This is a genomic window from Photobacterium sp. GB-1 (assembly GCF_003026165.1).
Lineage (GTDB): Bacteria > Pseudomonadota > Gammaproteobacteria > Enterobacterales > Vibrionaceae > Photobacterium.
Genome location: NZ_PYOB01000021.1, coordinates 1 through 57,671, shown reverse-complemented (window position 1 = coordinate 57,671; position 57,671 = coordinate 1). Strand labels below are relative to the sequence as shown.

Below are 57,671 nucleotides of genomic sequence, written 5' to 3'. Positions count from 1 at the left end.
TGAAGGCGAAGCATTCCTAGCTGAAAACGCAAAGCGTGCAGAAGTTACAGTAACTGATTCTGGTCTTCAATACGAAGTACTCGTTGAAGGTAATGGCGAAATCCCAACTTCTGACAAGCAAGTACGTGTTCATTACCACGGTATGCTAACAGACGGCACTGTTTTTGACAGCTCTGTTTCTCGTGGTCAACCAGCAGAATTCCCAGTAACTGGCGTTATCGCTGGTTGGGTTGAAGCACTACAAATGATGCCTGTAGGTTCTAAGTGGAAACTTTCTATTCCACAAAACCTAGCATACGGTGAGCGCGGCGCAGGTGCTGCAATTCCTCCATATGCAGCACTTGTATTTGAAGTTGAGCTACTAGATATCCTATAAGATATTGCTCTCTTCTTAAAAACGGCGCCCCGGCGCCGTTTTTTTATGGTTAAAAAATACGCTCCATTCTCTCAAACTAATAAACCCTACTAGTTAAATCATCAGGTTTCGTGTTTTATCAATAAAATGTATTACAAAAATAAATATCTACACTAGGATAGATAATAGTTAATTAAGGAGAACCCCATGGAAAAGCGTCATATCTTAACTACACTTACCGCCGTTGCTTTATTATCATCAAGTGCAATGAGCCATGCATTCAGCCTATCTGATGTCGCAAGTGCTTTTGGGGGAGAAAAAAGTGAACAAGTTGCTACCCAGATTGCAGAAAACCCATTAACCAAAGCACTCGTGTCTGATCTTGGCGTAAAGCCAGATCAAGCAGCAGGCGGTGCAGGTGCATTACTGGCAATGGCAACCAGTGAGCTAACAGGCCCACAAGGTAAAGAGTTAACTCAATTAATTCCTGGCGCAGAAAAGCTAACTGACTCATTACCACTCGGTTTAGGCCAGCTATTAGGCAGTAAAGAAAATATCGATAAAGTCTTTTCTTTATTAGGCATGAAACCTGAAATGGTTAACCAATTCGTGCCTGTTGTTACGCAATTTTTAGGTGAGCAAGGCGCAAGTAATGAACTCCTTGGCGCACTTTCTAATATTTGGGCACCAGCTGCACCTGCTGCCAAAAAATAACTTGTTATTGCTCAAAGCATCGACAAAATAAAAGGGCGAGATCATCGATCTCGCCCTTTTCTATTACACTAGTTCTGATTTGCTATCGGTTAAATTCCTGAACCATCCGCTTCTGTATCGCTGTCTTCGTGTAAACCACACTCACGTTTTAGACCAAAGAATCGCGTTTCTTCTTCTTTCATCCCCGGTTGCCACTTAACTGTTGTATGGACATCACCGACAGAAAGATAGTCTTGCGATTTTAATGGGTGATAAGGCAAATCATGCTGTTGTAAATACAGATCGATTTGCTCATTACTCCAATCAATTAATGGCAGGAACTTAAAGCGTCCATTCTGGATCGCTAATACCGGTAATGTTGCACGTGAGCTTGATTGTTCACGACGGAGCCCAGAAAACCATGTTTTCACTTGCAGTTCATCTAATGCTCGACGCATCGGCTCAACTTTGTTCAGCAAATTATATTGCTTAATACCATCAACCCCTTGTAACCACAGTTGACCATAACGTGCTTCTTGCCATGCGGCGCTTTGTTTTGCGCTGTAGACATGAAGATTAAGATCTAATCGTTTGGTTAAGCTATCAATAAACTGATACGTTTCAGGAAATAAATACCCCGTATCGGTTAATACCACAGGAATATCAGGCTTTACTGTTGTGACTAAATGCAACATCACAGCAGATTGAATACCAAAACTTGATGCTAATGCAAACCCACCTTCAAGGTTGTCGATAGCCCAGCTTACTCGCTGCTCTGCCGTCATATCCTCCAGCTCGGCATTGATTTCAGCCAGCTGAATAATTTGACTCACTTTAGGCAGCTCAAGTAACTCAGCCAGTTGAAATTTAGCCATAAAAATCTCTCTTTGATACTTTTACTTCATCAATAATGCCTGCGCGAATAGTGAAATCACCAAAGTCTTCACTCTCTTGACGCTCTGTAGACCAACGACCCACTAAGCTATCAATTTCATCCATGATCTGCGCAACAGTAATATTTTCACGGTACATTTTCGGTACACGTGTTCCGTTACGGTTACCGCCTAAATGTAAGTTATAACGACCCGGCGCTTTACCTACGAGGCCAATTTCCGCCAACATCGCACGACCACAGCCATTTGGGCACCCCGTGACACGAAGAATGATGTTTTCATCATCGTCTAAGCCGTGCTTTTCTAGAATGCCTTCAACATCGGTAACAAATTCAGGTAAGAAACGCTCTGCTTCCGCCATCGCTAATGGACAGGTTGGCAATGAAACACAAGCCATTGAGTTTTTACGCTGCTCACTAACACCGTCATCAATCAAACCATGATCGCGCGCGATCTTTTCGATCTTGTCTTTGTCTTTTGCTAACACACCCGCAACAATTAAGTTTTGGTTAGCCGTCATACGGAAATCACCGCCATGTACCTTAGCAATTTCAGCAACACCGGTTTTTAATGGCTTATTCGGATAATCCAATAAACGCCCATTTTCAATAAACAGTGCTAGGTGATGCTTGCCGTCGATACCTTCAACCCAACCAATGCGATCACCACGATCGGTAAACTCATAAGGTCGGCTGTCTTCAAATTGAATACCCGCGCGTTTTTCAACTTCCGCTTTAAATACATCGCTACCTACACGATCTAAGGTATATTTAGTCTTCGCATTCTTACGATTTGAACGGTTACCCCAATCACGCTGTGTTGTTACCACTGCCGCAGCAACATCTAACGTTTTCTCTAGTGGAATAAAGCCAAAGTCATCGGCACGACGAGGGTAAGTGGAATGATCGCCGTGAGTCATTGCCAAGCCGCCACCCACTAGTACGTTGAAGCCCACTAACTTGCCGTTGTCTGCAATCGCAACAAAGTTAAGATCGTTGGCATGCACGTCCACATCATTTTGAGGTGGGATCACAACCGTGGTTTTAAATTTACGCGGTAGGTAATTGCTACCTAAAATTGGCTCTTCATCTGTCGTTTCTAGCTTTTCACCGTCTAACCAAATTTCCGCATAGGCACGGGTTTTAGGTAGCAAGTGTTCACTGATCTTTTTCGCCCACTCATATGCTTCTTGGTGAAGCTCTGATTCTACTGGGTTAGTCGTACATAGAACGTTTCGGTTAACATCACCCGCTGTCGCAATTGAATCGATACCAATACTGTTTAGCGTTTGGTGCATCAGCTTGATATTAGGTTTTAGTACACCGTGGAACTGGAACGTCTGACGGGTAGTTAAGCGAATACTGCCATAAGAAGTATGCTCATCGGCAAACTTATCAATCGCTAACCACTGCTTAGGGGTAATAATACCGCCAGGCATACGCGCACGTAACATCACGTTATGCAGTGGTTCGAGTTTTTGCTTTGCGCGCTCTGCACGGATATCACGATCATCTTGCTGATACATACCGTGGAAACGGATCAACTGGAAGTTATCTGCAGTAAAACCACCGGTCATACGATCGCCAAGATCCTGCTCAATAGTTCCGCGAAGAAAATTACTCTCGCGCTTTAGACGTTCGTTATCTGATAATTTTTGATCTGTCATTAGTACACATCCCTTTGATAGCGCTTATCCTTACGCAGATCGTTAAGATACTGCTCAGCCTGCTCGCGCGTTTTATTCCCTTGTTGCTCAATCACTGTGATCAGCGCTTGATGAACATCTTTTGCCATTTGATTAGCATCACCACACACATAAACATGCGCGCCGTCTTGCAGCCACTGCCATACTTGCGCAGCTTGTTCTAAGATTCGGTGCTGAACGTAAACTTTCTCAGCTTGGTCGCGGCTAAATGCCACATCAATCTGATTAACAACCCCATCTTTTAAGTATTTTTGCCACTCAACTTGGTATAAGAAATCTTCTGTGAAGGTACGGTCGCCAAAGAATAACCAGTTTTTACCTTGTGCTTCACGGTTATCACGCTCTTGAACAAAGGCGCGGAACGGGGCAATACCAGTACCCGGACCCACCATGATCACAGGGGTATTATCATCAGCTGGTAACTTAAAGTTATTGTTAGTTTCAACAAAGACTTTAACTTCTGCGCCTTCTTCTAAACGCTGGGCTAAGAAGCTTGATGCGCCGCCTTGACGTTGTTCTTCACCTTGCGCGTATTCAACCACCCCAACAGTTAAGTGAACTTCTTCACCCACTTCTTCTTGGCTTGAAGCAATAGAATATAAACGTGGTGTTAAACGACGAAGTAGACCGATTAATTGCTCTGCAGTTAATGCTGTTTTCTTTTCTGCTAATACATCAATAATTTGTGTTTTCGCAGAATACTCACGAAGCTTTTCACGATCTGCCACCAGCTTTTCAAGCTTTTTACTACCTGATAACTCAGCGTATTTGGTCACAAACTGTGGATTTGATGCAGTAATTTCATATTTGCTAATCAACGCATCACGTAGACTTAATGCCGCACCATCAACATCAACAGAGGTGCCCGCGTCTAAGCCAAGTTTAGCTAAAATGGCATCCACTAACTGTGGGTCATTTTCAAACCACACACCGAGTGCATCACCCGCTTGATACGTTAAGCCTGAATCTTCTAAATCGATTTCAATATGGCGAACATCTTTACCTGAATCACGGCCTGTGATTTTTTGACTTACCAATAAACTCGCGGTGTAAGGGTTCTGTTTATTGTATGCAGAAACAGCGGCAGGCTTTTGGCCTACAGGCAGTTGAACAACTTCAGCTTCACCCGTTGATAAAGTTTCTTTGGTTTTAGCTAATGCTTGCGTACGCCATTCAGCAGCAGGTGCTTCATAGTCAACGTCACAATCTAAACGTTCAAGCATTGGCTGCGCGCCAAGTTTCGCTAAGTAGTTATCAAAGTCTTTCGCTGTTTGACAGAAGAACTCATAACTTGAATCACCTAAACCAATCACGGCATAGTTAAGATCTGCCAGTTTAGGGGCTTTCTTTGATTGTAAAAATTCATGTAATTCAATAGCATCATCAGGTGCTTCACCTTCGCCATGGGTTGATGCCACGATAATCACGTGGGTTTCCTTAGCGAGGTTTTTACCTTTATAGTCGCCGGCAGAAAACACTTGAACAGCAATATCAGCCGCTTGTGCTTCTTCTTTTAACGCTTCAGCAACACCTTTGGCATTACCGGTTTGCGAGGCATAAATGATGGTGAGTTTACCGGCTGGTTTTGCGGCAGCCAGTACATTATTTTGGGCTGCAGGTTCTGCAGCTGATTGAGACTGGGTTTGGCTTAATCCCCAAAAGTAGCCACTGATCCACGCAAGCTGTTGTGGCGATGATTCTGCCGCTGCTTGCTTCAGTTGATCTATTTGCTGATCATTAAGTGGACTGGCTAAAGCCGATAATTCCTTCACTAACATGACACGACGATCCCTATTCATTGCGTACTGTTAGATTAGCCATTTCATGTAATAACAAGAAAGAATAGATAAGAATGTTTTATAACCTTTTTAAAGGTTAAGAAAAAAGTGAATGCGAAATAATCGTTATGTTGCCGTCAAACAATAAGGATTATCTCGCCTTTACTGGCAGGAAATATGATCGGTTTTAGTATTCATCAGCAATTCTAACTTGATTAAATCCAACTTCAAAAGCTTGTTGAGTTGCGCTATCAATATCACGATAGCAACGTTCACTGCCAGCCCCGTCAGTTAAAGGAACCAAGCCACCTCGACGGTGACGAAATTCAACGATATAACCATCACCAATTGAAGGCTCAACCACAGCCTCAACCAATTCTTGGCTAACATAAAGGTGTTGTAGCTCAGTCAGTGTCATAACCTTACTCCCTATCCTTTGTTACTTTTATTAGCTCAGCATAAAAGATGGAATGTATACACTTAAAAATGGTACAAAAACCTAGAAACAGCCAATAAAAAAACCACGACATTGTCGTGGTTTTTATTAATTCGTTAGCTTAAGAAGACTTAGAAATCGACTTCAACACCTGCGAACCAACCATTTAGATCAACATCGCCAGCATTCTTCGCTTTATCGAAATCGTAATCCATCATGCGGTAACCACCACGGATGTTTAGATCTGCCGCCACTAAACCGATTGTGTATTTCACACCAGCTTGTCCGTCAAATAAACGAGTACCATCATATTTACCCGCGTTTGCTTGAGCAAATACTGTTAATGGTGTTGCTGGAATACCGATTTCCGCATTACCGTAAATAGTTGGCTGCCAATCGCTGAAGCTATCATCGTTTTGAATTTTAACGCCACCGAACTTAGTCATTGTTAAACCAAGATCTAAAGACACTAGATCATTATCTAGAATTTCGTAGTACGCTGTAAAATCACTTTGTTCAAATGCAACATTATCTGCATCGATATTGTTGTAACGAACCATAAAGTTAGGAACTAAAGGAATGAAGTGTTCAAAAGATGCGTAGTAAGATGCTGATGTATCATCGCTTTTATGGCCATCAACTTTCGCATTTGCAAACCATGCATCTGCGCCTACTTTAACACCTAAAAGGGTATCTGCCTGTGCTGGAATAGCAGCAGTCATTGCCATTGCCGCTGCTACTGAAAGCATTACTTTTTTCATGTCGAGTCTCCGCTCTTCATCATTAATAATTTTAAACGGCGAAACTATAACAGAAACCCTAAAAAAACACTGCTCTTATCTATTTTGATGATATTTTTTAACTAAATTTACCCAAAATTACTCACTATTATTTTGTTGATAGTGTTTCATTTGAATATATTTATCAGTGGATTAATAACGACGTGTACGAGATAGACGATCTTTGTATTCTTGTACTTTTTTGTTATCTCTCACCAACCAAATCGCAATAGCAATTAACACGATCCATGGTAATAACTTAATCACTAAACCCAACATGCCAACCACAGCCATGATCGCAAAACCAGCCGCAACGGCTATCATCATGCCAATAATACTCACACCCGTAAAAACTAACACGAATGCAAACGTCAGCAAAAATAGAAACTCAAACATAACCCTCTCCTTAACCAAGTATTACCTTTCAACGATAAGCTTTTCTATCAAGTTCACAATATAAACCGACAGAGCATGTTGAAAGCGATCCTATTCAATATCAATATCAATATTAGATGTAATTGCACAAATCACGCCAAATGATATAAAAATTTATCTCTTAATTTTCAATTGGATACAAAAAAGGCCAACCCATACGGATTAGCCTTTTCTCTCTGAATTAGCCAAATTCACTTATTTATCGTGAATCTCGCCAACAACAATTTAGCAATTAAACATCTAAGTGCGCAGGAATTTTATCTAACGCCTGCTGAACAACTTCAATACCAGCACCCGGTTTGTGAGCATTCTCACTGATATGTCGACGCCACTGACGTGCACCCGGCATACTTTGGAATAAACCCAGCATATGGCGTGTAATATGTCCCAAGTAAGAACCGTTAGCGAGTTGCTTTTCAATGTATGGATACATAGCTTCAACCACTTCACGACGCTTCATTACAGGGCGTTCACTACCAAATAAACGTTGATCCACTTCCGCCATTAAGTATGGGCTTTGGTACGCTTCACGACCGACCATCACACCATCCATATGTTTCAGGTGTTCTTCCATTTCTTCAAACGTTTTAATGCCACCATTGATTGCCATGGTTAAATGCGCAAAGTCTTGCTTTAGTTGGTAAACGCGCGGGTAGTCTAGTGGCGGAATTTCACGGTTCTCTTTCGGGCTTAAACCACTTAGCCATGCTTTACGGGCGTGGATAGTGAAATTATCACAACCGCCTTTCTCAGATACCACGTGGATAAAATCTTTTAAAAACTCGTAAGAATCTTGATCATCAATACCAATACGGGTTTTTACCGTCACAGGAATATCAACGACATCGCGCATCGCAGTGACACACTGCGCTACCAACTCGGCTTCACCCATTAGACAAGCACCAAACATCCCGTTTTGTACGCGATCAGATGGGCAGCCCACGTTTAAGTTAATTTCATCGTAGCCACGCTCTTGCGCTAACTTAGCACAACGCGCCAAATCAATTGGATTTGAACCACCCAGTTGAAGCGCCAATGGATGCTCTTCTTCGTTATACGCTAAGAAATCGCCCTTACCGTGAATAATCGCGCCTGTTGTCACCATCTCGGTATACAACAATGCTTCTTTACTCATTAAACGGTGAAAGTAACGACAATGACGATCAGTCCAATCCAGCATCGGTGCGACAGAAAAACGCTGCATTGGAAAATCGCCTGTAACACTTTGAGTTGACAAGTTATTTTTCATTGTCTCGTCTACAACATTTGTCATTTTTATACCCTATTTGGATTGCTTTACGTTTAAATTCAGAATCTTACTCCCCTCACTGCGCAGTATCTAAAAGATACGATCGCTAAATGCTTAACTGATGTAGCTTGAGGGATATTCTGAAGAAAGCGGATTCTACATTAAAACGTAGTTAAGCCAAAGCAGAAGCAATAAAGTGAAAGCGATAACTTACTTACACCATTGTCATATACCTTTATTTCAAAGCATTCTAAAAAGAGATGCTCAGTGCTTTTTAATAAATATTATGTAAAACCCTTATTTTTCTTGTCCTCACAGCACTATCAATAATCTATTTTGACTATATCGACAAAAAAGACTGTACAAAAAGTAAACACCTGTTATTATCCATCTCGCTCTGTTGTTTAGAGAGTTATTAAATGCGGCACCAAGTCACAGTTAAACCTTCAGCTACATCAACGTTTTCGTTTTGTACTTCAGTGTTTCCCTTGTTTTGGCAGTATCATTAATAATTTAACCACTTAGCACATCGCATTTTAGCGGTTAATTAATCACATTTATAAGGGGCATCACATGTCTAACAAAACTACTGGTTTAGTAAAATGGTTTAACGAAGAGAAAGGTTTTGGTTTCATTACTCAAGACAACGGCGGTGCTGACGTATTCGTTCACTTCCGTGCTATCGCTTCTGAAGGTTTCAAAACTCTTGCTGAAGGCCAAAAAGTGTCTTTTGAAGTAGAGCAAGGCCAAAAAGGTCTTCAAGCTGCAAACGTTGTAGCTATCTAATTTATCCTTACGGATAAATAAAAAATGCTGGCTAAGGCCGGCATTTTTTATACCTGTAATTTACCCTCTCTCATTATCGTCCCCCTGCTACAGCTAACTTCTGCTGTATTTCTGAATAACTCCGGCCAAGGCTTAACTGATCCAGACTATCTTGATGCAGGGATACATTCACACGGCGCCCACGGTACTTACCTTTCGCTTTTGCTCTCCCTTCTTTTCTTATCTTTATCTTGCCCCTTACCATTATTACCAATTGGTAATAATCTTTTGTATTTTTATCGTATTGTTCTTTTAAGTGTAATTATTAATAATACATCCATCGAAACGCACAACGCGTTCACAAACATAAAGACACAAGGTTTTATTACTCATGAAAACAGTTATTAAAGCAACTATCGCAGCCGCTATCATCGCTATGTCTTACAACGCTTCAGCTAAAGATGGTGCGTTCACAGGTAATGTTCAATTTCAACAAGCAGCGGCTAGCAGCATGAATGTCGCGCACTACCAAAAACAAGGTACTGCAGAGCGTTCACACAATCAGCATCACAACTTACTTTTGCTGAAAAGCTACTGTCTGCTGCTGATAAATAAGCCGCTGAGCACTGTAAACAATACGCCCATTTCTATTATTACTGATACGTAATAGTAATTTACTTTTAACTCTATTGTTTATATTTCAGTAAATGAGAAGATGTCGGCATCGACACCAACAACAACCATAACGATTCGGTGCTGGTAACACTCACTTTGCTATTCACACTCTGTAAAAATTCCGGCTTATGGCACATGCGGTAAGCCAACATAAATTCTTAAATATTAACGGAGCTTCATTATGAGCAATGTATTCTACATGCCACCTGTAACATTAATGGGTCCTAACGCTATTCAATCTTTAGGTGCTGAACTTGCGTCAAAAGAGCTGAAAAAAGCCCTAATCGTGACAGACAGTGTATTAGTTGAAGTGGGTTTAGTGAGCAAACTAACTGACGAGCTTACTGCTCACGGCCTTGATTACACTATTTACGATGGTGTGCAACCAAACCCAACAGAGAAAAACATTGAAGATGGCCTCGCGTTACTCGCAAGCAGCCATTCTGATTTTGTGATTTCATTCGGTGGTGGTTCTTCACACGATACCGCTAAAGGTATCGCACTTGTGGCAGCGAACGGTGGTCATATTCGTGATTACTCGAAAGGTGTACACCTTTCTAAAAAGCCACAACTTCCATTGGTAACCGTGAACACAACTGCTGGTACCGCTTCAGAAATGACCGTATTTGCGATCATCACTAACCAAGAAGATGAAACCAAATACCCAGTGGTTGATAAGCACTTCACGCCAATTATTGCAGTAAACGATTCAGAGCTAATGGTCGCAATGCCTAAGTTCCTAACTGCTGCAACTGGTATGGATGCATTAACTCACGCCGTTGAAGCGTATGTTTCAACTGCAGCGACACCTATTACTGATGCATCAGCCATTAAAGCGATTGAGCTGATTGTAAACAACCTAGAAACCGCTGTTAACGACGGCCAAAACCGCGAAGCACGTGATGCAATGCAGTACGGCGAGTACCTTGCTGGTATGGCATTTTCAAATGCATCTTTAGGTTACGTTCACTCAATGGCGCACCAATTAGGTGGCGTTTACGACCTGGCTCACGGCCTATGTAACGCGATTCTATTGGCAGAAGTTTCACGCTTTAACGCCAAACAAGTACCAGAGCGTTTTGTTGATATTGCCAAAGCAATGGGTATCGACACAGCAGCAATGACCCAAGAGCAAGCAGTGAATGCAGCCCTTGAAGCGATTGATGCACTCTCTGAAAAAGTGGGTACTAAGCAACGCCTAGCTGATTTAGGTGTAACTGAAGACAAGCTAGCGTTCATGGCACAAAACGCCCTAAACGATGCGTGTTCTTTAACTAACCCACGCAAAGCGAGCCTAGAAGAAATCGTAGCGATCTTTAAAGCACGCATGTAATTAGCAACGCAGACAAAAAGGCTGGGAGATCCCAGCCTTTTTTATAACGAATAACGACATTAACGAAAAAGCTAACCGCAGAGCAACGCTGGCTTTTTGTTAACTCATCTATTTCGAGGGTAAATAAATGACGGAAAATATTATCGTTGAGATCAGTAATCACAGAAGTTCGCCCAAGAAAGTCTCCGTAAAAGCCTATTGCAATGACAATCAGAAATTACCGAGTGCAGTGATCATTTCATTAGAACAATATGAATCTGCCGGATTAACTCAATCTTTGACTCAGCTTCTTAATAAGAGCAAAAGCCAAAATATTATTGATAAGTGCAAAGCCTTACTTAGCTACATTGCCGCTGGTGCAACCATTCGAATGAATTGCTATAGCAGATAAAAAGACCGCCTTGATGCGCGGTCTTTCCGTGTATTCACGAACAACACACCAACCCTAACTCTCCTTCACTACCCGCGCTATTATCGCCCTGCTACACCCTAACTTCTCTTTTTCTCTAAGTAACTACCTCAAAATCCAGCGCCAACTCAATTAAATCCAAAGTAACAGATATTTCAGTAGTAATGATTATTGCCTGTATTGGGGTTAGCCACATAACAGGAAGCGGTAGTTTTAGCCCGTTCTTTTTCGATTGGGGTGGCTATTACGATAACGGATTAATTGATGCCGCCGAGTGGAAAGCCAACCGCTTCAAACTGATTTAAGTTACGTAACTTACTTAACTTATGCAATTTACATAACTTGCGTAAAATGGACTTAATACAATGAAAATTAAAGGATTTACCTTACTTGAATTAATCATCACCATTAGCGTGTTAAGCATATTGATCGCCATGGCAGCCCCAAGCTTTAGTAGCCTTTTTGCCAGTAACGCGATGAAGCGAACCTCTATCGAGTTGCGTGGCCTGATCGTTGCTGCTAAATCAGAAGCGGTATTGCGCGGCACCGATGTATACCTTCATACCGTTGGATTAACCAGCACCAAAACCCTCACCGATAACTGGTGCCTTATTGCGACCACCGATGCCACCATTACCGATTGTGATCACAGCAATACCTTGTACAAAGTTGATGGCAGCGAACTACAAGGCATGAACATTCAACGCCACAGCAGCTACGCAACAATACGTATTGATAAACAGGATGGCCATCCTGATTTTAACAACAGCCTGGCGACAGTAGATTGGATCACGTTCGAGAAAGAGAGCGGCAAAGCCCTAACCATGCAAATGACATGGATGGGACGTTTATATCAATGTAGTGTTGAGGGGGAGTGGTATGGGGCAGAGGAGTGTTGATATTAGAAAAGCCGCAAGAGCGGGCTAGTGTTCTATTTAACTGTATGGGTATTTATGCAAAGTTCACAGCAAATATAAAATCATCATATCTTGTATATATGATAATTTTATATTTCGTGTTTGTATAAAATATTATATGATGATCTTATATAAAAAAACCCTGAACGGCGCCAACCATTCAGGGCTAGAGAAATCTAAATAACGCCAATTATTTAGATTTGATAGCAAGGATTAATTTTGCTAACGCACCGACTAATAATGCAATTGCAGTAATTAATTCAGGACTCATTGTAGTCTCCAAAAAGAAGCCCTCGCCCTATTGCGAGGGCTTCTTTGTATTATTCCATCCTTAATAGCGCTATTGCAAGATATCTTATATCAGCGCCTATGATAACAGGATGATTTAAATAGAAAAATATCATATTCACGATATCAAACCTCTAACATTACAAGTATTAAGTTATTGATATATATGACTAATAAACCTTTGTATTCATCCTAATTTAGATTGATTAAAAATGTTTATTTGTGAAAATTTTTACTGAGTTATGGCGTAAAAAAAACAGTTTAGGCGAAAAAAAAACAATTAAGAATCAAATTCTCAAAATTGCCATAAAGCTTAAATTAGGTCTCAGGTAATCCTCAGAACGGTATATCTTCACCGATTTCAAATCTAAACCTTATTTGAACAAGTAACGCCAAAGCTTCTTCTATATCTCCCTGATATAAAAGCCTATCGATATCATTTAATTTTTCCTCAAGAAATACTTTATCTAACTCTGTTTTCTCTTTTATTCTTTTGTATAAAGTGTCGAGACCATCGATACTTTTACTTAGTTTTTTTATTGTGTCTTGCTCTTTCTTTATTTGTTCTTGCCAATTCATTACTCGCCTTGAGTAATCAAGTTTAAGCTCAATTATATTTTTTTTCTGTGAAACCCATTCGTCTAACTGTTTATCGATAACATTTTTTAAATAGACTTCATCCGACTTCACTTTAGCACGATTAGACTCCGTTACTTCACTATAAAAATCAACCATATATGTGTTTTTTACTTTGTTTCTTCTTTTTTGGTAGAAATAAAAAAAACGTTCGTATTGAACATTAAAAAAAGGAAGGACAAATAGATATAAAGTCATAATTATAAGAGGATATATTGCATCTCTATACGGTTCAAAAGTTGCGTTAGAGATAAGTTCTAATTGCTCTTGGCTAGAGCTCATTATGAAGATCAAGAAAACTTTTAAGTGACATAATACCCAAGAAAAAATGTATGCTCCGATAATATGGTTATTTAGTCTAGAAGTTGTGTTTTCTTTTACCGAGTTTAAAATTTCTTTCATTTTTATTTTTCTTATAAAGACATAAATCTAATTTCAATAAGTAAATTTTCGCAATTTTGGCTCTATTTAACAATAAACATCTTTCCCGAACCACAGAATTACATTACACATAAAAACTAACTATCTTTCAGCCCCTCGCTAACGTCGCCCTACCACACCCCAATTCACTTTAACTCTCAATAACTACGCCCAAGTTTTAACTGCTCTCGACTATCTTGATGCAGTACTTCATTCACACAACAACCACGATACTTGCCACCCACCCAAAACCCCTCTAAAATAACTGTACATATATACAGTTATTTTAACCATGATTACACTTAACACCTACATACAGGCGGGGATCACCGGCTTTGAAAACCCCACTATTCGCTTTCGTAAAAAATCGCTAAACCTACAAACCATATTTGTACACAGCCATTCATCTATGCGGATAATGAGCGCCGATAACACCTACAAAAAGCTAGGAATCGCCAAAGGCGATTGGCTACTCATAGACAGTGCCTTACAGCCCCTAAACAGCGACCTTGTTATATTTGAGCAACACGGTGACAACCATATCGCACGTTGGAACCTGCTATGCCAACACATTGCCGCATCAGGCAAAGAGTGGGACGATTTACACGTAATAGGCGTGATCACCCTTTCTATCCATCACTTCAGACAACCGCCGTTATTACCATGGCACCATGACTTAACCGAACTCGACCTACACCAACTGGTGATCACCCAAGAGCATTCCACCATCTTGTGCCGTGCAGCTGGGCTTTCCATGCTGCCCTATATTTGGGACCACGACATACTCGTATTAGAGCGCCACCTAAACCCCGAGAACGAAGACGTTATCGTACTTTCATTAAACAACGATCTAGTTGTAAAACGCATAAACCTACACAGCAGAACCCTGTATTCAGATAACCCTAGTTTTCAGCCACACCCAATAAACCAAGACGACTACACCCGCTTACATGGCGTGGTGCGTTACAGCTTACGATTACACCGCCCTGTTACCTTATGATTTGCTTACTTGATGGCACCCGTTTTTACGCCGAATCTTGCATTACCTACAAGCCAGCCCTGAGAAACACCCCGTTATTGGTAACAGCAGGCCAAGGGATTTCCATTGCCGCTAACCGTGCTTGCACAAACATCGGGATTTCAAAATTCACCCCAATATGGGAAGAAATAGACCGCTTGCGAGTACACAAAGGCATTGTATATAAAGCCAACTTCAACACCTTTTCTCACCATTCAGATCGCTTTATGACCGCCCTTGAAAAGCACATACAAGGTGCCCGTTCCATGCGCTACAGCGTAGATGAAGTGTTTTACGATGTGAGTCACCTACACCAAATCAACGTCGATCTGAATGAACACGTACAAGCCTTACGCAAAGCCATTTATAAAGAAACCGGTGTACCGACAGGCGCAGGTGTAGGCAAAACCCTAACCTTGGCCAAAGTCGCATCGTGGGCGGCGAAGAACTGCCAACCTTACCAGGGACAATGTGTATTAATAAGCGAGAAAGAAACCAACACGGTTTTAAAACAAATGCCCGTAGGTAAGCTTTGGAACATAGGCAGACAACTGAATAAACACCTGACACAAGAAGGCATTTTAACCGCCTACCAACTAAAACAGTGCGAAACCAAAACCTATCACAAGCGTTATTCCATCAACGTGGCTAACGTGATTTCAGAGCTTAATGGCATCGCCTGTTTAGACATTTCCGTTGAGCGAGAAAAGAAAAAACAGATATGGTCTACCGCTTCTTACCGTGATCGCCTACACCACCGAGACGACCTTTTTGCCGAGTTGGCTCACCACTGCGCCGAAGTGATGCGCAAAATACGCGACCAAAAAAGCGAGATGAAAACCCTTTCCGTATTTGTCAGCACCTCAAAATACGACCGTTGCCCACCGTTTTATCGCCGTGGTGAACTGACACTCGAAAGCGGCCTAACCGATACCAGTTTTGCCCTGCAACAATTACGCGCCTTATTCGATGATTTGATCCCCGACAACCTTGCCAAGCAACCCATATACAAAGTGGGCGTAGGCGCCCCAAGCCTGATTGATGCCGAAGTAAAACAGTTCGAGCTATTTAACCGCTTTGATAACAAAGACACCTTAAACAACACCCTAGACCAATTAAGCGATCGCTTTGGTAAAGGCGTGATCGGTTTTGCATGCCAGCAACGCAGCTACCACGAACGGCAGGGAGAAATAGAAATGTTAGAGCTAGAGAACTACTACACCGACATTAAAGACATTGTGGTGGTGAAGTGTGTTTAGTGGGTAAATATTAATTAGCTTGAGAGTTGAAGATAGACCACCTATAAAGTGGTTAGCCATATCGGACACCTGTCCGATTTGAATATCTTTCTCTGACATGGTGACATCTAGGGTATTAAGTCATCTGACATGGTTATACGGGAACATTTCGGCCATACAACAGAGCCAAGGCACCAAGGCTTTATTAACCCATTATACCAAATACAAAAAAACGCCATGATGAATGATGAGGCGGTCTTTTAACGTAATCAGAATTTATGCGCACAAAATCGACAGGCTCTATAACTTCTCGCACAAGGAAAGGTCAGAAACATACTCACGCATTAAGTTTTTCTTGTAACCGATTTTCTTAGGGCATTCGAACATGTCATTAGGCTCTATAACTAAAAAATAATTCGCATAATTAACACCTATACCAACAATAGCCCCCAGACATAAAGAGCAATAAAATAACTTCATTCCACCTCGATATTTGTCTTTCGTTACCAAGCTCTTTACAGATAAAGAAAATGACATGATGCTAAAGAATGCAATTCCCCATGTGGCAATAAATGGTAATGCTAAGTTACTAAACAAAACCTTATCAATCTGCTCAATTGGTAATAATAACGGCTTAATTGTGGCGTATGATGTATAACTAGATACTAAAATTAATAGTAGCGACAATAAAGTCCTAATCATCAAAATTCTCTAAAACTAAATCCACTAACTTCTTTTCAAAATCAGTAGTTTGATCAACAGTCCAAATAAATAAACTAGCTGAAACCAAGATTATTGCAGTTCCTAAAACTGTTGTAGGAACTGCAAGAGTACCTATAGCCAAAGCTGTTCCAGCGACAACCAGAACATTCACAAGTAACTTAGCCTCATCGACGCCTAGGTCTTTTAAAGTGTATTCATCATTGAGAACATACTTTAAAACGTTAATGGCTGAACCGACCAATATTTCCATAGGAGCGGTGACCTTAACATAACGAGCCATACCTTTGGGTGAATCCAAAGCACCTAAAGCAAGTTTTACCACTTGAGGATTTGATGCTCTAAAACGATTACCCGCGAGCAACGTTTTCATGTGCTGTTTGTAACCTTTCAAGATCAAATAATCGACACCATTATGTGTTTTCACATAAGCAGTAACACCCAAACCACCTAATTTTTTAGCGGTATCGAATGCATCGTAAGTGCCTTTCATTGCACCACCGATATTTTGAGTTTTATCGAGCGCATCAAAAAACTCTTTCCATTCTTCTGGGGCTAGAACCGTAGTTTCTACGACATCTTGCATATATCGAATATGGATCTCTTTATCTCCCTCTTTAGCGAGAAAGTTGTAAGGAGGCCAGTACATATTATTAGGGTTGATTTCTGGTGTATTTAGTTGAGATGTCATTCGTGAGGATGATTGAACAGACGCAACAGAACTGTCAGTTCCTGCTGTTATGCTTGACTGAGAGCCAAATGTTACACTACTACCAATATTGACATTGCCGCCATTGATATTAACGGCATTACCTATATTAACGCCGCTGCCCATATTCAAATTAGTCGCTGTTGATGTATTTAAACTTACCTGATGAGAACTGGCGTCAAGAAAGCAACTACCACACCCAGTATCAACAAGATCACCGACACGAGCTAGATTGGTACCAAACACATTAGCAGCCCTTGGGGATTGGGCGACAATCGGACCTTGACCTCTGCAAATTTTACTGCCGCATGGACAAGTCGCAATATCACCAACAAGGGCAACCTTTTGTCCGTTTATAATGACACCACCGTGACCTGATATAACAGAACCGCCCGTTGTGGTTTTACTACCAACAGTTATTACGTCATTACTCATCAGATAATCCTTTATTTTATAAAGACGCAATAATACTAAAAAATGCGCATAGGCAATAACTTGCCCGAAATAGGCTCTATTTAACAGTATGTATCTAAAGCGATCCGATACAGATACGCGGTAGCGATTGTTGTGACGAAGAAGAAACAGACGGTTCTCATTGCTTATTTTAATTCTTTGTATAGGTCTTATATATGCCCATATTGGTGTACTTCGTTTTGACTGAGTACCCTTCAGATAAAAGTCGATCATTGATAATAAAATAAGTGAGGGCTGTAACAATAAAACTGGCGATAAAGAAAAATAACATTATTCTATTTTGTACTTTTATTTTTCTTTTTGACCATGAGTATTTCACTTGCACACCTGTTTTGATGACTGTAATAAGGCCAGACCATAAATAAATGATCAAACCTATACTCATAAAGCCACCTAACGCATCTCCAAATGATAATTTTACAACATGGGATAAGCTATAAGTTGATTTTACTGTTTGAATCCAAGAGGATAGAAACCACAAAGATAAAGCAGTAAAAAGAATACAGATAATAAAGTTTTGTATTTTTAATTTTTTAGATACATATTTGCCGTTATGATTGCAATTTTCTGAGTGCATTTGTAAGTTCTCTTGAGACGTTATTAACTTCGAATAATTTATCAATAGCAAAACTTAAGGTCACAGATACAGCAGCTATTACGAGAATTGCTATCGTTCCCCAAGCTCCAATAATTGCACCTATCACAATCTCTGTGCCATATAATGCTATAGCTGTCTTAATAAAATCCGTTCTTATATTTCCAAACCAATCATAAAAATCATAATCATCGTTAAAGATCAGATCATTAGTATTTATGGCGGCTGAAATAATCATGGTCATAGCACCAGCTTTTATGCCAGCACTAATACGCTGCGTTGGCGCTAATCCTAATTGAACAACTTTCGGATTATCTATCGCATAGGTCTTTTTTCCATTCACCTTAAGACGCATTCCATTAACAAGCACATGCCGTAACATCTGCTGTCCATTATTTCGAGTGGCAATTGATACACGAGTTTTCCCTTTAATCACGGAATATCGCGCTGTCACACCAAAATCGTCAAAGGCTTGGGCTAACTTAATAGCCCCCAGACCAGTTGCTAAGTATTCGGCCCATGTCTTCGATTTATCAATGTCTTTCAAAATCAATGTTGATGGTATTTGACCTTTTTGATGATATCGTTCATCAATCAAATTTTTAATGGTATAGAATGAATCTTCTTCGGTGAGAAGCAACACAGCTTGATGATTCTTTTCTAATTCTTCTTGGAGTGTACATTGCCCAGTAAACACTCCATTCCCAGAGATATCATTCATTAGTTGTTCATGCTTGAGTGAACTTTTGGCATTGATGCGCTCAATTTGCTCAAGTGTTTTTTGCGCCCTAGCTTCTTTCGCCAATTCGGATTTATTAGCACGTTCAGTCTGTTTGACTAAGCTGTCATGACGATTAAATTCAGTTGGCGGCGATAGCCATGTTAGAGATTTAGGCATTTAAATATAAAAAGTTTATTGAGTTTGAATCATTGTAAATAAAAAAGGTACTAGGCAATAATTTGCCCAAAATGGGCTCTATTTAACAATAAACATCTAAAACGATCCGATACGCGGTAATGTCCAGATACAAAAAGACCGCCTTGATGGGCGGTCTTTTAACGGTAATTCTATTTATTCTTATTTTTAGACAGAACTAGTTTTTTTAAAAATTACTTTACTCTTTAAATAAGTCGAGCCCATTGTCTGCGTACCATTGCTTTAATGAAGCAATAACTCCAGCAGGGGAGTCCTCTTGATTTGAAGAAGGATGAAAGATTAGATCTTTACCTTTTGGGTGTGCAACTAACTTTGAGAAGTGCATTGCTAGTTTAGATATGTGCTTATCATAAGCACTATCAGATAAATTGTTTGTATCAGTATCTTCAAAAAAGTCTTCTAAGAAACGATAGAACTCAGCTTCTGTATAGTTGGTAATCTTGTCATCTAATTTCAGATTCATTTTACAACCCTTTATGAATATCAATATGTCGTTTTGGAGTGACAACACTTAAATTATCTACATCATATACCTTGCCACCATATTGGATTTCTTTAATATGATGAATCTCAAATCGTTCTCTTCCACCTGCGGTATCGTCTTCAACACAAAATGGAGCATTCCCTCGCTTAATTAAGCGCTGATTAGAACGACTAAAACCTTTTAGAAGCTCCATATCTTCTGATACGGCAAGCCAAAATGCTTTTCTAAACGTATCAAAACTTGAAAACTCTCTGCCTCTTAATTTATCGGCTATCTGGGATGGTATTGGTGCTCCTAATCCTTGTCCTGCTTTTTTCTAACCAGATCCCTGTTATATCTTCACCTTTCCCAGTAACCACCCCAGATTCATTACGAGCGGTTGTCTTAAAGACCAGATACAGAGGCTCAATCCCTGAACCTTCAGGGAACACAAGAATTCTATCTTGCCAATCACTCTCAGCAGGCATCGGTAATACAGTCGATGAGTCATTAACCGCATCACTGAGTGGATTTACCCAAATATCATCGAATGACACACCATCATCTTGAGACGGCGTTGTATGGGGTACTTGATTTCCAGTCTCGTCTGGTGACCAATATATCGTTGGGCCATCTTCTTCTAGTGCGACTGAATATTGACCTTGTGCGTTCTTACCCACATACCGAACAGGTACTTTGTCGTCACCATCGCCAACATGAAAAGCTCTGACTGTAGGGTAAACATCATCACCTTCGGGTTCTATTATCTGCACACGAATACGGCTTTTGACTTCTTGCATTTGCCTTAATTCTTCTTCTGTATGCTGCGTATCATCAGGAAACTGCAAGGCTTTAAACAGCATTAAAGAGAAATTAATAACAGGTGAGGTTTCAACAACAAAGCGTAAGTTATCGAGTGATTTATCCTTAAACTTTCCCGCAACCTGAGACAGTGCGCGTGCCGCTTTATCATTATTTGATTGGTTTTGTGTTCCTGCGGCCATCGTCGCACTACTAGAAATGACAGGAGGCGGTATAGCAAGAGGCATTGCCTCTGCTGAACTTATAAATAGTCCCCAAGGATTAAAACTATTTTTAATCGATTCTTTTTTTTGGCACGCATCGGTATTGCCAAAAGGTTGTGAGCACGATTTAGCGAAAACTTTATCAGACTTAACCTTATTGAAATTATCCGAAATAAGCGATGGTAATGGTTCTTCTGTATTAAAAGGCTTTGGTATTTGTTCTTCTGTTTGAGGTTCTACTGGAGGAGTATTTTTAATCTTTGCATATTTAACATTAGGTTTTGCGCTAACTTCGGTTGCTTTCCACATCGTCTTATCCTTGTACTATTCCCAAATGATAAGACAAAAAGACAAGGGGCAATAATTTGCCCGAAACAGGCTCTATTTAACAATAAACATCTAAAGCGATCCGATACGCGGTAACGTCCAGATACTAAAAAACCGCCTCGATGGGCGGTCATTTAACAGTAAAGCTATTTATGCTTGGTATAATCACATTTTGTGGGTGGTAATACATAAGTTTGACTCGAGTATTTTAAAGTAAGTTCTCGCTCAGATGTACATTCGATGTAGTTTGACTCGAGTATTTTATCCCTCAACGAGGCATCTAAATAGTGCCCTATTAATGCACCAATTAGTGCACCAAATAGCATTAACCTTAGCGTTAACCTTGGGAGTTGAATACCAGTGAATATATTAAGAAATGCCATTGGGATAGAAGGAAGGAAAAAACCAAATAATACAAACGACGATGTATTGTTAAGGTATCCCGATACTTTGATTACAGGTTTAATTCCTACTATCTCCACCGTATGACTTAAATCATAAGCTCCCCAACCGCACCATGACACAACCCCTATAAAAAACATTAAAAATGTAAGTTTTTTGAAAGTATCTAACATGATTAGTCAATTAAATCCTCTACTGTTTCTTTCATTGGCTTAGTAAACTCATACTGATTATCCAAGTCAGATATATAACCCCCTATCTTAAATGCTGAATAAACAAATAAACCTAATCCAACTGCTGCGGGTAATGAGAACCCAAACAGAAAACCAGCACCAGCACGAGCGACTAAAAGTGCCCCTTGAGCAATTACACCAGCCACGACCCCCTTAGAGATATCCGCAGTAAATTGCCCTATGACTTCGCCTAGCGTCTTCTCATTGTGTAGCATGTAATCAACCGCATTGACCGCACCACTAAACACAATTTCTGCATAAATGTTTGCGTTTAAAAAACTAATATTCCCTTTAACGGTATTTAAGGCGTGACCAATTTTTAGCATTTGAGGCGTTGCTTCTTGCCAACTAATACCAAGGTCTAAATATCGAGGCTTGTAGTTCTCTACCACAATATTCATTACCCCGTTGATATTAATCGCCTTAGCGGTTGCCCCCATCCCCCAAGTTCTTTAGCCACTTCATAAGCACCTTTCAGTCCCATGCCTACGCCTGTGTAGTCTTTACCTGTGGAAAGCTGTCCGTGTGTGTCTTTGATAAGCAAATCTAAATACTCATTTGCTTCTTTGACAGTCATAATCGCAATGCTGACGTTCTCTTGTTGAGAAGTGTCCCATTGATATTTTTTTGCAATTCTTTTTATATCTTCATTCCATTCTTTTTCTGTCAGATCATAAGCTGCCTGTGCCGCCTTACTAGAAGATTGAGGGGATACAAATGAGTTGTTAGTTCCAACGCCACTAGTGTTGGAATTATTACTAAAGGTAACTCCACTACCACCATTAATATTAACGCCATTACCAATATTGACACCGCTACCCATGTTCAAATTAGTCGCTGTTGATGTACTCAAACTTACCTGATGAGAACTGGCGTCAAGAAAGCAGCTACCACACCCAGTATCAACAAGATCACCGACACGAGCTAGGTTTGTACCAAACATATTTGCAGCCCTTGGGGATTGGGCGACAATCGGACCTTGACCTCTGCAACTTTTGCTGCCGCATGGGCAAGTCGCAATATCACCAACAAGGGCAACCTTTTGTCCGTTTATAATGACACCACCGTGACCTGATATAACAGAACCGCCCGTTGTTGTTTTACTGCCAACTGTTATTACGTCATTACTCATCAGCTAGTCCTTTATTTTATGAAGACGCAATAATACTAAAGAATACGCATAGGCAATAACTTGCCCGAAATAAGCTCTATTTAACATATGTTATCTATCGCGCACCACAGAATCACATTACACACAAAAACAGGGCATTAAGCCCTGTTTTTGCATCATTCAAGCATCACTTGTGGCTAAAATACCGCATTTAATATTTGTTAAAGACGCAACAAATCACAGTAAAAGCAATTCGCCCCGACATTGCTACCAACACGACAAAACTAACCTTCTTTTACCACTCTCGCTATTGTCGCCCTACTACACCCTAACTTCTGCTGTATTTCTGAATAACTCCGCCCAAGTTTTAACTGATCCCGTATATCTTGATGCAAGGCTTCATTCACACGGCGCCCACGGTACTTACCTTCTGCTTTTGCTTTCGCAATACCTTGCGCTTGGCGTTTATGGCGAGTTTCGTAATCATCACGGGCCATCGCTGCACCTAAATCCAACATGAACTCAGTTAAAGCCAAGGTAATGCTGTTTTGCTCTCCCGCACTAAACACTGCATGCGTCATTGGCTGATCTACCACCACTATCACCAACCCTTTTTCCATGATGCGGGCTTTTAAGGTTTTCCATTCAAGCCAAGGTAAACGAGTAAGGCGATCCATCTTTTCAATTAGCAACACATCACCGGCTTCGCTATCGTCTATTAGCTTGTTGAGTTCTGGCCGTTCTAACTTGGTGCCAGATTGGTTTTCGATGTAGTAGCCAGCAATACGACTATTAAATTTGGCGCCAAAGGCTTTGAGTTCCTCTTTTGCCCGTTGGGCATCTTGCTCGGTGGTTGAGGCGCGAAGGTAAGCACGGATCAGCATGGTTTTCCCTAAACTGGTTTAATTTAAGTTGGTTTCTAAAATCAGTTTAGTATAGATGGTTTCATAAATGAAGCGGTAAGGGTTGAGAGGCAGTGGAGAGTGGTTTTTTAGGGTATAGTTATAATAAAAAGCCCATAACTTAGTTATGGGCTCTTCTATTACTTGTCTGTTTCTGTAGCTGATTTCTTAAAGCCAAATTCCAGTTTTAAAAACCAAGCTTTAAATGCAGCTGAAATACTAAAACTAATACTCATAACTAATACCTTACAATAAGATAAGAGAATAACTATCAGGTTTACAGGCGTTTTTATTATGTAGTTTTTAGTTTTAGATCTGTGTTTTTAGTATTAGATATATTAGTTTTAATATTAGAAATATATGTGGTTTTTTGTATTAGATACATGTGGTTTTTTGTATTAGATACATGTGGTTTTAAATAAATTAAATAACCTTACCTGACACTTCACGGATAACCGCTTGATTTTTATCATAGTGGTTTATGACCTTAGGTCAAGAGAAATATTGCAATCAATAATTTTATATCGTCCCCTCACCATTTATAACGAAAAATCACTTTTCCCTACTTTTCAACTTCCTGTTTAGCGATACAATTCCTTGGTCCGACGTACAAAAACATAGAAGAACTAAAATAATGAGCACCCCTAACGCATTTCACTTTTTGCTAAAGCAAGTCCGTGAAGAGCATGGCATGACGCAAGTCGATGCCGCTAAACACTTGAAAATTGCAAGGCAAACCTACTTAGATTTAGAGTACGGAAAAACACTACCACGATTAGATACACTCATTGCAATATCGGCACTGTTTAATAAAAGTGTCGCGTATTTTACTGGCGAACGTCCCTCGTTAGACAGTTTTGATACCATGGAATTATTTGAAGAACTCCAACAACGGTATGTGAAAAAAGCCCCAAACATTGCTGACGCGATGCCTCATTAAAAACGATAAAAGCCTGCGCCAACAGGCTTTTTTATTGCTTTTGATCTTGCTTTACCGCAACGACCAGCCCACGTAGGCCGCTATAGAAATAAGAAAATAAAGCCTATAACCAAATACGGACAGGCCAAAGGATAGACACTATTTTTTAGCACCAAGCGGGCTACACTGGGTAGGCAGGGGATCTCGTTAAACAAGCCCGAATCTCACGCACTTACAATAGACCACCCGTATTTATGAAGTCATAAATACAGGGTTATATTTAAGTAATAATTTGAAGTCATCAATATAACAATTAACGAAATATCATAAAATCAGGATTATGACTTAGAGAATATCACTCTTGGATCATTCTTCGCTGCGTTTTTGAGTTATCTCTTTACCAAATAGCAAAAGGGCGTTGAAGTTACCTTCAACGCCCTTTTTTAAATTCTTTAAACACTTATTTGATTTGCGCTTTGTACATAGAAGCGAAAACTGGAGTGTATAAGCCAACAATTTTGTTAATGATACGTGACATTGTGAATTCCTTAATAAAGCAAGTTTTATATAATGTACAACCTTGCCTAAACACAGTATTTATAAGGCATTGGTCGCGTTTCGATGGGGGGCATTATAGGAGTTTAATCGGCTTTTAAAAGTGAGAAATAATGCTTCTTTGCATTAGTTTTACTAATGCAAATATTACATATCAACCCCACCAATAACCATTCATTAAATTCGAATAAATCCTCATTAATTGTTCTTTTTGTGGAAGGTGAATGTTACCAGCACCAAATTTTTATGGTGATTCTTAGTGTTAATGCTAACAACATCTCACTTACTGGAAATAAACAATAAAATGAAAAGTTAACCACTATTACGTAAACGTAATAATTAAAATGAGGTATCGCTTGCCGATATCTGCGGCTTATTTATCAGCTGCAGACAGTAACTTTCCAGTAAATGTGAGTTGTGATGCTGATTGTGTAAATACCACACCTGAGTGTGAACGCTCTGCGGTACCTTGTTTTTGGTAATGTGCGACATTTATGTTGCTAACGGCTGCTTTTTGAAATTGAACATTACCTGTAAACGCACCATCTTTAGCTGAAGCGTTATAAGACATAGCGATGATAGCGGCTGCGATAGTTGCTTTAATAACTGTTTTCATAAGTAATAAAACCTTGTGTCTTTATGTTTATAAACGCCTGTGCGTTTCGAAGGGTGTATTATCAATAGTTACACCAAAAACAACAATACAATAAAATAACAAAAGATTATTACCAACAAGTAACTATAGAAGAGGAAATCTAATCAGCCCTCCACCTTATGGCTTAACCCCACTATTCCTTGAAGCGTATAAACGATGATTAACACCTAAAAGGAATATTTCGAGTCACCGCAAGCATCAATGAAAAAATCAGTGCTCACTTATTCTTATTTTTCTTATTACGTGATCCTCTACACGAAACACTACAGCTTATTGCAGCTTAATTGCTAAGTTACGATATGTTTCAAATAGGCTGTGATAAAATAAAACGGTTATTGTAGTTTTTTGAGGTTTTATGGCGGATCAAGCCCAATTATTAACAAAGGCGCAGCAACTCTGTGAAGAGCGAGGCGTTCGACTTACGCCACAGCGCTTAAAAGTGTTGGCGTTGATTATTGAGCACCATAGCTCAATCAGCGCTTATGAGTTATTAGATCAACTCAAAATTTCAGAACCGCAAGCAAAGCCGCCAACGATTTACCGAGCTTTAGATTTTCTCTTAGCACAAGGTTTTGTTCACAAAGTGGAGTCCACAAATAGCTATATTGCTTGCTGTGTACTAGGACATGCCGATCACTGTTCGCAGTTATTGATTTGTGATGAATGTGGCAGTGTTGAAGAGTGCCATGATGATGAGTTAGCCAAACTGCTTCGTCAAAAATCAGAAAAACTTGGTTTTAAGATTAATCATCATGTTGTTGAAAGCCATGGTATTTGTGAAAAATGCCAAGGCAATAAACCTATTATTTAACCTACAACGAAAAGTCTTACAATTATGCGCGCAGAATTTATAAACCCTTTTCTTGCATCTCTGATTAATGTGCTTAACACCATGGCATCTATGCCAATGACACCACAAAAGCCAAGACTAAAGAAAGATGAAATTGCGCGTGGTGATGTATCTGGCTTAATCGGTATGATTGGCCCAAAAACCAAAGGGTCGATGTCAATCACGTTTGAGCAAGATCTGGCGCTTGAAATCATGCAACGCATGCTCGGTGAACGTCCAGCAGGCATTAATGAAGATGTTACTGATATGGTTGGTGAAATTACTAATATGGTAACAGGTGGTGCAAAACGTGCACTGGCTGAAAATGGCTATGATTTTGATATGGCAACACCTGCGGTTGTTTCTGGTAAAGGCCATACCATTACCCATAAATGTGATAATGCGATCATCTTAATGCCATTTGATTCTGACTATGGCAAAGCCTATATCGAAATTTGTTTCGATTGATATCGTCTTTTTTAATGAAAATATAGCGTCAATTACACGATAAATTCTTTACTTTACTTAACGCTATCTAATTCTTTATTAAGTCTTTTATTAATAAAACCATTCTTAAATAAAAGACTACTCTCCGCTCTTTTTTCGATCTAGACTAGTTTATGTCATACGCATCATGTTACTTATAACTGCGAGATGACTGTATATTATTTGTCTAAAAGGGAAAGACGTACATGAGTAAACTGACTGGAACCGTAAAATGGTTCAACGATGACAAAGGCTTTGGTTTCATTTCTGGAACGGATGGCAAAGATGTGTTTGTACACTTCAGTGCTATTCAAGCTCAAGGGCGCCGCACCTTACGTGAAGGCCAAAGTGTTGAGTTTATCGTTACGGATGGTCAGAAAGGCCCACAAGCTAGCGAAGTTATTGCACTGTAATAACCATCACTGAAAAGATAAAAAAACGCCGCTATTTAGCGGCGTTTTTATTATACAAACATATGGCTTAGTACATTAGCCTAAGATTATGCTCGCCATTGTTTAAATGCATTGATCAAACCATTAGTCGAACTATCGTGGCTTGATACTTGTTCTTTATTATTTAGTTCTGGCAGGATTTGGTTAGCCAGTTGCTTACCAAGCTCTACGCCCCACTGATCGAAGCTAAAGATATTCCAAATAACACCTTGAGTGAAAATCTTGTGCTCATAAAGCGCAATCAATGCACCAAGTGTATAAGGCGTAATTTCTTTCACTAAGATTGAGTTCGTTGGGCGGTTGCCTTCGAATACTTTAAATTCTGCTAGTTCATTCACTTCTTCTTGTGATTTACCCGCAGCAAAGAATTCTGCTTCAACTTTCTCACGGCTCTTACCAAATGCTAGTGCTTCAGTTTGCGCGAAGAAGTTCGCCATTAATTTTGGATGGTGATCGCCTAATGGGTTATGGCTAATCGCAGGAGCAATGAAATCACATGGGATCAATTTCGTGCCTTGGTGGATCAACTGGTAGAAAGCATGTTGACCATTGGTGCCAGGTTCGCCCCAAATAATTGGGCCTGTTTGGTAATCCACTGGGTTACCGCCACGATCAACGTATTTACCGTTTGACTCCATGTTACCTTGCTGGAAGTACGCTGCAAAACGGTGCATGTACTGATCATAAGGAAGAATCGCTTCTGTTTCTGCACCGTGGAAGTTGTTGTACCAGATACCGATAAGCGCAAGGATAACCGGTAGCTTTTGTTCTAATGGTGCTTCTGCAAAGTGTTTGTCCATTGCATGACCGCCATCAAGTAGCGCAACAAAGTTATCAAAACCGACTGATAAGCAGATTGATAGACCGATTGCAGACCATAGTGAATAACGGCCGCCAACCCAGTCCCAGAACTCGAACATGTTATCAGTATCAATACCAAATTCAGCAACGGCTTCACCGTTTGTTGAAAGCGCAGCAAAGTGTTTCGCTACATGTGCTTTATCTTCTGCTTTTGCTAAGAACCAGTCACGTGCAGATAGCGCATTAGTCATGGTTTCTTGAGTCGTGAAGGTTTTTGATGCGATCAAGAACAATGTTGTTTCAGGGTTAAGATCTTTTAGCGTTTCAGCAATGTGTGTGCCATCAACGTTAGAAACAAAGTGCATGTTTAGGCGCGTTTTATAAGCACCTAGCGCTTCAGACACCATGTAAGGGCCAAGATCTGAGCCACCGATACCGATGTTCACGATATCGGTAATCTCTTTACCTGTGTAACCTTTCCATTCACCGCTGATGATGCGATCAGAGAAAGACTTCATCTTCTCAAGTACAGCATTCACAGCAGGCATCACATCTTCGCCATCAACCATAATTGGTGTGTTGCTACGGTTACGTAGTGCTACGTGAAGGACTGCGCGATCTTCTGTACGGTTAATTTTCTCGCCACTGAACATATCTGCAATGGCAGCATCTAGCTCTGTCTCTTTTGCAAGAGCAAACAGCTTAGTTAGCGTTTCTTCAGTGATAAGGTTTTTAGAGTAATCAAGTAGGATATCTGAGCCAAATTGCGCAGAAAACTTAGAAAAGCGAGCGCTATCATTAGCAAATAAGTCGCTTAATTGGAAATCTTGAGCTTGTTCAAAGTGTGCGGTTAGATCTTGCCACGCTTGAGTTTGCGTTGGGTTGATGTTCTTCAACATAAAAATATCCTAATTTTGTTATGTTTACCTTTCGCGCCCATACACTGTTTGCGAAAGATCCCCGATTTTGCTCATTAGCCTATGATGGCAGGCTTATTTATAATTTTGATCACTTGTGATGATGCCGCGAAAAGAAAAAGGTCGTCATTGCGGTAAATCACGAAAACTTGGAATGCATCATACCTGTATTTCGCATCAATGTAATAATGCGAATAACTAATCAAACTAAAAGGTTAAACCTATAGGTAAATAGCCATGTGGTATCAAAAAACAATTAATCTTACTCCTCAAAAGCGCGGTTTTCACCTTATCACTGAGGAAATAGCGCAACATTTACATGAGATCCGACCTTTAAGCGTTGGATTAGTCCATTGTTTTCTTCAACACACCTCGGCAAGCTTAACCATTAATGAAAATGCCGATCCTACGGTACGTCATGATATGGAGAAACACTTTAATCATTTTGTACCAGAACGCGCGCCTTATTATCGACATACCTATGAAGGAGATGATGATATGCCGGCACATATTAAAAGTTCATTGTTAGGTAATAGTATCTCGATCCCTATTTCACAAGGACGTTTAGCATTAGGTATATGGCAAGGCATTTATTTAGGTGAGCACCGTGATCATGGCGGCTCTCGCCAAGTCGTGATCACTATTCAAGGCGAATAGTATATTGAAGAGACAAAAAAGCACTTATCCCTAACAATGATGGTTAAGTGCTTTATATTTAAGACTAGAACGGCTGGTTAACCATCACTCTAAAGGTGCTTTCTTCACTGCCCCACGCCATTTCGGTTCGGACAACAACACCTTCGACTTGAAAACGTACCGCGCCACCGGCGCTCCATTTCATGTCTGAATGCAACTCAGAGAGATTGTAACTATCCGCAACACGACCAACATCAGCAAATGCGACCCACTGCCACCAAGGCACGCTGTACCAATTAAAGACAGGCCATTCACTCAGAGGTTGCCAATCTGGCATCACGCGATATTCTGCGCTGTAGCTGATTGCAGATCGCCCAACATATCGCCCCGTTTGAAAACTCCGCAAGCGATATAAGCCCCCCAGTTTGACTCCTGCATACTCAGGTGGACGATGATAACCATGCTTTGAATCCGTTGTATTCCAACTTGGGGTATCGGCGGTATACACATTAAACGCCAAGACTTGCTGATCAAATAAGTTATCCAGCTTGCCTAAATTCAAATACCAACTTTGGTTGATTTCCCATTTCCACCAGCTTGTTTGATCTGAAGTATCAGGCGCATATGTCAGCTTAAATTGACTTTTACTGCCTTGAGTTGGATTCGCAGTATTGTTTTGGTTGTTCCATTCAAACCGCGTTTCTAGCCCCCACACACTGTCATTATGTGAAAAATCAGAAGGTGGATTCGGTGTGTTTTTAGCAAACTGACGAGATTGATAGAACGGGCGAAAATCTATTGACGATACGCCACTTTCCCATGGCGTATGACCCGTTAATTGACGGTTAGGATAAAGCGCAGATTGAATAGGATCATGCTTACCTTGACCAATAGGCAAAATATAACGCGCACTCAGTTGATACAGTGACTCTTGCGCATCGGCAATGATCCTATCATCGAGGTGGGAATCATTTTGGGTCGCTTTTCCTACATAGTAATTAAAATCTTTATAATCACCACTGTAAAGCTCTGCTCCAAATAGCCAGCGGCTGTCGGCGGATAACGCGTAATTGTAAGCCCCCAGATACGTCATCCATGTACCTTTATCTGTCACCAATCCAGCCACTAATAGTGAAGCTTGTGGTTGCCCTGCTTTTTTGACCACACCTGCGGCACCAATAGACAATCCCATGCTATCGGTAGAAAACATAAAGGGTACTGCGGCAATATCTGAATCCGTCTTTTCTACCGTTTCAGAACCCTCAATATCAAGCAATTCATTTTCAGCATAAATATCTACTGAAACCAACAAAGCCGCAGCATACGCCACGGCTTTTAATTTTATATCTTCCATTAAAGCTTTTCGTCCAATATTTAAATCATCACGTATATGCCATCGCAACCCGTGGTGTTAATTTAGTAACCAATTCATACGCAATCGTGCCAATGTGCTCTGCTACAATTTCAGCAGGTAATCCTTCGCCCCATAATGTGGCAGTATCGCCAACTTTATCTTGAGCATCGGGCCCTAAATCCACCGTTAGCATGTCCATTGATACACGCCCAGCCATCGGCACAATACGACCATTAACAAGCACTGGCGTGCCGTTAGGTGCGGTACGTGGATAACCATCACCATAACCAATCGCAATCACACCAACTTTGGTATCTCGTTCACTTGTCCAAATACCGCCATAACCGACTTGTTCACCTTTTTTAACATCACGTACAGCAATCAGGCTAGAGGTTAATGTCATCACTGGCTTTAAGTCATAAGCCGAAGCAAAACGTTCAGACTCATTAAATGGTGAAACACCATACATAATGATTCCTGGGCGAATCCATTCTAGCTGGCTATCAGGCCACGCTAAAATACCCGCAGAGGCAGCTAATGAACGTTCACCTTGATAATCTTGAGTCAAATCCAAAAAGGTATCTAACTGCTTTAATGTAATATCAGAGCTTAAATCATCTGCATTACCAAAGTGGCTAATAAAACGTAGTGGCTTTGCGACATTTTCACAGGCATGTAAACGCGCCATAAAATCCGTCAGATCTTCTGGACGTACCCCTAAGCGATGCATACCGGTATCAATTTTAACCCAGACTCGCACTGGGTTATCAAGCTCTGTTTGCTCTAATGCTTCCAATTGCTCAATCGAGTGAACCACAGTATGAATATTATTGGTCACTAATACTGGAAGATCGCTCGGTGCATAAAACCCTTCTAATAATAAAATAGGTTTCACGATCCCACCTGCACGTAAAATTAATGCTTCTTCAATACGAGCAACACCATACGCGTCAACATTTGTAAGTGTTTGAGCAACTCGAAGTAAGCCATGCCCATAAGCATTGGCTTTTACGACCGCCAAAACTTTACTATTTGGTGCATGATGACGGATTAACCCCAAATTGTGGGCTAATGCTTCAGTATCTATATGTGCGGTTGCAGCTTTCATCCAAAATCCTAAATAATATTCTTACGCTTACTCTTCATCGTAGGCGGGGCCTGCATAATTATCAAAGCGAGAGAACTGGCCTTGGAAGGTTAAACGGACGGTACCGATAGGACCATTACGTTGCTTACCTAAGATGATTTCAGCGATCCCTTTCAGGGCACTATCTTCGTGATAAACCTCATCACGATAAATAAACATAATTAAATCGGCATCCTGCTCGATCGCACCGGATTCACGTAAATCTGAGTTAACAGGGCGTTTATCGGCACGTTGCTCCAACGATCGGTTAAGCTGCGACAAGGCAACAACCGGTACGTTTAATTCTTTTGCCAGCGCTTTTAACGAGCGGGAAATTTCAGCGATCTCTAATGTACGGTTATCTTGCAAACCAGGTACACGCATTAACTGAAGGTAGTCAATCATTATAAGGCTTAAACCGCCGTTATCGCGGGCAATACGACGGGCACGTGAGCGGACTTCCGTTGGTGTTAAGCCCGAACTATCATCAATGAACATATTCTTCTTTTCCATCAGAATACCCATTGTTGATGATATACGTGCCCAGTCTTCATCATCGAGTTGACCGGTACGTATTTTAGTTTGGTCAACTCGCGAAAGTGACGCCAACATACGCATCATGATCTGTTCAGCTGGCATCTCTAACGAGAAAATAAGTACAGGTTTTTCCTGCTCCATTGCGGCGTTTTCACATAAGTTCATCGCAAAGGTAGTTTTACCCATCGATGGACGTGCCGCAACAATGATTAAATCTGAACCTTGAAGGCCTGCGGTTTTTTTATTGAGATCGGTAAAACCTGTCGATACACCTGTCACGCCATCTTGCGGCGATTGGTATAGAATCTCGATACGTTCTAAGGTCTTTTCTAAGATCGTATCAACACTTTGTGGGCCTTCTTTATCGTTGGTACGTTGCTCTGCAATCGCAAAGACTTTACTTTCAGCCATATCCAGTAAGTCTTCACTGGTGCGGCCCTGTGGATCATAACCGGCATCGGCAATTTCATTTGCCACACCAATCATGTCACGAATAAGTGCACGCTCACGGACAATATCAGCGTACGCTAAAATATTTGCCGCAGATGGTGTATTTTTTGCCAGTTCAGCTAAGTAAGCAAAACCGCCGACATCATCAAGTGTGCTTGATTGCTCAAGGTTTTCAGACAGGGTGATCAAATCTAGCGGCTGACCCGCTTCTAATAGTGCCGCTGTCGCCTGAAAAATAATCCGGTGTGGACGACTGTAGAAATCATTGGCAACGACTTTTTCAGCCACCATGTCCCACTTTTCGTTATCCAGCATCAAACCACCAAGAACAGATTGCTCAGCCTCTAAAGAGTGAGGCGGCATCTTAATGGCGTCCATTTGATTATCTTTTGGTTTTTTCGGTTTACTATTATCTGCCATAGAAATTGCGTATTAGCCAAGAACAAGAATGAAGCATAGTAGTATACCCCATACATTCGATTCTGAGCAGTCATAAACTTACGACTCGCCTCAAACCTGATGGTTATTTAATTATGCGCCTTTTTAAATTAACTAACAGTCAAGCGTAACGATTCCTAACCAAAAGCTGACAAATTTGGGTTAGAATGCGAGCGCATAATACTTATCATCAATAACACTCAATTTACAACACCTGCCGTGGGAGGACCTTTGGCAAGATACCTACTGACATTATTGCTGCTTGCCAATACTGCAGCCTATGCTGCTGACGATCAAGATATCGAAGAAGATGTCTCGCCTTCTCACTTTACCAGTGAGGTGGGGCTTGGGTTTACAGCACTTGCTGGTAATTCAGATTCACAGACGCTAAACGCTAATTATGATCTGCAATATATCAAAGGTCGTTATAAAACTAACGCAGATACTAGCCTACTAATGGCGAAGAAAAATGGCGAAGAAGATAAACGTAAGATTTCAGCCAATTTGAAATCACAAATGCTGATCCGTGACGGCTATTACTTATATGGTAGCGGCAGCTATATTGATGATCGCTATGGTCCATATTATGTTGATTCACTGGCTTCTGCTGGTATCGGTTATCGTCTCTTTAGCTATGAAACGTTTCAAACCTTGGTCGATATCGGTCCTGGTTTTCGCCACCAAGATCCTAACCTAGATGAAATTGATGGTGATATAGTCAAACCAGAAGTAGTGAATGAAGCTGTTTTACAAAGCTCATTAACCATGACATGGAAACCGCTTAAAACACTTTCCTTGGAAAATAAAACCAATATTGTGGCTGGTAAAAGTAATACTACGATCCAAAATGATTTATCACTGACCAACTCCATCACCGATAACATCGCATTGAGTATTGGCTTTAACTATACCTATTACACGTGGGTACCTAACAATATGAAAAACTTCGATTCTAGTACGATTGTTAGCCTGATTTACAGTATGAAGTAAAGCTAAGGATTGACGCTAACGTTGTTTTTTCTCATATTTCAGACATAAAAAAACCAGCCCGAAGGCTGGTTTTTTTCTATTAAAGCTAAAAGCGATTACTCTGCAGCAACAACGTTTAGTTTAACAGTTGCGAATACATCTGAATTTAGCTGAACGCTAACTTCGAATTCGCCAGTAGTACGTAGTGCACCTTCAGGTAGACGTACTTCGCTCTTAACAAGTGCAACGCCAGCAGCAGTAACTGCATCAGCGATGTCACGAGTACCGATAGAACCGAATAGTTTACCTTCGTCACCAGCTTTAGAAGCAATTACTACTGCTTCTAGTGCGTTTAGTGCTTCAGCACGAGCTTGAGCAGCAGCTTGTTGCTCAGCAACTTTAGCTTCTAGCTCTGCACGACGTGCTTCGAACATTTCAACGTTAGCTTTAGTTGCCATTACTGCCTTAGCTTGTGGGATAAGGAAGTTACGAGCGTAGCCAGCTTTAACGTTAACTTGGTCGCCAAGGCTACCTAGGTTAGCGATTTTATCAAGTAGAATAACTTGCATTATCTTGTCCTCTATAAAAGTCTAAAAACTACTACCGATTACTGATGCTTGTCAGTGTACGGTAGAAGTGCTAGGTAACGAGAACGCTTGATAGCGCGAGCTAGCTGACGCTGGTATTTAGCGCGAGTACCAGTGATACGGCTAGGTACGATTTTACCAGCTTCAGTGATGTAGTTTTTTAGAGTTGCTACGTCTTTGTAGTCAATCTCTTGTACGCCTTCTGCAGTGAAACGGCAGAATTTACGACGACGGAAGAAACGAGCCATGGGCTATCTCCTGATCTAAATTATGTCAATGTGATCGGCGTGCAATACTAATTTACCAATGCCGTTACGGCCGGTTTGATAAGAGATAAACCCTCCTACCTTAACATTGCTTCCGATAACTAAATCTTGAGTGAGTACTTGTTGACCTTTGCCACTGACTACCACGTTAATATAACAATATACTTGGCGTGGTAGGCCTGCTTCCTGTTGAATCGAACGATGCTCAAGCACAAAGTGACAATGAGGTATGCCCGCAGGAGACTGGCTTCGTTTGGGTTGTTTAGCAATAGTGCCAACTAACTCCAGACGATTGGTCATTTATACAAATTACTCAGCAGCTGCTTCGCCTTCAGATTGTGCATTTTCTGCACGATCTTCACGCTTAGTGAAACGCTCTTCTTTAGCCTTCATCATTGGAGATGGCTCAGTAACAGCGTTCTTAGTACGCATGATCATGTTACGGATCACTGCGTCGTTGAAGCGGAAGTTTGACTCAAGCTCGTCAACTACAGACTGCTCAGCTTCAACGTTCATTAGAACGTAGTGTGCTTTGTGCAGTTTGTTGATTGGGTAAGCCATTTGACGACGACCCCAATCTTCTAGACGGTGAATCTGACCACCAGAATCTTTGATAGCAGCAGTGTAACGCTCGATCATGCCAGCAACTTGCTCGCTTTGATCAGGGTGCACCATGAATACGATTTCGTAATGACGCATAGGTTGCTCCTTACGGATTATTCAGCTTCCCTTGTCGGCTCGGTTATCCTGGGGAAGCAAGGAACTAAAAAAAGAACCGAGAATTTGGACGATGGATAGTACAGAGAATGATCAATTGAAGCAAGAAAATTCTGTGCTCTACGCCAAGGTTTTTCCTGCCCACTGGCAAGTTATCTTGACTGTTTGTCTATCCCAATAAAAACACCCTTATCCAGTTAAACCGAATAAGGGTGTGGGATTACTGACACCAGGTTAAATGTGCAACTTTCTTTACTGTTGTCAGTAACATATTAGCTACGTTGACGTACCGCTTCAAACAAACAGATACCTGTTGCTACTGATACGTTTAAGCTTGATACCGAACCTGCCATTGGAATTTTGATCAAATCATCACAGGTTTCACGGGTTAAACGACGCATACCTTCGCCTTCTGCACCCATCACAATCGCTAATGGGCCAGTCAGCTTACTTTGGTAAATATCATGCGTTGCTTCACCCGCCGTACCGACAATCCATACACCTTTATCTTGCAGTGCACGCATGGTACGCGCCAAGTTAGTCACACGTACTAATGGCATGATTTCAGCCGCGCCACAGGCAACTTTACTTGCCGTTGCGTTGAGCTGTGCCGAGCGATCTTTCGGGACGATAACAGCAACCGCACCCGCAGCATCCGCATTACGTAGACATGCGCCTAAGTTATGCGGATCTGTCACACCATCTAAAATCAATAATAATGGATTTTCTTTACCCACCAATAAATCATCAAGATCGTTCTCGTTGTATTGCTTACCTGGACGAACGCGAGCAACGATACCTTGGTGAGAAGCACCTTTAACTTTGTCATCAAGTGCTTTACGCCCTGCTTCTTGGATCGTAATACCCAGTGATTGCAGCTCAGTGACTAACGGCAGTAAACGATCATCTTCTCGTCCTTTCAGTACAAAGACTTCAATAAAACGAACTGGATCAGATGCCAGCACGGCTTTCACGGCATGGATGCCAAAAATCATATCATTACTCATGGTTTAACTCTTCTTTGCTGCGCGTTCGGCTTTTCCCGCACGTTGCTTTTTCTTTTTGCGAGATTTCGGTTTCTTTTTTGTCTCAGCTTTCGGTTTTTCATCCGTTGGCTTACGGCGTTTCTTTGGCTTCGGTTTGTTCTTCTCGTCCGCCAGTGGAATTGCGCCTTCTTTTAGCTTTTTACGTACCGAAGAACGTTCGCGTTTTGATTCACTGCGCTCTTCTTGTTTTGCCACGCCATCTTCTGATTTGTACACTTTCAGGCTTTGACGACGTAGACCATCGGCTTTACGTAAACGCTGTTTTTTCTCATGACTCTTAGCCGTTTTACCTGCGCCACGTTGCTTGCGCTCAGCGCCAACAATATCAAAGTCAATCTGACGATCGTTTAAGTTAATCGATGCTACTTTCACTTTCACGGTATCGCCTAAACGGTATACCACACCTGAGCTATCACCTACCAAGCGTTGACCTACTGGATCAAACTGGTAGTAGTCATTCGCTAGGTTTGAAATATGAACTAAGCCATCAATGTTCAATTCGTTTAAGCGAACAAAGAAGCCAAAACCTGTCACATTGGCAATCACACCGTCGAACTCATCGCCTAAGTGATCTTGCATGTATTCACATTTAAGCCAATCAGAGACATCACGCGTTGCGTCATCAGCACGGCGCTCAGTCATTGAACATTGCTCACCTAATGCATCAATTTCATCAAATGAGTAATGGAAACCACCCGTTGGTGTTGTGTTACCACTGTTACCTGCTTGCTTCGCAACTAAGTATTTAATCGCGCGGTGCAGCGTTAAATCAGGGTAGCGACGAATTGGCGAGGTAAAGTGCGCATATTCAGTTAATGCCAAGCCAAAGTGTCCAATATTGTCACCTTGGTATACCGCCTGCTTCATTGAGCGTAGCAGCATGGTTTGGATCAACTCGCGATCTTTTCGAGTTTGAATCGCATTTGCCAGCTCTGCATAATCTTTTGGTGTAGGCTCTAAACCACCGCCAAGATGTAAGCTTAGTTCACCTAAGAAATCACGAAAGCCCTGTAGGCGCTCTTCACCTGGGGTATCGTGAACACGGTATAATGCTGGCTCTTTTGCACTTTCAACAAAACGTGCAGAGGCAATATTGGCTAAAATCATACATTCTTCGATGATCTTATGCGCTTCATTTCGCACAGCAGGCACAATACGGTCAATCTTACGATCTGCATTGAAAATGAACTGAGTTTCAACCGTTTCAAATTCAATCGCACCACGTTCTTCACGTGCTGCTTTCAGCACTTTGAACATGCTGTAAAGCTCTTCTAAATGCGGAACAAGTGGTTCATAACGCTGACGAAGTTCTTCATCGCCTTCAAGCATTTTACTGACTTTGGTGTAAGTCAAACGAGCGTGAGAATTCATGACCGCTTCGTAGTGCTTGTAACCTGTTAACTCACCGGTGTCAGAAATGGTCATTTCACACACCATACACAAGCGATCAACTTGCGGGTTTAGTGAACATAAACCATTCGAGAGTACTTCCGGCAACATTGGGATCACTTGTGCAGGGAAGTAAACAGAGTTACCACGCTTAACGGCTTCGTTATCAAGTGCTGATTTATGACGGACGTAATAACTCACATCGGCAATCGCAACCCATAAACGCCAGCCACCTGATGTAGTACGCTCACAGTGAACCGCATCATCAAAGTCACGAGCATCTTCGCCATCAATGGTGACCAGTGGTAATTGACGTAAATCTACACGACCTTTTTTCGCCTCTTCTGGCACTTCTTCTGTCAAATGTTGAATTTCTTTATCAACTTCTGATGGCCATACGTGCGGAATATCATGGGTGCGTAACGCAATATCAATTTCCATACCCGGCGCCATATTTTCGCCCAGTACTTCTACAATACGACCAACAGCATTGTGTTGACGCGTCGCTCGTTGGTTAATTTCGACAACCACAACATTCCCCATACGTGCGCCTTGGCGAACGTCTTGTGGGATAATGATATCTTGAGCAATGCGAGAATCGTCTGGCACCACATAGCCCATGCCATCTTCAAGGAAAAAACGGCCAACAATCTGAGCTGTGCTTTCTTTTAACACACGAACAACACGTGCTTCTTTACGACCACGCTTATCTTCACCGCCCGCTTGCGCCAAAATGTAATCACCGTGGATCACACCACGCATTTGGTGATGCGGTAATAACAAATCATTGTCTTTACCTAGCGAACCTTCAGGGCGTAAGAAACCAAAGCCGTCACGGTGACCCATAACGTAACCTTTGATCAAATCTAAACGTTCAGGCAACGCATAACATTGACGACGGGTGAAAATTAACTGGCCATCACGCTCCATCGCACGTAAACGACGGCGTAAGCCTTCATAGTGATCATCGCCTTCTAGCTTTAGCTCAGCAAATAACTGGTCACGACTCACCGGGGTACTAAAACCACGAATCACTTCAAGTAAGTGTTCACGGCTTGGGATCGGGTTTTCATAATTAGATGCTTCGCGATCGCGAAAAGGGTCGACCGGTAAATCGGTAGTACCTTTAGACATTATATTTTTCCTGTAGGCCAACCTATACCTGAGGTATATCTGGCTTTTAGGTGATCAGACGGGAGCAGCGCGATAAAGACTGCTGCTCCACTAAATTTTGGGAGGAATATGCTAATTAAACGTATAACCAAATGATGTTTTATAACTTGTTAGGGTTGCTTAATAAATTCAGCAACGGCGCATTATCTTCAACTAAGGTTAACAAGGTATATTTATCTAGCTCAGCCAAAAATGCTTCTCTTGCATCAGCAAGCACACCTTTTAATCGACAAGCTGGCGTTATATGGCAAAAATCAGGGCTACAATTAACAATCTGTAACGGTTCTATTGCGCGTACGACATCGCCAACAATAATAGATTCAGCTGACTTACCTAAACGAATGCCACCATTTTTTCCACGCACCGTTTCGATATAGCCTAATTGACCTAATTTATTGATTATTTTAACCATATGGTTACGTGACACATTATATATTTCTGTCACTTTCGTAATACTTGTTAGCTCACCTTCTGGTAGCGACGCAAGATATATCAAAGCTCGTAAGCCGTAATCGGTAAAACTAGTTAACTGCACAATGGCTCCTCCTGTTGTTATTTTAATCTTCTTATTGACTAAAAGATACAGATCAGATACAACTTATAACATACATTATAAATACATGTTTATAGGAAGTGCTCATGCTTAGTCAAAAAACGATCGATATTGTTAAAACAACAGCTCCTGTCATTGCAGAAGCAGGCCCTATGGTTACCCAACATTTCTATCAGCGTATGTTTAGCCACAACCCTGAGTTAAAAGATGTTTTTAACATGAGCCACCAAAAAAATGGGGCAAATAATGAACCTTCTAGCCAACAAGAAGCGTTATTTAATGCCATTTGTGCTTATGCCAATAATATCGAAAATCTTGCTGTGCTTTTACCAGCAGTAGAAAAGATTGCTCACAAACATACCAGTTTTATGATCACCGCTGAGCAATACAATATTGTTGGCTCTCACCTTATCGCCACCATTGATGAATTATTAGCGCCAGGACAAGAGGTATTAGACGCTTGGGCTGAAGCTTATGGTTTACTGGCTAATATTTTCATCAATCGTGAAGAAGAAATCTATCAAGAAAATGCGAATAAAGTTGGTGGGTGGCGTGGCACTCGTGAGTTCGTAGTCACTAACAAGCAACAAGACAGCGAATTTATCACGAGCTTTACCTTTAAACCTACAGATGGCGGTAAGGTCGCAAGCTATAAACCTGGGCAGTATCTGGGGATCTACCTTAATGCTGACGAATTAGAGAACCAAGAAATTCGTCAATATAGCTTATCTTCGGCACCACAAGATGATCAGTACCGTATTTCAGTAAAACGTGAATCTCACGGTAAAGTTTCAAACTACTTACATAACAATATCAATATTGGCGATAAAGTAATGCTTGCCGCCCCTGCTGGTGACTTCTTCTTAGATGTTGAAGCAAACACACCTGTCACATTACTTTCCGCAGGTGTGGGTTTAACGCCAACGCTTTCAATGCTTGAATCACTAACAGATCACCAAGCACCTGTTAACTGGCTACATGCCACAGAAAATGGCGCACATCATGCCTACAAAAAACAGGTAAAAGCACTCGCGCAGCAGCACAATCACATTCAAGATATCACTTGGTATAACGCACCACTTGATAGCGATCTTCCTGCCGAAGATTATGACTACCAAGGTTTGATGGATCTCAGCACGATAGCACCACAGCTAACAGATGAAAACATGCACTTTTACTTCTGTGGTCCTGTTGCCTTCATGCAATATATCGCTAAACAGCTATTAGCATTAGGTGTATCTGAAGATCGTATTCACTACGAATGTTTCGGCCCACACAAAGTCCTATAACTTAACGCAGCTAATACAACAAAGCACAGCGAAATGCTGTGCTTTTTTATCTGGTTACTGGATTATTTGGGACAGGTTACCATAAACTTGAACGTTGTTTTGCCCGAGCAATAATATTTTCAGGCATACGTAATTCTAATTTTCGACGTAACGTATTCAGTTGGTTATATAACGATTTATTCGCCGTCGTGGTTTGATACAGCCAGCGATAAGCATCTTCGTAATCAAGTGGACTACCATGATCTGACACTAATAGTTCAGCTAACTGAAGACGCGCTTTAATATTTCCTAGCGCCGCAGCTTCTCGTAAATACGGGATCGCACGCTCTTTATCTTGTTGCAATAACACTCCGTTCGCATAATAACGCCCTAATTGTTCAAGTGCTACCGGTGAGCCTTGCTGCGCAGCCGCTCGCATATAATACAAACCTTGCTCGACATCTTTGTCTACACATACGCCCCAAGCCAACATATCACCATATAAAAACTGATAAGAAGGTGACTCTACTCGCTCAGCGCGCGCTTTAATATCTTGTACAAGCTGGCAATCATCAGCTTTTATTTTTTTTAAATGCTGGTTCGTTTCAAAAAGCTGTATCAGTTCATCATCGCTATAAATGGGAACAGCATCTCCCACATTATCCAATGCGTAAGCGGCAGATATAAATAACTGGCTAGTCAATAATAAGATCGGAAGCTTTTTCATCATTAGATCTCAGGCTAGGGATAACTTTTTATCGACATCTAGCCTAAAGACTTTAGCTAACATTCTATCGTTAATTAATGATATCACTTCCAAAATATACGAATAAGGCAGTATTCATTTTAATTAGATATAAAAAAACCAGCCCGAAAGCTGGTTTTTAAATCAATTCGCATCAGCGATAATTATTCACCGTATGGGTGAACTTTAATAATTGTCTCGTTACGGTCAGGACCTGTAGAGATAATATCAATTGGAACGCCTGTTAGCTCTTCGATACGTGCAATGTAATCTAATGCTGCTTGTGGAAGCACGTCTAATGACTTAGCACCAAATGTAGTTTCACTCCAACCCGGCATTGTTTCATAAACAAGCTCTAGATCTTCGTACTCGTCAGCAGCCATTGGTGAAACTTCTAAGATTTCGCCCGTCTTCGTTTTGTATGCAGTACAGATTTTTAGCTCTTCTAAGCCATCTAGTACGTCTAATTTAGTTAGACAGAAGCCAGAGATAGAGTTAATTTGTACCGCACGACGCATAGCAACGGCATCGAACCAACCGGTACGACGTAGACGACCTGTTGTTGCACCAAACTCGTGGCCAACAGTACCTAAGTGCTTACCTACTGGATCTTGCTTGTCTAGACCATCATATAGCTCTGTAGGGAAAGGACCAGCACCAACACGTGTACAGTAAGCTTTCGCAATACCAAGAATGTAACCTAGGTGACGAGGACCAAAGCCAGAACCTGCAGCAACACCACCAGCAGTTGTGTTAGAAGAGGTTACATACGGATAAGTACCGTGATCGATATCAAGTAGCGTACCTTGCGCGCCTTCGAACATGATCTTGTCGCCACGTAGACGAGCATCATCAAGCTCTTTAGTTACGTCGATAACCATAGACGTTAGGATATCAGCTTGAGAAAGTACTTTTTCTAGCACTTCTTCGTAGTTTACAGGCTCAGCATTGTAGTAATGCTCAAGCTGGAAGTTATGGTAAGCCATCACTTCTTTAAGCTTTTCTGCAAATGCTTCTTTATTGAAAAGATCGCCAACGCGTAGACCGCGACGTGCAACTTTATCTTCGTAAGCAGGACCGATACCACGACCAGTCGTACCAATTGCTTTTTTACCACGAGCAGCTTCACGCGCTTGGTCAAGAGCAATGTGGTAAGGAAGAATTAATGGACAAGCTTCTGACAGGAATAAACGCTCACGAACAGGAATACCACGTGCTTCTAGTGGGCCCATTTCATTCATTAACGCATCAGGAGAAAGCACCACACCGTTACCGATGATGCATTTAACATTGTCACGTAGGATACCTGATGGGATCAGGTGAAGAACTGTTTTCTCACCGTCAATAACTAGGGTGTGACCTGCATTGTGACCGCCTTGGTAGCGAACCACATATTTTGCATCTTCGGTCAGTAGGTCAACGATTTTACCTTTACCTTCGTCACCCCATTGGGTGCCAAGAACGACTACATTATTTGCCATCTTTCTTCATCTATCAGTAGTTAAAAAGGGATTCTAGCACCTTAACATTCAGCTTGCAGTCATTTTTTAGCCGTGTAGACCGTTTCTGCAAGCTAATTGTCACCATTGTGTGCTATGTATTTTACATCTGCCTATACATCATATACGCAATAACCGCACCGGCAACAACCAGACAGCCGCCAATACGACGCAAATTATTATCATTTTGTTGGCTTAACTGGTTAACCATCTCTCGCCACCCGCGAGGCGCAAGTAATGGCCCTAAGCCTTCAACCACTAATACTAAGCCTAGTGCCATCCAAATTGAATGTGACATTTTTCTTTTCCCCATAAAAAAAGACAAGGCCGAGGCCTTGTCTTTACAATAACAGATGTCTGTTGTGATTGGTTTAGTTTGCTTTAAGTTCTGAATGATTCATGTACTTAAAGAATTCATTGTTAGGATCAACAACCAATACATCATTTTTAGAGTTGAAGCTCTTCTCGTAAGCTTTAAGCGAACGCCAGAAGCTGTAGAACTCTGGGTTTTGGCTATAAGCTTTTGAGTAAATCTCTGCCGCTTTTGCATCCGCGTCACCACGAATAACCTGTGCTTTACGTTTTGCTTCAGAAAGAACAGTCGCTACTTCAAGCTCAGAACGTGCACGTAACTCTTCAGCACGTTGACGACCTTGCGAACGGTAACTACGCGCTACTGATTCTCGCTCGGCACGCATACGACGGTAGATAGACTCACTGATTTCATCTGGTAGGTTAATTTTCTTAATTCGGAAATCAACCACTTCAATACCCAAATCTTTCGCACTTTCACGCGTTTCTTCAAGTACATCTGCCATGATTTTATCACGCTGGCCTTCAACTTCCTTCACCGGTACTACACCTTCAATTACCGCTAGAGCAGCTTTAGCCGCTTTAGTTTGTGCAATATCAGACGCTGTAGTTGGTGTTGAAATGCTGTCTTCTCCAGACACGATCTGCTTAATTTCTTTCGAACCGATTTCAGCACGTAGGCTATCGACTACTTTACGCTTTAATAGCGCTTCTGCAGTTGATGTATTACCACCACCTGTTGCTAAGTAGTACTTACCAAAATCTTTGATACGCCATTTCACATAGGTATCAATGATCACGTCTTTCTTCTCAGCTGTTAAGAAACGATCAGCCTGATCATCCATAGTTTGAATACGCGCATCTAAATCATGAACACGGTCAAACACTGGTACTTTAAAATGCAGGCCGGGCTGATAAATACGGGCAATTTCAGTATTGTTATCTTTTAAGATACGACCGAAACGCACCACGATACCACGCTCACCTTCTTTTACGACAAACACTGACATCAATAATAGAGCAATAAAAATCACTACTACTGGGATCATTAACTTACGCATAATTAATATCTCCCTTGACGGCCAGTATCAGCACGAGAAGCAGGTGCAACTGGAGTTGGAGTTTCTACTTTTTCTAATTCAATACCGCTTAAACGATCTGAATTATCGGTTTTCTTATCAGCTTGATTTGACTGAGACATCAGCTTATCAAGTGGTAAGTACATCATATTATTACTGCCACCTGATTTCGTATCAATTAACACTTTGCTGGTGTTACTGTACACCTTCTCCATGGTATCTAGATACAAACGCTCACGTGTCACTTCTTTCGCTGCTAGGTATTGTGGCAACAATTTATCAAACTGTGCTACATCACCCAATGCGCCATTAACAACACGCTCAGAGTAACCTTCAGCTTCGTTCTTCAGACGCTCAGCACGACCCGTTGCTTTAGGCAAAATATCATTACTGTAAGCTTCTGCTTCACGAACGTAACGCTCTTCATCTTCTCGCGCTGCGATAGCATCATCAAATGCATCTTTCACCGCTTCAGGTGGACGAGCTGATTGGAAGTTCACATCAACAACACGGATACCCATGTCGTATTTTGCAATAATTTTATCAATTGCTGCTTGAGTATTCGCACGAATAGTCTGACGACCTGTCGTCAATGCCTGATCCATCGTTGAATCACCAATCACGGCACGAAGTGCAGAATCGGTTGCCTGACGCAAACTGTCATCAGCATTCGTTACGCTAAATAGGTACTTCTCAGCGTTATCAACACGGTACTGAACATCCATTTCAACTTTCAGAACGTTTTCATCTTTCGTTAACATCAAGCCAGATGCACGAAGAGAACGAATTGCTTGAATGTTGACTGGGATAACTTCATCAATAAACGTTGGTTTCCAGTTCAGACCGGGTTTTACAACTTGATCAAACTTACCAAAACGTAGCACAACACCTTGCTCTGCTTCGCCAATGGTGTAAAAACCAGAAAAACCCCAAACCGCCGCAGCTAATACGGCAACAGCCCCCAAGCCAACAGCGCTCCCGCTGCCACTCGGCCCTTTTTTATTTCCAAACACACCGCCAACTTTACGACTTAGTTTTGAAAAAACCTCATCGAGATCTGGTGGTCCTTGTTCACGTCCACCGCGATTATTATTACCCCAAGGGTCTTTATCATCACGGCCGCCGTTGTTTCCAGGCTCATTCCACGCCATTATAGAACTCCATCAATATGATATGACGACAGTTTTTATCACTCTAGTAATCCATTAAGCAACGATAAAGTCATCTAACGAAGTACTTTCTCTTTTTTGTAATCGAGACCATTCCGCCAAAGGCAAACGAATATCAATCATCAAATAACCGTCTGATTCGTATTCTTCTTGTAAAATACATCCCAGCTGATAAAACTTGCTACGGATACGCCCAATCATTTCAGGGGGTACACGTAAGGTATGCGCTACCATCGTACCGGAGAGGCGTTCAGTTAGTGCTTGGAATAACAAGTCAATGCCTTGCCCTTCCATCGCTGAAACCCAAACGCGACGAGGAACTCCCTCTTCATCTCGTTCAATACGAGGTTCTGCATGCTCTAAATTATCAATTTTATTCATGATAATTAAAGTAGGCACCTCACCCGCATCAATTTCTTCTAGTACTGTTTCAACAGCTTCAATGTTTTCACGGAAGCGATCATCACTTGCATCAACCACATGAAGTAAAAGATCAGCCTCTTGTGTTTCTTTAAGGGTAGCTTTAAATGCTGCCACTAGATCGTGGGGAAGATGTCGAATAAATCCAACGGTATCAGCTAAAATCGCTGTACCTACATCAGCCACTGCTATTTTACGTAGTGTAGGATCTAGAGTTGCAAACAGTTGATCGGCGGCGTAAACCCCCGCATCGGTGATCCGATTAAAGAGTGTGGATTTACCAGCATTGGTATATCCCACTAATGAGATCGTTGGAATTTCTGCACGATTACGCGCACGTCTTCCTTGATCACGCTGTTTAGCCACTTTATCTAAACGACGTAGAATTGTTTTAATTCGATCGCGCAATAAACGTCTATCTGTTTCAAGCTGCGTTTCACCAGGTCCACGCAGACCTATCCCCCCTTTCTGTCGCTCAAGGTGAGTCCAACCACGAATCAATCGGGTTGATATATGACGTAACTGTGCAAGCTCGACTTGCAACTTACCTTCATGGGTACGTGCGCGTTGAGCAAATATATCTAAGATCAAACCTGTTCTGTCGAGTACACGACACTGACAAATTTGCTCCAAGTTACGCTCTTGAGCGGGAGACAAGGAGTGGTTAAAGATAACGATATCAGCTTCCGCTGTTCTTACCGCGTCGGCAATTTCTTGTGCCTTACCTTCTCCAACGTAATATTTAGGGTGCGGAGTCTTACGGCTGCCAGTGACAACATGCAGTGTATTGACGCCCGCTGAGGAGACCAGCATTTCAAATTCGCTAAGATCTTCCCATTCCCCATCTTGCGTGAAGTTAATATGAACAAGAATCGCCTGTTCACCGGCTTCATAACGGTCAAACAAGCCATTAACTCCTTAATGGAAGAATAAATTATTCTTCAGTTTTTTCTGGACGTTCAGTACCTGCTGGACGATCACCTGCATGGTGATGGTTCACTGGACGAGCAGGAACTACCGTTGAAATAGCATGCTTATATACCATTTGGTTTACAGTGTTTTTTAATAGGATCACAAATTGGTCAAAAGACTCAATTTGTCCCTGTAGTTTGATACCGTTTACCAAGTAAATTGAGACCGGAATTCGTTCACGACGCAGCGCATTTAAAAACGGGTCTTGCAGAGATTGCCCCTTAGCCATTATTTCTTTTCCTTATTTGTTTGTAGTTGTATTAGCAACGAACAAAAACTAAAAATACGCAAAGCAGTTCAGAGTATACACGTTAATCAAACATCACATCTAACTGAGTTTGTGACTGTTTGTAACGCGGAATCCACATCACTACTATCCAACCAGGTCAAATCTTTCCAACCGCGAAGCCAGGTAATTTGACGCTTTGCTAATTGACGGGTAGCACAGATACCACGGAAAACCGCTTCATCTAAGTCATAATTCCCGTCCAAATATTCCCACATCTGACGATAACCAACGCAACGAATAGAAGGAAGCTCAAGGTGAAGATCACCACGCTCGTGCAACGCACGTACTTCCTGCTCAAAACCTGCCTCGATCATTTTATTGAACCTAAGCTCAATTCGCTGATGCAGTACAGCCCTATCCATGGGAGTGATTGCAAATTGATGAACCTTGTAAGGTAAAGATTCACCTTGAGTTTTTGTTAACTCAGTTAAAGTTTTACCCGAAATTCGGAAAACTTCCAATGCACGAGATAATCGCTGTGGATCATTGGGATGAATTCTTGCTCCGGCAACGGGATCAATCCTTACTAATTCATCATGCAATGCTTGCCATCCATGCTCAGCAGCATCTCGTTCAATCCCTGCGCGAACCTCAAGATCTGCAGCAGGTAAAGGCGATAAACCTTCCAATAAAGCCTTGTAGTACAACATAGTACCACCAACTAATAAAGGAATTCGCCCTGCTGCAACTATATCAGCCATTTCTTTCAGTGCATCAGCACGAAAGTCTGCAGCCGAATAACTTTGCGCTGGATCACGAATATCGATCAAACGATGCGGTGCTAATGCAAGTTCATGCGCATCTGGTTTTGCTGTACCGATATCCATTCCCTTATAAATAAGGGCAGAATCAACACTAATCAACTCAACAGGCAGTTGCTCTCGTAATCGAATGGCAAGATCGGTTTTACCCGAAGCTGTTGGTCCCATTAAAAAAATGGCTTGAGGTTGTGGCTTAGTTATCATTATTTAAAGGCTTCTATTGCTGCTTGCATATCTACCGGTCGAAGTAATTGGCTTTCATGACCTGCCAAATTCTCTCCCCATAGCTGCTCTAATTCAGAGACTAGCTGAATGGCTTGCGACAAACTATAACTTGCCACTGTACCAACACATTGTTCAGCTAACCAATATAATAATTTATCCCACCCTTGTGCTTCTGGATCATCACAAGCTGTAAGTAGGTAGGTTAACAAATTCGGGAGCAACTGTTGTAAGTTTTGTTGTCTTAATGGCATACATACTGACATGATTATTATGCCATTTCTCCCTTTCGCTTTCAGTTGAATCCCTAATTGTTTAAGTAGCATCGCATGTTGTTCAGCACAGGCAATTAAATCGCTCTCTACAGGTACCGATAGTGGGATCAAAAGCGGTTGAGGTTTTAATCCTTCCGTTTGCGCTAAACGCAATTGTCCAACATAGCGTAGTAACTCTGCATGATCTAAATTCAGTAAGGCAATATTGGTCTCTTGCTGCATTAGTAAGTAACGCTCAGCCACCAAACATAATGCTTTACCAAGCCCCATAGCTTTACCCGCTATCGCATGTTGTTTAACAACTGCTGTTGAAGGCATTGCTTGCCACTCTCTACGCGGCTCGGCAACACGCTCTATGGGTTGTTCTGCTAAAACATGTTCTGTCGGCGATTCCGTTTGTAACAGCTTTTGGTATGCCTTGATCTCAGCCGCCGTCGGCCCTTCCGGTTTAGGAGAACGTGAGGCGCCAGATGAAGCATCAGAAGTTCTCGTGGTATTTATTGTTTGCTCACTGCCTTGTCGCTCACGAGGACTACGATCATAATGCTGCTGATCTCTATTATTAGTGCTTGGTGAAGCAGAATAAGAAGATGGTTTACTATGCTCAGACGCTTCACTTACCGCATATTCAGCGGATACTGCTGAGTCACGCCTATCACTATCAATGGGTGAACCTGCTGAATATGTCGACGCAGACTTATTCCATTCCGATGACGGTGATTTATGAGGATACTCTGGTGTCGCATCTATCGCTTGAGCAACCCTTTGCGTCACAGAGTTTGTTGGTTCAATCACCACACCATCTTCATCGACTTCGATACGGTGAGCACTCGATCGTATCGGTGATTGATACTGATGCTGCTCTTCTTCTAATGCCCCTTGCTGCAATGCACTTTGTAAGGCTTGGTAGATAAAATCATGTACCAACCGTGCTTGATGAAAACGCACTTCATGTTTTGCTGGGTGAACATTCACATCAACTTGGTGAGGATCAACATCAATATACAGTACGTAAGCTGCATACTGATCGGATCGTAAACTCGACTCATAAGCTTGACGGATCGCATGATTGATCAGCTTATCTTTCATCATCCGTCCATTAACATAACAATACTGAATATCATTTTGTGCACGAGCGCCTTGAGAGCTACATACCCAACCGGATAATTTCAAGTCCCCGTGCGCTAATTCAACCACCAATGCATGTTGCAAAAAGCCTGAACCACATGCCGTTGCTAATCGACGCTCTTTTTGAATCGGCGTTTGTGCCGCTCGGTATTGTCGAATGATCTTACCGTTATGACGCAAAGTAATAGCAACATCGAAGCGGCTTAACGCAATACGTTTGATCAACTCATCAATATGATTAAATTCTGTTTTTTCTGTCCGTAAGAACTTACGACGCGCAGGTGTATTAAAGAAAAGATCAAGCACTTCTAGCGTTGTACCTACCGGATGGGCTGCAGGTTTTAACTGGACGTCCATATCTCGCCCTTCAGCATACGCTGACCACGCTTCTTCTTGCGCTTGGGTGCGGGAGGTTAACGTTAAACGAGAGACGGAACTGATACTGGCAAGCGCTTCACCACGAAAGCCAAGACTGACTATCGCTTCAAGATCATCCAGAGTAGTAATTTTAGAAGTCGCATGACGGCTAAGGGCGAGCGCAAGCTCATCTTTAGGGATCCCTTTTCCATTATCACGAATACGAATGAGCCGGCTGCCACCTTTTTCGATATCAATATCGATTCGAGTAGCACCGGCATCAAGACTATTTTCAACAAGCTCTTTGACTACAGAAGCTGGGCGTTCAACAACTTCACCCGCTGCAATCTGGTTAGCCAGCCGAGCGGGTAAAATCTGAATCGGCATAATTAACTTCTTGGTATGATTAGCGTCTGTCCTACAGCTAGTTTATCAGAACGTAGCTTATTCGTAGCACGAATACTTGCAACTGACACACCATATTTATCAGCAATCTTACTCAAAAACTCGCCACGCTTTACTTTATGTTGAACATATTTCGGCGCAGGAACGGCAATTTTTAATTTTTGCCCAAGCATCACATTGTCTGATTTTAGGTGATTAAGTTGACGGATGCTGCTCATGGTAACACCATATTTTGCTGCAATCTTACCTAAATATTCACCACGAACGACTTTATGCACAATCACCTTGGTTGAGGCAACAGGTTTCACTGTAGCACTGCTCGATGTCGTACTCACCGTTTTCGTTGGCGTCGAAACCGACGCTGTCTTAATGTTGCCAGGAATAATCAACACTTGACCGATGTTCACTGAGGTTGATTTCAGATTATTCGAAGCTTTGATTGATGCCATCGACACGCCATACTTCTGGGCAATACCGCTTAATGACTGACCCGATGTCACTTTATGCTTACTTCCACGTCCTTTCAAACGAGAAGCAAATAAAGTACCTTCAGGTGGATTTGCTTCAAAATACTCCAACACCCCTTTATAAACCGCATTCGCTAATTGGTTTTGGTGTGATGTCGTATTAAGTAATTTCTCTTCTGTCGGATTGGTAATAAAACCCGTTTCAACCAATAGCGATGGAATATCAGGTGATTTCAATACCGCTAAACTTGCGTATTGCGGAACCGTTTTATGCAAACGTGCCACTTTACGTAACTCATGTAATACACGAGTAGCAACATCGTAACCTTCTTTTTGCGAGTAACTAAATTGAAGGTCTAATACCGCTCGGCCAAGATATTTATCATTGGTATTACTTGATAAAACATCGCCACCACCTAATAACTCAGATTGCTTCTCACTTTGCTCCAACCAGCGACCTATTTCAGTATTCGCACGGCGTGTGTTGAGCACCCATACAGAAGCACCACGAGGTTGCGGTTTTGTAAAGCCATCAGCATGGATAGAAACTAAAAGAAGGGCTTTATTCTTACGTGCAATTTCTGAACGCTTACCCAATGGAACAAAGTAGTCACCACGGCGAGTTAGTACTGCACGCATACCCGTTGTTGCATTGATCTTAGCTGCCAGTTTTTTCGCAACCGCTAGTGTGACATTTTTTTCATATTTACGCGTTGGACCAATAGAGCCAGGATCATCACCACCGTGACCTGCATCCACCGCTACCACGATATCAGCGGTACCAGATGGCATTTTCGCTAAGTTATTTGCCGTCGCTTTTTCTTCTGCTTGCTCTTCTTTAGCACCAACAGTTTTAGACGTTCCATTCGGCAAGTCTAAAACTAAACGGTAACCATAACTGCCCGTTGGTGATAAAGAGAATATTGTTGGCGTTACACCACGCTTAACTTCAAACACCAGTCGCGTTGTACCTTTTGCAGGCGCTGTACTGGTGCGAACTTTGGTTAAAATATCACTTTTCTGAACCGCAATAGGAAGTTTAGTTTTGATCTTAGTATCTTTAAGATCAACCACTAAACGAGAAGGTCCTGCTAATGAAAAGTGAGAATAGTCTGCTTTACTTTGCAGATCTAATACTACGCGAGTTTCATCTGGCGCAGGCCAAATTCTCACCCCTTTGAGTTCATTTGCCCAAGAGGCAGCAGAACTCACTAATCCTGCTCCTACTATCAGGAACTTTAAATACGTCCGTAACGCCATCCTAATTAACTCAACTCCAAATGATTGATCAATGCTGCACCATATTCCGTATTGGCGCGGATCAATACTTTTCTCTGCTCACCGTGATAACACATTTCTAATTCAAGATCGGGTTGAGGTAATAACCCATCACCTTTCTCTGGCCATTCCACTAAGCAAATAGCATCCTGGGTGAAATAATCACGAATTCCCATAAATTCTAATTCTTCAGGATCTGCAAGGCGATAGAGATCAAAATGATACACTTGCCAAGGAGCAAGATCATAAGGTTCAACTAGGGTATATGTCGGACTCTTAACATTCCCTTGATGGCCTAGCGCACGAATAAAACCACGACTAAACGTTGTTTTTCCGGCTCCCAAATCGCCGTGAAGATAAATCGTTGTTTGTTGCGTACAGGCTTTAGCTAATTTAAGGCCTAAATCTACTGTTGCCTGCTCATCAGCAAGAAAGGTTTCAAATGTTTGCATGTTTTTATCTTGGATTGACTAATTGACGAATAAACGGAAAGAGATCTGATGCCAGCATACCACGCTCTCCGCTTTGCGCACACAAATCTGCGGCTCGGCTATGGATCCAGACTCCCGCATAGGCCGCTTCAACTAACGCTAAACCTTGGCCGAGTAAAGCACCAATGATACCTGATAATACGTCCCCCATCCCTCCCGTTGCCATTCCAGGATTGCCGCAAGTACAAATCCATAATGTCTTACCATCATAAATTAAACTGCCAGCCCCTTTTAAAACAACAACACCGCCATAATTTTGCTGTAAGCGCTGAATCGCGACAAACCGATCGGCTTCAATCTCATTAATAGAGACATCCAATAATCGCGCCGCTTCGCCGAGATGTGGTGTAATGATTCGATTATCTCGGTAGTCAGGGGCTTTTGCCAGTAAATTAAGGCCATCAGCATCAACGACACAAGGTTTATCAATATGATGACACTGCGCAAAGAGAGATTGTCCCCAATCACTGGTTCCAAGCCCAGGCCCTAATACAACCACATCTGACCAAGCAAGCTTATCAACAAGTATGTTTGAAGACTCTTGCCAACCAATGGCCATTATCTCAGGTCTCATCATCACAATTGACAGTGCATTGTCAGGTCGTGTTATCACCGACGTTAAGCCAGCACCTGCACGGCTACAAGCTTCTGACGATAATCGAATAGCTCCCGCCATTCCAAGATCACCACCAATACAAAGCACGCGTCCAAAACACCCTTTATGAGCAACACGTGAGCGCGGAAAAAGTAATGACTGTACCTGCGATTCTGTAATGTGTAATGCTGATGGTTTCATGACTTGCGAGAATTGCAGAGCAACCCCTAAGTCTGAAAAGTAACGTTCCCCACAATATTGTGCTGCTTGCCCTGTTGTCAGCCCTTGTTTAAAACCAATAAAAGAGAGCGTTTGTGAGGCCTTAATAACAGCACCAAAAGTTGCACCAGTATTTGCACATAATCCTGAAGGCACATCCACTGCAATCACAGGCGTCTTTTGATCATTGATCCAACGAATGCGTTCAGCGATTTCTGAGCGAACTTCACCTTTAACCCTAATCCCTAATAACGCATCGATAATTAACTCATAACTTGTGGTTGGCGTATCAGTGATCGTTTTACCATTACATTGCAACCAGTGAGAACGAGCACATCGAGCGTCAGCAGGTAAATGTTCAACATTGGGTGATTCCCACACAGTAACATCAATACCCTGATCATGTGCTAAACGAGCCACTACATAGCCATCACCACCATTATTACCTTTACCGCAGCACACTAATAATTTATTACATTGAGGATACCGCTGCCTCATAAGATCAAACGTTGCCTCTCCAGCACGTTCCATTAAGTGATAAAGCGTGACACTATTTTGTTGCTCTGTGAGTAATTGCTCACCTTGCCTGATTTGCTCTGAGGTATAGAGAAATAAGGGGATGTCATGAGTGATCATAGGTAAAGTGCCCTCAATAAACGTGTAACAACTATAATTAATCAAAATACACAGTGTTAATTTTATACATCTATAATCGCAACGTCAGAGGTCATTATCGCAGTCTATTCTTAGCAATCCACATTCTCACCGCTATGATCAAAACAAGAATATGCTAGAATGCGCCCCCTTTCATTTAGCGCAATATAAAAGAGTTCGGTTATGACTATCGATTACCATCAACTTGCTGAGCAGATCAAAACTTGGGGACAAGAGCTGGGCTTTCAACAAGTGGGTATCACTGATATTGATTTGTCACAACACGAAGCTGAATTGCAACGTTGGCTTGATGCTGGCTATCACGGTGATATGGACTGGATGGCACGTCATGGCATGATGCGTGCGCGCCCTGCTGAACTGTTACCAGGCACTATCCGTGTGATCAGCGTAAGAATGAATTACCTTCCGCCTCACGCCGAATTTGCCCAAACACTTAAGCAACCTCAAAAAGCATTTATTAGTCGCTATTCACTCGGTCGTGATTACCACAAGCTGATCCGTAATCGACTGAAACAATTAGGGCAACGTATTGAGCAAGCCGTCGGGCAGTTTGGCTGCCGACCTTTTGTTGACTCAGCGCCTATTCTAGAACGCCCTTTGGCACAAAAAGCAGGGCTTGGTTGGACAGGCAAACATTCACTTATCTTAAATGAACAAGCAGGCTCTTGGTTCTTTTTAGGTGAACTATTAGTTGATATTCCACTGCCAATTGATAAACCAAGCAGTGAGCAATGTGGGAAATGTGTCGCTTGTATAACGAGCTGTCCAACAGGTGCTATTGTTGAAGAAGGAATCGTAGATGCGCGTCGTTGTATCTCATACTTAACGATTGAATTTGATGGTGTGATCCCAGAGCAATACCGCAGTGCTATCGGTAACCGTATCTATGGTTGCGATGACTGCCAATTAGTCTGCCCCATAAACAGACATGGACAATTAACAGAAGAGCACGATTACCACTGTCGTGACAGCTTATACCAACAAGACTTGCTAACTCTTTATGCTTGGGATGAAACGACATTCTTAAAAAATACCGAAGGCTCAGCTATTCGCCGGATAGGCCATATTCAATGGCTCAGAAATATCACAATTGCTCTGGGTAATGCTTCTTATCAAATAGAAATTGTTGAAGCACTTCAGCAGCGTCAAGGGATCTCTGAATTACTTGATACACATATCGATTGGGCGCTATCGCAGCAACAACAAAGAAAAGATCAACTCGCTCTCGAAATTTTACCTACTAAAACAAAACGTTTAGTACGGATTATTGAGAAAGGCTTACCTCGAGATGCATAAGTCACTCGGGGGATATGTGGAAAACTTTTTAAAGTTAGGTTTTTTCTTGGGGATAGGTAAAGATTAAACACAGGAGGTGGATAACATAATCAAGATAGTTATCCCGAGGAGGAACATGACATAAAATCTGTTGAAAAGCAGGTATAACAATCAATATTTACATTATAAAACATAAAGTTAAATAAAATAAAAACACCTGTGGATAACGGTAATTAAACACTATTCAAATTAAAATTCAAAGTTACTCACATAGCATCAGCACATCTAATCAACCAACTTACCCACAGTACATGTAGTGTGGATAACTCTGTTAATTTCATTGTGATCTAACGGTGAAATACTATTATAAAAATAATGTGTTAGCACTATCTGCAATGTTATTCGCTCAGATGGCACAGCTTTATGCACTACTGTTGCAATAGATAAACATTACTAAGAAAAGAGCGTACGCGTTAGTTATATCGCGCCAATACAGCAGTATTGATGTTACAACATGAATACCCTGTATTGCTGAGACAGCAAAAACAACCCTTAAAGGTTGCTTTATACAAAGTGAGTTCTGTTGTCGAAGCCGATCGCTTCTAAGTGGGCTTCGTAGCTAAGCTAGAAACACTTGAAGCAGTACACTGATGATATCGGTAATCGAATACCTCAGGAATACTACATTAGGACTATTACTTCACAGCAATAGTTCATCGATAAGTTCGATGATAACTCTGTTTATCTACAATGAAATAAACAATCAAATTGGAGCGACACACGAGGTTCGAACTCGTGACCTCAACCTTGGCAAGGTTGCGCTCTACCAGCTGAGCTAGTGTCGCATAGCTAGGTCTTTCACCTAACATTCATCGCTTTCGCCATGAACTATCAAATTGGAGCGACACACGAGGTTCGAACTCGTGACCTCAACCTTGGCAAGGTTGCGCTCTACCAGCTGAGCTAGTGTCGCATAGCTAGGTCTTTCACCTAAC

At 41.6% G+C, this 57,671-nt stretch carries 59 protein-coding genes and 2 tRNA genes (1 of these 61 running past the window's edge); 17 read left to right on the top strand and 44 right to left on the bottom strand.

Annotated features, from left to right (window positions below; translation table 11 throughout):
• A protein-coding gene (locus C9J45_RS17050) for an FKBP-type peptidyl-prolyl cis-trans isomerase (protein WP_005372738.1) crosses the window boundary here: on the top strand, positions 1 to 376 show its 3' portion. 245 nt of this gene lie to the left of the window's left edge; only the last 376 of its 621 coding nucleotides appear in the window; its start codon lies off the left edge, out of view; its stop codon occupies positions 374 to 376.
• A 186-nt stretch (positions 377 to 562) separates the two neighbouring features.
• Positions 563 to 1,069 carry a DUF2780 domain-containing protein gene (locus tag C9J45_RS17045; RefSeq protein WP_107208042.1) on the top strand — a complete coding sequence of 169 codons (507 nt, stop codon included), beginning with the start codon at positions 563 to 565 and terminating at the stop codon, positions 1,067 to 1,069.
• A gap of 89 nt (positions 1,070 to 1,158) precedes the next feature.
• On the opposite strand, the gene C9J45_RS17040 is transcribed toward C9J45_RS17045, so the two are convergent.
• The 7 genes from C9J45_RS17040 to dusA all read right to left on the bottom strand — a co-directional run bounded on the left by C9J45_RS17040 (position 1,159) and on the right by dusA (position 8,323).
• Positions 1,159 to 1,923, bottom strand: coding sequence for a phosphoadenylyl-sulfate reductase (locus C9J45_RS17040; RefSeq protein ID WP_107292793.1), 765 nt, complete (start codon positions 1,921 to 1,923; stop codon positions 1,159 to 1,161).
• Positions 1,916 to 3,607 (bottom strand): assimilatory sulfite reductase (NADPH) hemoprotein subunit, encoded by a 1,692-nt coding sequence (gene cysI / locus C9J45_RS17035; protein ID WP_107292792.1) that lies wholly within the window; start codon positions 3,605 to 3,607, stop codon positions 1,916 to 1,918. The genes C9J45_RS17040 and cysI overlap by 8 nt, the downstream gene beginning before the upstream one ends.
• On the bottom strand, positions 3,607 to 5,424 hold the full coding sequence (locus C9J45_RS17030; protein WP_107292791.1) for an assimilatory sulfite reductase (NADPH) flavoprotein subunit: 1,818 nt from the start codon (positions 5,422 to 5,424) through the stop codon (positions 3,607 to 3,609). Before C9J45_RS17030 ends, cysI begins: the two co-directional genes overlap by 1 nt.
• A gap of 187 nt (positions 5,425 to 5,611) precedes the next feature.
• Complete coding sequence (locus tag C9J45_RS17025) at positions 5,612 to 5,842, bottom strand: thymidylate kinase (protein WP_107208038.1); 231 nt, start codon at positions 5,840 to 5,842, stop codon at positions 5,612 to 5,614.
• A 149-nt stretch (positions 5,843 to 5,991) separates the two neighbouring features.
• A complete protein-coding gene (locus tag C9J45_RS17020; protein ID WP_107208037.1) occupies positions 5,992 to 6,621 on the bottom strand; it encodes a TIGR04219 family outer membrane beta-barrel protein in 630 nt (209 codons plus the stop codon).
• 171 nt (positions 6,622 to 6,792) lie between these two features.
• Positions 6,793 to 7,035: an envelope stress response protein PspG gene (gene pspG / locus C9J45_RS17015; RefSeq protein ID WP_045129268.1), complete on the bottom strand. Its 243-nt coding sequence runs from the start codon at positions 7,033 to 7,035 to the stop codon at positions 6,793 to 6,795.
• 271 nt (positions 7,036 to 7,306) lie between these two features.
• Positions 7,307 to 8,323 carry a tRNA dihydrouridine(20/20a) synthase DusA gene (dusA, locus tag C9J45_RS17010; RefSeq protein ID WP_086000659.1) on the bottom strand — a complete coding sequence of 339 codons (1,017 nt, stop codon included), beginning with the start codon at positions 8,321 to 8,323 and terminating at the stop codon, positions 7,307 to 7,309.
• Between the two features lie 573 nt (positions 8,324 to 8,896).
• On the opposite strand from dusA, the gene C9J45_RS17005 reads away from it, so the two are divergent.
• The 5 genes from C9J45_RS17005 to C9J45_RS16980 all read left to right on the top strand — a co-directional run bounded on the left by C9J45_RS17005 (position 8,897) and on the right by C9J45_RS16980 (position 12,404).
• Complete coding sequence (locus tag C9J45_RS17005; RefSeq protein ID WP_006647715.1) at positions 8,897 to 9,109, top strand: cold-shock protein; 213 nt, start codon at positions 8,897 to 8,899, stop codon at positions 9,107 to 9,109.
• Between the two features lie 370 nt (positions 9,110 to 9,479).
• Positions 9,480 to 9,755 (top strand): hypothetical protein, encoded by a 276-nt coding sequence (locus C9J45_RS16995; RefSeq protein ID WP_233217819.1) that lies wholly within the window; start codon positions 9,480 to 9,482, stop codon positions 9,753 to 9,755.
• Positions 9,756 to 9,944: 189 nt separating this feature from the next.
• Positions 9,945 to 11,096, top strand: coding sequence for an iron-containing alcohol dehydrogenase (locus C9J45_RS16990; protein ID WP_005372756.1), 1,152 nt, complete (start codon positions 9,945 to 9,947; stop codon positions 11,094 to 11,096).
• Positions 11,097 to 11,223: 127 nt separating this feature from the next.
• Positions 11,224 to 11,487, top strand: coding sequence for a hypothetical protein (locus tag C9J45_RS16985; RefSeq protein ID WP_107292790.1), 264 nt, complete (start codon positions 11,224 to 11,226; stop codon positions 11,485 to 11,487).
• A 383-nt stretch (positions 11,488 to 11,870) separates the two neighbouring features.
• Complete coding sequence (locus C9J45_RS16980) at positions 11,871 to 12,404, top strand: Tfp pilus assembly protein FimT/FimU (RefSeq protein WP_107292789.1); 534 nt, start codon at positions 11,871 to 11,873, stop codon at positions 12,402 to 12,404.
• 642 nt (positions 12,405 to 13,046) lie between these two features.
• Here the strand turns inward: C9J45_RS16980 and C9J45_RS16975 are convergent.
• The gene (locus C9J45_RS16975; protein ID WP_107292788.1) at positions 13,047 to 13,748 is read right to left on the bottom strand and encodes a hypothetical protein; all 702 of its coding nucleotides are present in this window, start codon (positions 13,746 to 13,748) and stop codon (positions 13,047 to 13,049) included.
• 310 nt (positions 13,749 to 14,058) lie between these two features.
• Here C9J45_RS16975 and C9J45_RS16965 point away from each other — a divergent pair, with 310 nt between their 5' ends.
• Together C9J45_RS16965 and C9J45_RS16960 are read left to right on the top strand one after the other, a co-directional pair.
• Positions 14,059 to 14,766 carry a S24 family peptidase gene (locus C9J45_RS16965; RefSeq protein WP_107292787.1) on the top strand — a complete coding sequence of 236 codons (708 nt, stop codon included), beginning with the start codon at positions 14,059 to 14,061 and terminating at the stop codon, positions 14,764 to 14,766.
• On the top strand, positions 14,763 to 16,043 hold the full coding sequence (locus tag C9J45_RS16960; protein WP_107292786.1) for a Y-family DNA polymerase: 1,281 nt from the start codon (positions 14,763 to 14,765) through the stop codon (positions 16,041 to 16,043). The genes C9J45_RS16965 and C9J45_RS16960 overlap by 4 nt, the downstream gene beginning before the upstream one ends.
• Before the next feature lie 279 nt (positions 16,044 to 16,322).
• On the opposite strand, the gene C9J45_RS16955 is transcribed toward C9J45_RS16960, so the two are convergent.
• The 10 genes from C9J45_RS16955 to C9J45_RS16905 form a co-directional block, all read right to left on the bottom strand.
• Positions 16,323 to 16,724 carry a hypothetical protein gene (locus C9J45_RS16955; RefSeq protein WP_107208027.1) on the bottom strand — a complete coding sequence of 134 codons (402 nt, stop codon included), beginning with the start codon at positions 16,722 to 16,724 and terminating at the stop codon, positions 16,323 to 16,325.
• Positions 16,717 to 17,886, bottom strand: coding sequence for a PAAR domain-containing protein (locus C9J45_RS16950; protein WP_107208026.1), 1,170 nt, complete (start codon positions 17,884 to 17,886; stop codon positions 16,717 to 16,719). Before C9J45_RS16950 ends, C9J45_RS16955 begins: the two co-directional genes overlap by 8 nt.
• 169 nt (positions 17,887 to 18,055) lie before the next feature.
• Positions 18,056 to 18,502 carry a hypothetical protein gene (locus C9J45_RS16945; protein ID WP_107208025.1) on the bottom strand — a complete coding sequence of 149 codons (447 nt, stop codon included), beginning with the start codon at positions 18,500 to 18,502 and terminating at the stop codon, positions 18,056 to 18,058.
• A complete protein-coding gene (locus C9J45_RS16940; protein ID WP_107292785.1) occupies positions 18,477 to 19,418 on the bottom strand; it encodes a hypothetical protein in 942 nt (313 codons plus the stop codon). The genes C9J45_RS16945 and C9J45_RS16940 overlap by 26 nt, the downstream gene beginning before the upstream one ends.
• Before the next feature lie 217 nt (positions 19,419 to 19,635).
• Positions 19,636 to 19,920, bottom strand: a complete 285-nt coding sequence (locus C9J45_RS16935) for a bacteriocin immunity protein (protein WP_107208023.1) — start codon at positions 19,918 to 19,920, stop codon at positions 19,636 to 19,638.
• A gap of 1 nt (position 19,921) precedes the next feature.
• A complete protein-coding gene (locus tag C9J45_RS21805; protein WP_369974369.1) occupies positions 19,922 to 20,215 on the bottom strand; it encodes an HNH endonuclease signature motif containing protein in 294 nt (97 codons plus the stop codon).
• Positions 20,205 to 21,254 carry an S-type pyocin domain-containing protein gene (locus C9J45_RS16925; RefSeq protein ID WP_233217818.1) on the bottom strand — a complete coding sequence of 350 codons (1,050 nt, stop codon included), beginning with the start codon at positions 21,252 to 21,254 and terminating at the stop codon, positions 20,205 to 20,207. Before C9J45_RS16925 ends, C9J45_RS21805 begins: the two co-directional genes overlap by 11 nt.
• Positions 21,255 to 21,849: 595 nt before the next feature.
• Positions 21,850 to 22,347, bottom strand: coding sequence for a hypothetical protein (locus C9J45_RS16915; protein ID WP_233217816.1), 498 nt, complete (start codon positions 22,345 to 22,347; stop codon positions 21,850 to 21,852).
• On the bottom strand, positions 22,308 to 23,039 hold the full coding sequence (locus tag C9J45_RS21800; protein ID WP_233217814.1) for a PAAR domain-containing protein: 732 nt from the start codon (positions 23,037 to 23,039) through the stop codon (positions 22,308 to 22,310). The genes C9J45_RS16915 and C9J45_RS21800 overlap by 40 nt, the downstream gene beginning before the upstream one ends.
• 263 nt (positions 23,040 to 23,302) lie before the next feature.
• The gene (locus C9J45_RS16905; RefSeq protein ID WP_107292784.1) at positions 23,303 to 23,902 is read right to left on the bottom strand and encodes a recombinase family protein; all 600 of its coding nucleotides are present in this window, start codon (positions 23,900 to 23,902) and stop codon (positions 23,303 to 23,305) included.
• A gap of 652 nt (positions 23,903 to 24,554) precedes the next feature.
• On the opposite strand from C9J45_RS16905, the gene C9J45_RS16900 reads away from it, so the two are divergent.
• Positions 24,555 to 24,860, top strand: a complete 306-nt coding sequence (locus tag C9J45_RS16900; protein WP_107247331.1) for a helix-turn-helix transcriptional regulator — start codon at positions 24,555 to 24,557, stop codon at positions 24,858 to 24,860.
• A 907-nt stretch (positions 24,861 to 25,767) separates the two neighbouring features.
• On the opposite strand, the gene C9J45_RS16895 is transcribed toward C9J45_RS16900, so the two are convergent.
• Entirely contained in the window at positions 25,768 to 26,010 is a 243-nt protein-coding gene (locus C9J45_RS16895) for a hypothetical protein (RefSeq protein ID WP_107208015.1), read from the bottom strand.
• A gap of 394 nt (positions 26,011 to 26,404) precedes the next feature.
• Here C9J45_RS16895 and zur point away from each other — a divergent pair, with 394 nt between their 5' ends.
• From zur to C9J45_RS16880, 3 genes are all read left to right on the top strand, one after another.
• Positions 26,405 to 26,860 carry a zinc uptake transcriptional repressor Zur gene (gene zur, locus C9J45_RS16890; RefSeq protein WP_107208014.1) on the top strand — a complete coding sequence of 152 codons (456 nt, stop codon included), beginning with the start codon at positions 26,405 to 26,407 and terminating at the stop codon, positions 26,858 to 26,860.
• 24 nt (positions 26,861 to 26,884) lie between these two features.
• Complete coding sequence (locus C9J45_RS16885; RefSeq protein ID WP_005372777.1) at positions 26,885 to 27,346, top strand: chemotaxis protein CheX; 462 nt, start codon at positions 26,885 to 26,887, stop codon at positions 27,344 to 27,346.
• Positions 27,347 to 27,570: 224 nt separating this feature from the next.
• Positions 27,571 to 27,777, top strand: coding sequence for a cold-shock protein (locus tag C9J45_RS16880; RefSeq protein ID WP_005372779.1), 207 nt, complete (start codon positions 27,571 to 27,573; stop codon positions 27,775 to 27,777).
• 86 nt (positions 27,778 to 27,863) lie between these two features.
• On the opposite strand, the gene pgi is transcribed toward C9J45_RS16880, so the two are convergent.
• Entirely contained in the window at positions 27,864 to 29,516 is a 1,653-nt protein-coding gene (gene pgi / locus C9J45_RS16875) for a glucose-6-phosphate isomerase (RefSeq protein WP_107288094.1), read from the bottom strand.
• Between the two features lie 255 nt (positions 29,517 to 29,771).
• Between pgi and C9J45_RS16870 the strand changes: the two genes are divergently transcribed.
• Entirely contained in the window at positions 29,772 to 30,191 is a 420-nt protein-coding gene (locus tag C9J45_RS16870) for a secondary thiamine-phosphate synthase enzyme YjbQ (protein WP_005372784.1), read from the top strand.
• A gap of 64 nt (positions 30,192 to 30,255) precedes the next feature.
• Here the strand turns inward: C9J45_RS16870 and C9J45_RS16865 are convergent, their stop codons facing one another.
• Genes C9J45_RS16865 through C9J45_RS16855 form a run of 3 tightly spaced genes read right to left on the bottom strand, consistent with a single transcriptional unit; the run spans position 30,256 to position 34,057 of the window.
• Positions 30,256 to 31,524: a BamA/TamA family outer membrane protein gene (locus tag C9J45_RS16865; RefSeq protein WP_107288093.1), complete on the bottom strand. Its 1,269-nt coding sequence runs from the start codon at positions 31,522 to 31,524 to the stop codon at positions 30,256 to 30,258.
• A 28-nt stretch (positions 31,525 to 31,552) separates the two neighbouring features.
• Positions 31,553 to 32,632, bottom strand: a complete 1,080-nt coding sequence (alr, locus tag C9J45_RS16860) for an alanine racemase (protein WP_107208011.1) — start codon at positions 32,630 to 32,632, stop codon at positions 31,553 to 31,555.
• A gap of 27 nt (positions 32,633 to 32,659) precedes the next feature.
• Complete coding sequence (locus C9J45_RS16855) at positions 32,660 to 34,057, bottom strand: replicative DNA helicase (RefSeq protein ID WP_005372791.1); 1,398 nt, start codon at positions 34,055 to 34,057, stop codon at positions 32,660 to 32,662.
• Positions 34,058 to 34,306: 249 nt separating this feature from the next.
• Between C9J45_RS16855 and C9J45_RS16850 the strand changes: the two genes are divergently transcribed.
• Positions 34,307 to 35,065 (top strand): YdiY family protein, encoded by a 759-nt coding sequence (locus tag C9J45_RS16850; RefSeq protein ID WP_107208010.1) that lies wholly within the window; start codon positions 34,307 to 34,309, stop codon positions 35,063 to 35,065.
• 95 nt (positions 35,066 to 35,160) lie between these two features.
• Here the strand turns inward: C9J45_RS16850 and rplI are convergent, their stop codons facing one another.
• The 7 genes from rplI to nsrR all read right to left on the bottom strand — a co-directional run bounded on the left by rplI (position 35,161) and on the right by nsrR (position 40,757).
• A complete protein-coding gene (gene rplI / locus C9J45_RS16845; RefSeq protein ID WP_005372794.1) occupies positions 35,161 to 35,613 on the bottom strand; it encodes a 50S ribosomal protein L9 in 453 nt (150 codons plus the stop codon).
• A 38-nt stretch (positions 35,614 to 35,651) separates the two neighbouring features.
• Positions 35,652 to 35,879 carry a 30S ribosomal protein S18 gene (gene rpsR, locus C9J45_RS16840; protein WP_002539422.1) on the bottom strand — a complete coding sequence of 76 codons (228 nt, stop codon included), beginning with the start codon at positions 35,877 to 35,879 and terminating at the stop codon, positions 35,652 to 35,654.
• A gap of 15 nt (positions 35,880 to 35,894) precedes the next feature.
• A complete protein-coding gene (priB, locus tag C9J45_RS16835) occupies positions 35,895 to 36,197 on the bottom strand; it encodes a primosomal replication protein N (protein ID WP_005372796.1) in 303 nt (100 codons plus the stop codon).
• A gap of 9 nt (positions 36,198 to 36,206) precedes the next feature.
• Entirely contained in the window at positions 36,207 to 36,596 is a 390-nt protein-coding gene (gene rpsF, locus C9J45_RS16830) for a 30S ribosomal protein S6 (protein ID WP_107208009.1), read from the bottom strand.
• Positions 36,597 to 36,886: 290 nt separating this feature from the next.
• Positions 36,887 to 37,621, bottom strand: a complete 735-nt coding sequence (gene rlmB / locus C9J45_RS16825; protein WP_005372799.1) for a 23S rRNA (guanosine(2251)-2'-O)-methyltransferase RlmB — start codon at positions 37,619 to 37,621, stop codon at positions 36,887 to 36,889.
• A gap of 3 nt (positions 37,622 to 37,624) precedes the next feature.
• Entirely contained in the window at positions 37,625 to 40,183 is a 2,559-nt protein-coding gene (gene rnr, locus C9J45_RS16820; RefSeq protein WP_107208008.1) for a ribonuclease R, read from the bottom strand.
• Positions 40,184 to 40,322: 139 nt separating this feature from the next.
• Entirely contained in the window at positions 40,323 to 40,757 is a 435-nt protein-coding gene (gene nsrR / locus C9J45_RS16815) for a nitric oxide-sensing transcriptional repressor NsrR (protein ID WP_107260810.1), read from the bottom strand.
• Between the two features lie 104 nt (positions 40,758 to 40,861).
• Here nsrR and hmpA point away from each other — a divergent pair, with 104 nt between their 5' ends.
• On the top strand, positions 40,862 to 42,064 hold the full coding sequence (hmpA, locus tag C9J45_RS16810) for an NO-inducible flavohemoprotein (RefSeq protein ID WP_107292783.1): 1,203 nt from the start codon (positions 40,862 to 40,864) through the stop codon (positions 42,062 to 42,064).
• Positions 42,065 to 42,140: 76 nt separating this feature from the next.
• On the opposite strand, the gene C9J45_RS16805 is transcribed toward hmpA, so the two are convergent.
• The 12 genes from C9J45_RS16805 to C9J45_RS16750 form a co-directional block, all read right to left on the bottom strand.
• Entirely contained in the window at positions 42,141 to 42,770 is a 630-nt protein-coding gene (locus tag C9J45_RS16805; RefSeq protein WP_107208006.1) for a tetratricopeptide repeat protein, read from the bottom strand.
• Positions 42,771 to 42,952: 182 nt separating this feature from the next.
• Entirely contained in the window at positions 42,953 to 44,269 is a 1,317-nt protein-coding gene (locus tag C9J45_RS16800; RefSeq protein ID WP_107208005.1) for an adenylosuccinate synthase, read from the bottom strand.
• 121 nt (positions 44,270 to 44,390) lie between these two features.
• Complete coding sequence (locus tag C9J45_RS16795; protein WP_105061373.1) at positions 44,391 to 44,585, bottom strand: DUF2065 domain-containing protein; 195 nt, start codon at positions 44,583 to 44,585, stop codon at positions 44,391 to 44,393.
• Between the two features lie 73 nt (positions 44,586 to 44,658).
• Positions 44,659 to 45,660 (bottom strand): protease modulator HflC, encoded by a 1,002-nt coding sequence (gene hflC / locus C9J45_RS16790; protein WP_107208004.1) that lies wholly within the window; start codon positions 45,658 to 45,660, stop codon positions 44,659 to 44,661.
• 2 nt (positions 45,661 to 45,662) lie between these two features.
• Positions 45,663 to 46,829, bottom strand: coding sequence for an FtsH protease activity modulator HflK (hflK, locus tag C9J45_RS16785; protein WP_107208003.1), 1,167 nt, complete (start codon positions 46,827 to 46,829; stop codon positions 45,663 to 45,665).
• A gap of 54 nt (positions 46,830 to 46,883) precedes the next feature.
• On the bottom strand, positions 46,884 to 48,173 hold the full coding sequence (gene hflX / locus C9J45_RS16780; RefSeq protein WP_005372817.1) for a ribosome rescue GTPase HflX: 1,290 nt from the start codon (positions 48,171 to 48,173) through the stop codon (positions 46,884 to 46,886).
• A gap of 28 nt (positions 48,174 to 48,201) precedes the next feature.
• Positions 48,202 to 48,468 carry an RNA chaperone Hfq gene (hfq, locus tag C9J45_RS16775; RefSeq protein ID WP_005372819.1) on the bottom strand — a complete coding sequence of 89 codons (267 nt, stop codon included), beginning with the start codon at positions 48,466 to 48,468 and terminating at the stop codon, positions 48,202 to 48,204.
• A gap of 86 nt (positions 48,469 to 48,554) precedes the next feature.
• On the bottom strand, positions 48,555 to 49,490 hold the full coding sequence (miaA, locus tag C9J45_RS16770) for a tRNA (adenosine(37)-N6)-dimethylallyltransferase MiaA (protein ID WP_045129185.1): 936 nt from the start codon (positions 49,488 to 49,490) through the stop codon (positions 48,555 to 48,557).
• 2 nt (positions 49,491 to 49,492) lie between these two features.
• Positions 49,493 to 51,658, bottom strand: coding sequence for a DNA mismatch repair endonuclease MutL (gene mutL, locus C9J45_RS16765; RefSeq protein ID WP_107292782.1), 2,166 nt, complete (start codon positions 51,656 to 51,658; stop codon positions 49,493 to 49,495).
• A 2-nt stretch (positions 51,659 to 51,660) separates the two neighbouring features.
• Positions 51,661 to 53,403, bottom strand: coding sequence for an N-acetylmuramoyl-L-alanine amidase (locus C9J45_RS16760; RefSeq protein ID WP_199187171.1), 1,743 nt, complete (start codon positions 53,401 to 53,403; stop codon positions 51,661 to 51,663).
• A gap of 5 nt (positions 53,404 to 53,408) precedes the next feature.
• The gene (gene tsaE, locus C9J45_RS16755; protein ID WP_107208000.1) at positions 53,409 to 53,873 is read right to left on the bottom strand and encodes a tRNA (adenosine(37)-N6)-threonylcarbamoyltransferase complex ATPase subunit type 1 TsaE; all 465 of its coding nucleotides are present in this window, start codon (positions 53,871 to 53,873) and stop codon (positions 53,409 to 53,411) included.
• A gap of 4 nt (positions 53,874 to 53,877) precedes the next feature.
• Positions 53,878 to 55,362, bottom strand: coding sequence for an NAD(P)H-hydrate dehydratase (locus C9J45_RS16750; protein WP_107292781.1), 1,485 nt, complete (start codon positions 55,360 to 55,362; stop codon positions 53,878 to 53,880).
• Between the two features lie 201 nt (positions 55,363 to 55,563).
• Here C9J45_RS16750 and queG point away from each other — a divergent pair, with 201 nt between their 5' ends.
• Positions 55,564 to 56,697 (top strand): tRNA epoxyqueuosine(34) reductase QueG, encoded by a 1,134-nt coding sequence (queG, locus tag C9J45_RS16745; protein WP_107207998.1) that lies wholly within the window; start codon positions 55,564 to 55,566, stop codon positions 56,695 to 56,697.
• A gap of 748 nt (positions 56,698 to 57,445) precedes the next feature.
• On the opposite strand, the gene C9J45_RS16740 is transcribed toward queG, so the two are convergent.
• A tRNA-Gly gene (locus tag C9J45_RS16740) sits at positions 57,446 to 57,521 on the bottom strand.
• A 52-nt stretch (positions 57,522 to 57,573) separates the two neighbouring features.
• A tRNA-Gly gene (locus tag C9J45_RS16735) sits at positions 57,574 to 57,649 on the bottom strand.
• Positions 57,650 to 57,671: the final 22 nt, after the last annotated feature.

Bases quoted from the DNA above. Each gene is read 5' to 3' on its own strand.
- C9J45_RS17045 (WP_107208042.1), top strand. From the start codon at position 563: ATGGAAAAGCGTCATATCTTAACTACACTTACCGCCGTTGCTTTATTA.
- C9J45_RS17040 (WP_107292793.1), bottom strand. From the start codon at position 1,923: ATGGCTAAATTTCAACTGGCTGAGTTACTTGAGCTGCCTAAAGTGAGT.
- cysI (WP_107292792.1), bottom strand. From the start codon at position 3,607: ATGACAGATCAAAAATTATCAGATAACGAACGTCTAAAGCGCGAGAGT.
- C9J45_RS17030 (WP_107292791.1), bottom strand. From the start codon at position 5,424: ATGTTAGTGAAGGAATTATCGGCTTTAGCCAGTCCACTTAATGATCAG.
- C9J45_RS17025 (WP_107208038.1), bottom strand. From the start codon at position 5,842: ATGACACTGACTGAGCTACAACACCTTTATGTTAGCCAAGAATTGGTT.
- C9J45_RS17020 (WP_107208037.1), bottom strand. From the start codon at position 6,621: ATGAAAAAAGTAATGCTTTCAGTAGCAGCGGCAATGGCAATGACTGCT.
- pspG (WP_045129268.1), bottom strand. From the start codon at position 7,035: ATGTTTGAGTTTCTATTTTTGCTGACGTTTGCATTCGTGTTAGTTTTT.
- dusA (WP_086000659.1), bottom strand. From the start codon at position 8,323: ATGAAAAATAACTTGTCAACTCAAAGTGTTACAGGCGATTTTCCAATG.
- C9J45_RS17005 (WP_006647715.1), top strand. From the start codon at position 8,897: ATGTCTAACAAAACTACTGGTTTAGTAAAATGGTTTAACGAAGAGAAA.
- C9J45_RS16995 (WP_233217819.1), top strand. From the start codon at position 9,480: ATGAAAACAGTTATTAAAGCAACTATCGCAGCCGCTATCATCGCTATG.
- C9J45_RS16990 (WP_005372756.1), top strand. From the start codon at position 9,945: ATGAGCAATGTATTCTACATGCCACCTGTAACATTAATGGGTCCTAAC.
- C9J45_RS16985 (WP_107292790.1), top strand. From the start codon at position 11,224: ATGACGGAAAATATTATCGTTGAGATCAGTAATCACAGAAGTTCGCCC.
- C9J45_RS16980 (WP_107292789.1), top strand. From the start codon at position 11,871: ATGAAAATTAAAGGATTTACCTTACTTGAATTAATCATCACCATTAGC.
- C9J45_RS16975 (WP_107292788.1), bottom strand. From the start codon at position 13,748: ATGAAAGAAATTTTAAACTCGGTAAAAGAAAACACAACTTCTAGACTA.
- C9J45_RS16965 (WP_107292787.1), top strand. From the start codon at position 14,059: ATGATTACACTTAACACCTACATACAGGCGGGGATCACCGGCTTTGAA.
- C9J45_RS16960 (WP_107292786.1), top strand. From the start codon at position 14,763: ATGATTTGCTTACTTGATGGCACCCGTTTTTACGCCGAATCTTGCATT.
- C9J45_RS16955 (WP_107208027.1), bottom strand. From the start codon at position 16,724: ATGATTAGGACTTTATTGTCGCTACTATTAATTTTAGTATCTAGTTAT.
- C9J45_RS16950 (WP_107208026.1), bottom strand. From the start codon at position 17,886: ATGAGTAATGACGTAATAACTGTTGGTAGTAAAACCACAACGGGCGGT.
- C9J45_RS16945 (WP_107208025.1), bottom strand. From the start codon at position 18,502: ATGCACTCAGAAAATTGCAATCATAACGGCAAATATGTATCTAAAAAA.
- C9J45_RS16940 (WP_107292785.1), bottom strand. From the start codon at position 19,418: ATGCCTAAATCTCTAACATGGCTATCGCCGCCAACTGAATTTAATCGT.
- C9J45_RS16935 (WP_107208023.1), bottom strand. From the start codon at position 19,920: ATGAATCTGAAATTAGATGACAAGATTACCAACTATACAGAAGCTGAG.
- C9J45_RS16925 (WP_233217818.1), bottom strand. From the start codon at position 21,254: ATGTGGAAAGCAACCGAAGTTAGCGCAAAACCTAATGTTAAATATGCA.
- C9J45_RS16915 (WP_233217816.1), bottom strand. From the start codon at position 22,347: ATGGGGGCAACCGCTAAGGCGATTAATATCAACGGGGTAATGAATATT.
- C9J45_RS21800 (WP_233217814.1), bottom strand. From the start codon at position 23,039: ATGAGTAATGACGTAATAACAGTTGGCAGTAAAACAACAACGGGCGGT.
- C9J45_RS16905 (WP_107292784.1), bottom strand. From the start codon at position 23,902: ATGCTGATCCGTGCTTACCTTCGCGCCTCAACCACCGAGCAAGATGCC.
- C9J45_RS16900 (WP_107247331.1), top strand. From the start codon at position 24,555: ATGAGCACCCCTAACGCATTTCACTTTTTGCTAAAGCAAGTCCGTGAA.
- C9J45_RS16895 (WP_107208015.1), bottom strand. From the start codon at position 26,010: ATGAAAACAGTTATTAAAGCAACTATCGCAGCCGCTATCATCGCTATG.
- zur (WP_107208014.1), top strand. From the start codon at position 26,405: ATGGCGGATCAAGCCCAATTATTAACAAAGGCGCAGCAACTCTGTGAA.
- C9J45_RS16885 (WP_005372777.1), top strand. From the start codon at position 26,885: ATGCGCGCAGAATTTATAAACCCTTTTCTTGCATCTCTGATTAATGTG.
- C9J45_RS16880 (WP_005372779.1), top strand. From the start codon at position 27,571: ATGAGTAAACTGACTGGAACCGTAAAATGGTTCAACGATGACAAAGGC.
- pgi (WP_107288094.1), bottom strand. From the start codon at position 29,516: ATGTTGAAGAACATCAACCCAACGCAAACTCAAGCGTGGCAAGATCTA.
- C9J45_RS16870 (WP_005372784.1), top strand. From the start codon at position 29,772: ATGTGGTATCAAAAAACAATTAATCTTACTCCTCAAAAGCGCGGTTTT.
- C9J45_RS16865 (WP_107288093.1), bottom strand. From the start codon at position 31,524: ATGGAAGATATAAAATTAAAAGCCGTGGCGTATGCTGCGGCTTTGTTG.
- alr (WP_107208011.1), bottom strand. From the start codon at position 32,632: ATGAAAGCTGCAACCGCACATATAGATACTGAAGCATTAGCCCACAAT.
- C9J45_RS16855 (WP_005372791.1), bottom strand. From the start codon at position 34,057: ATGGCAGATAATAGTAAACCGAAAAAACCAAAAGATAATCAAATGGAC.
- rplI (WP_005372794.1), bottom strand. From the start codon at position 35,613: ATGCAAGTTATTCTACTTGATAAAATCGCTAACCTAGGTAGCCTTGGC.
- rpsR (WP_002539422.1), bottom strand. From the start codon at position 35,879: ATGGCTCGTTTCTTCCGTCGTCGTAAATTCTGCCGTTTCACTGCAGAA.
- priB (WP_005372796.1), bottom strand. From the start codon at position 36,197: ATGACCAATCGTCTGGAGTTAGTTGGCACTATTGCTAAACAACCCAAA.
- rpsF (WP_107208009.1), bottom strand. From the start codon at position 36,596: ATGCGTCATTACGAAATCGTATTCATGGTGCACCCTGATCAAAGCGAG.
- rlmB (WP_005372799.1), bottom strand. From the start codon at position 37,621: ATGAGTAATGATATGATTTTTGGCATCCATGCCGTGAAAGCCGTGCTG.
- rnr (WP_107208008.1), bottom strand. From the start codon at position 40,183: ATGTCTAAAGGTACTACCGATTTACCGGTCGACCCTTTTCGCGATCGC.
- hmpA (WP_107292783.1), top strand. From the start codon at position 40,862: ATGCTTAGTCAAAAAACGATCGATATTGTTAAAACAACAGCTCCTGTC.
- C9J45_RS16805 (WP_107208006.1), bottom strand. From the start codon at position 42,770: ATGAAAAAGCTTCCGATCTTATTATTGACTAGCCAGTTATTTATATCT.
- C9J45_RS16800 (WP_107208005.1), bottom strand. From the start codon at position 44,269: ATGGCAAATAATGTAGTCGTTCTTGGCACCCAATGGGGTGACGAAGGT.
- C9J45_RS16795 (WP_105061373.1), bottom strand. From the start codon at position 44,585: ATGTCACATTCAATTTGGATGGCACTAGGCTTAGTATTAGTGGTTGAA.
- hflC (WP_107208004.1), bottom strand. From the start codon at position 45,660: ATGCGTAAGTTAATGATCCCAGTAGTAGTGATTTTTATTGCTCTATTA.
- hflK (WP_107208003.1), bottom strand. From the start codon at position 46,829: ATGGCGTGGAATGAGCCTGGAAACAACGGCGGCCGTGATGATAAAGAC.
- hfq (WP_005372819.1), bottom strand. From the start codon at position 48,468: ATGGCTAAGGGGCAATCTCTGCAAGACCCGTTTTTAAATGCGCTGCGT.
- mutL (WP_107292782.1), bottom strand. From the start codon at position 51,658: ATGCCGATTCAGATTTTACCCGCTCGGCTGGCTAACCAGATTGCAGCG.
- C9J45_RS16760 (WP_199187171.1), bottom strand. From the start codon at position 53,403: ATGGCGTTACGGACGTATTTAAAGTTCCTGATAGTAGGAGCAGGATTA.
- tsaE (WP_107208000.1), bottom strand. From the start codon at position 53,873: ATGCAAACATTTGAAACCTTTCTTGCTGATGAGCAGGCAACAGTAGAT.
- C9J45_RS16750 (WP_107292781.1), bottom strand. From the start codon at position 55,362: ATGATCACTCATGACATCCCCTTATTTCTCTATACCTCAGAGCAAATC.
- queG (WP_107207998.1), top strand. From the start codon at position 55,564: ATGACTATCGATTACCATCAACTTGCTGAGCAGATCAAAACTTGGGGA.